Source organism: Amycolatopsis sp. GM8 (assembly GCF_021653975.1).
GTDB lineage: Bacteria > Actinomycetota > Actinomycetes > Mycobacteriales > Pseudonocardiaceae > Amycolatopsis_E.
The window spans coordinates 55,312-110,774 of the sequence record NZ_JAJKFK010000009.1; the positions used below are offsets into that span (position 1 = coordinate 55,312).

Below are 55,463 nucleotides of genomic sequence, written 5' to 3' on the forward strand. Positions count from 1 at the left end.
TCGTGCCGTCCGTTTCCAGCGACCACTGCTGGCCGGTCGCGTTGCCGCAGGTGTAGAGCTGCACCGCGTTGCCGTTGACGGACGTGTTGGTGTTCACGTCGACGCATTTGCCCGTGTCGCCGGGGCCGGTGATGGAGCCTTGGGCGTTCGGCAGCGTCGCCGTGCCGAAGTCGGTTTCGCACTTGCCGGTGGACAGGTGGGTGCCGGCGAGCATCAGGAACGACGAGCCGGAGGTCGCCGCGAGCAGCGGCGAGCTGTAGCCGGCGCACGCCGTCTCACCCGCGTCGTACCCGCCGGTCGGGGCCGTGGTGACCGGGGTGGTGATCTCCTGCCAGGCGCCGGAGCCGAGGTTCCGGTTCACGAACAGCACGTGGCCGTCCTCCGGCTGGACCGCCAGCGCACCGTCGGTCCCGGCGACGACCCGCTGCCCGGACGCGATGAGCGTCCCGTTCGCGCCGCCCGCTGGCGACCAGGCCAGGTACGGCGTGTGCAGCAGGAACCGGTGATCGGCGGTCTCGATGCGGGTTCCGAGGCTGCCGGGGTTCCAGGATTCGGCGTCGGGTGAGGTCTTGAAATAGACGTCGCACGCCTGGTCCGGGTCGAAGCCGCCCTTGCAGTCCTCGTACGTCATGCCGTAGGTGCCGTTCGGCAGCGGGACCACGATCATCATGCCGGGCCGCTCGACACCGTTCTGCAGTGCGACGTCGTAGACCTCGTTGCCCCAGGTGAGCCCGCCGTCGGTGGAGACCACGTGCGCCAGGACCTGGGCGTAGTTGTTCACCGACGGGCGTTCGTCGGAGAAGTAGCAGATGAGCCCGTGGTCGGTGACCATGAACTCCGGTTCCCAGATGCCGTGGCCGATCGTGTTGGCCAGGCCCGACTCGGCGGTGCAGGAGCTGCGGTAGCTCCAGCTCGCGCCCTGGTTGGTCGAAACGAACACCTCGATCGCCTGCTGCGTGTAGTCGCCGTGGTTCCAGGCGGTGCCGGCGGCGAGCAGCGTGCCGGCCGGGAGCGAGCCCTCGGCGCGGGGGAGTTCGTAGAGCGTCGGGCCGTCGAGGTCCCAGCCGTGCTGGGTGTCGGTGACCGTGCCGATCGGCGACGACGTCCAGGTGACGCCGTTGTCGGTCGAGCGGTAGATCGGGAAGTTCGCCTTCCCGACGCCCGTGCCGGAATGCGAGAACGTGGACAGCAGGGTGCCGTTCGCGCTGCCGCTGTGGGCGAGGCGGATCACCCGCGGGTAGCTCGCGTCCTCGGTGGAGCCGCTCGCGGTGCTCGGCCGGTAGAGGACACCGCCGGAGGTCGTCGCCGCGGTGGCGGTCGCCGCCGGAATCGCGGCCGCGACCGCGGCGATCAGCAGGAAGGCGGCGAGCAGCGCGCCGCGCCGCCGTTGCCGGGGATCAGAGTGGTGACGAAAAGCGAGGGGACCAGGCGCCATGTACTTCACTCCTTGGACGGGACGGCGCCGTGGCCCGGACATCATGGCCGCCGCCCGCTGAGCACCACCGAACCCGGCGAACCGCACGGGTCACGCGTCGGCGCTCGGCAAAGGCGATTGCCCTTGCGTCGGTGTTCACTCCGGCCACTTTGCCATCGTTTGCAAGGAGCGTACTGCCGATTTGCACACGTTGCAAGGATGCGGTTTCAGTGATGAAAGCGCGTCGTCTCCGACAACGGCTCGCGGCCCACGGTGACCGCGTTGACCGGAGCGTCGTCGTCGGCGTAACCGAAGGAGATGCCGAAGAGGAGCTTCCCGCCGTTGAGCCCGAGGACCTCCCGAACGGTGTCGGCGTAGAAGCTCAGCAGGCCCTGCGGGCAGCTGGACACCCCGTAGGCCCTCATTGCCAGCAGCAGCGTTTGCCCGTACATCCCGACATCGGCCGCCAGGCGCGCCTCGGCGGTATCCGGGGCGAACAACAGCGCGACATGCGGGGCGCCATAGAAATCCAGGCTTTCGATGTCATAGGCGGCGCGTTTTTCCTCGTCCTCGAAGGCAATGCCGAGCGCGCCGTACAACGCCGCCCCGGCCGCCGCGCGCCGCTTCTGGTGGGTTGGTGAGTAGATGTCCTCGCTGTAGGGGAAATCGACGCTTCGGCGCCCGGCGCGATGCGCGTCCTGTAATGCCGCCGCGAGTTCGTCGCGGACGCGGCCGCCGGCCACCTCGACCCGCCAGGGCTGCGCGTTGGAGTTCGACGGAGCCGCCGCGGCCAGGTCGAAGATCGCCTGGAGGGTTTCTTGCGGGACCGGCGCCGAGCGAAAAGCCCGGGTCGCGCGGCGTCCGCGGATCAGCCGCTCGGCGTGGCGAGACAGGTCGTCCGTCGCGGTTTCGGCCGGATGGGTCATGGAGCATCCTCACGTTCAAGTACACGACACCGTTTACCTGAGCGACGGTAGCAAAGCTCCCGCCCGAAGTAAACGCTCGCGTATACTGCGTGCGTGGTGGACAACACGATCCGCAGAAGCGGCCGCGGTGGACGGGAGCGGGTACTCGCCGCGGCCCGAAAGCTCTTCGCGAACCAGGGCATCAACGCGACGACGATGGAGGAGGTCGCCGCGGCCGCCCCGGTGTCGAAGCGAACCCTCTACGCGCACTTCCCGGCCAAGGACGACCTCGTGCTGGCCCAGCTCGAGGACCTGGTCGGCGCCGGTGCCACCATGCACGCCGTGCTGACCGAAGAGGACATCCCGCCCCGGCAACGGCTTCTGGCGATGTTCGACGTCCCCGCGCCGGCCGGGGGCCCGGTCCGGGGCTGCCCTTTCGTCGACGCGGCTGCCGAGTTCCCGTCGCCCGACAGCGCGGTGCATTCGTTCGCGCGAGCGCAGAAACTGCTGATGCTCAGCCTGGTGACCGACTTGACCAGCCAGCTCGGTGTCGCTGAGCCGGAGCTGCTGGCCGAACAACTCGTGACCCTCGCCGATGGCGCGGCTAGCCGCGCGATGGTGCTGAACGACGCCGGCTACGGCCGGCACGCCCGTGCCGCGGCGGAGGTCCTCATCGCCGCGGCGCCGCGGCGGCCCGGCGGTCGCTGCTGACAAGGTTCTTCGGCCGCCTGCCATCATGACCGCGTGCCGCTGCCTGCCCGCCGTTCTCGTGCCCTGTCGACCACCGCGATCACCGTGTGGGCGGTGGGTCTCGCCGGCGGTGCCGTCGTGGTCACCGCGCTGTTGTGGTGGCTGCTGGGCACCGGCCGCCCCGAGGACACCCAGCGGCTCGACGCCCTTCGCACGACGTCGAGCATCGTGATCGGCGCGGCCGGCGGCGCCGCGTTACTGCTGGCCGCCCGGCGGCAACGTGCGGTGGAACTGGACCTGGAGCAGAAGGACCACGACTCCACCGAGCGGCGGGTCACGGAGTTGTACGGGAAGGCCGCTGACCAGCTGGGCAGCGAGAAGGCGCCGGTGCGGCTGGCCGGTATCTATGCGCTGGAACGGCTGGCGCAGGACCATCCTGCGCACCGGCAGACCGTCGTCAACCTGCTGTGTGCCTACCTGCGCATGCCGTATGAACCGCCGCTGGATCGCACCGACGGCGCTGGGCTGCAGGAACGCGAGGTGCGAGGCGCCGCCCAGGGTGTCTTCGAGGCACACCTGCAGCCGGTGGACGAGCACGGCGAGCCGCTGTCGGTGTTCTGGCCGGACATCGACCTGAATCTGGTGGGCGCGACGCTGGAGTGGTTCTGGTTCCGCCGGTGCCGGGTGCGCACGGCGAACTTCCGCTACGCCACCTTCCGCGAGATCGCCGCTTTCCGCGGGACAACGTTCGCGGGCGGCTCGGACTTCCGCGATACCCGCTGGCTGGGCACGGCAGACCTGCGCCACGCCGACTTCGGCCAGTCGGTGGGTTCCGTCCGAGGCTTCCATGCGGCGTCGTTCGACGGCACGGTGACCTTCGGCGCGGAGGTGTCCGGTGCGAACCTGGACGGCGCGAACGCCCGCGCCGACATCGCCGCCCGCACCTGGCCGGCGGGTTGGCACGACGAGCCCGACCCAGCACACCCGAACCGCGTCCATGTCGTCCGGGACGCTGCCGGTGCGTAGTTCGGCTGGAGGCTTCGAGCAGATGGACGAGCGCTGCTGCGAGAACAGCATCCAGATCTCGCAGACCTCGAACTCCGCGATGTCGCCGGTGGCTGGGACAACCAGCAGTGGCGCCTCGGGACCGAACTGGCCGTGCGCATGCCACGCACCGAGCGGGCCCCGGCCCTGCTGCGCACCGAGCAGAAATGGCTGCCCGTTCTCGCTGAGCGCCTGCCGCTGCCCTCGCGGCGCCCGTGTGGCAGGGCGCGCCGACCTGGCTGCATCCCGCCAACGTGGTCGTGCGGGAGGGGACGCTCTCCGGAGTGATCGACTTCGGCGAGCTGTGCGCGGGCGATCCCGCGACCGACCTGTCAGCCGCCTGGATCCTGCTGCCCACAGGCACCGTCGGCCGGTTCTTCGGCGCCTACAGGGACGCGGACGAGGCCACTATCGCGCGGGCTCGCGGCTGGGCCGTCCTCCGCGCGCTGCACCTGATCCACATTGGACGCAACGGCAGGCTCGGTCTCCCCGGCGGCAAACCGACGTGGGAACCGGCTGGCTGGGCGGCGCTCGAACGCGCCTTGAACTGACCGGGAACCGTCAGCGCGCGGTTCGTGCGCGCGAACTCTGGATGGTCGCCCGAAGGGCCTCGTCGGTCGGGGTCGGGTCGATTCCGAAGGCGGTTGTGGCGGCGGACGAATCGAGAATGAATGGCCGTCGCAGCTGATATTGCATTTCGATCATCTCGCGCGCGGCCGGGTTGAAAAGCCCGGCGACGCGGAGTGCGAAGGCGGGCATCGCGGTCACCCGGGCCGGCGGGGCTCCGGCGAGTTCGGCGGCGCGAGTGGCGAGTGCGCGGATGGACAGCGCCGGCGCGGTGGGAACGTGCCAGGGTCGGCCCCAAGCGTTCTCGTCGGCCGCGACCGCGACCAGCGTGCGTGCCACGTCACCGGTGTAGGTCCAACTGTGTGGCGCGTCCAGATCGGCCGGCACCGAAGCGCGCCGGCCGGCGAGCACCTTGGGGAGAACCATGACAGTGAACGGGGAAACCGCGCCCGCACCAAGGTAATCGGACCCGCGGACCTCGGCGGTGCGGATCCGGCCGGCTTTGTGCGCGGCCAATGCGTCGGCCCACAGTTCGGCCCGCACCTCGCCCTTCACGGAGTTGGGACGCAGCGGTGTTTGCTCGGTCATCGGGGCATCGACTTTGCCGTAGCCGTAGAGGTTTCCGGTGGTGACGAGCACCGCGCCGCTGGCCTCCGCGGCGTGGATGAACGCGGCGCCGAGCGGCGGCCACTCGGCGCGCCAGCGGTGATAGGCCGGGCCCACGCAGCAGTACAGAGCGACGGCGCCTTCGGCGTGCCGGGCGAGGGTGGCCGGGTCCGCCGCGTCCGTGGCGATGCGCTCGATGCCCTTGTGGTCCGGGCCTCGGCCGCTGCGGGTGAGGAGGCGGACGTGTTCGCCCCGGTCAGCGAGCAGCCGGGCGGTGGCGGTGCCGATCGGGCCGGCCCCGGCGATGACGTGCACGGACATGCGAAAACACCTCTACTGGTCGTAGCGAGAACAATGTTCTCTAATAGGTACACCGTACTCACGCGACAGGCCGCGAGTCAAGAACACCGTTCTCGTCTGGTTCAGGTGTTCTCGGAACTGTGCGACACTGTGTCCATGTCCGCACCGTCGTTGCGTGCCCGGGTACGCGCGGAAATGAGCCTGGAGATCAAGGAAGTCGCCCGCCGGCGGCTGGCGGTGGACGGCGGGAACCTGTCCCTGCGGGCGGTGGCCAGGGACATGGGCATCGTCGCGTCGGCCCTGTACCGGTACTTCCCGAGCCGCGACGCGCTGCTCACGGCGTTGATCACCGACGGGTACGAGGCGCTGGGCACCGCAGCGGCCGAGGCCGAAGCGGCCGTACCTCGCGATGACCTGCGCGGCCGGTGGCTCGCCGCCTGCACCGCGGTACGCACCTGGGCGCTCTCGCATCCGGCCGAATACTGCCTGCTCTACGGCGATCCGGTGCCCGGTTACGCGGCGCCGCAGGAGACCGTCGCGCTGGCGGCACGCGTGGTGTTCCTGCTCGTGGACATCATCGTCGACGGCGCGGAGCGGCTGGAGCCGGTGTCATCGCCGGTCCCCGAACGGGTCCGCGCCGACCTGCGCCGCCTGATCGACCAACGGGACGGTGACCTGCCGGAGGAACGACTCGATCGCGTGTTCGTCGGCTGGACCCACCTGTTCGGCCTGATCAACTTCGAGGTCTTCGGCCGCCTGGACGGCACGATCGAGGCGCGTGCCGAATACTTCGAGCACCACATGGCCCTGATGGCCGACCTGGCCGGGATCCCGCGCTGACCGTCAAAACCCGCGTGCTTTCGCGGCTCGTTCGATCTCCGCGGTCCGGGCTTCCCAGAAGGCCGCGTCGCGCCGCGGGTTCGGGTATCCGGCCGCTGTTCCTGTTGCGCCGTCGAGTTGTTCACGCAGGATGTCGGCGTGTCCGGCGTGCCGGCTGGTTTCGGTGAGCATGTGGACCAGCACGTTGAACAGCCTGACGTTGGGGCGCGGCCACCAGGGCACGCGGCCCGGTGCGTCGATCGCGAGCGCGGTGATGGTCGTGTCGGAGTGCTCCCAGACGCGTCGGTAGCGGTCGGTGATCTCCTCGCGCGTCTCGTGCTCGGTGGCCCACATGTCGGTGCCGCGTTGCCCGGTGTCGTCCCATCGGCGCAGGGGTTCGGGAATCTCTCGCAGATCGCTGTACAGGTACTCCTTCGATCACGGGGGCCTGCCTGTCATGCACTGCCGGCGGACTCAACCAGGTGCCAGCACGCGGCTGGCCCCAACGCGTTGCCAGCGGACAACGGTTCACCACGTGCGCCCTTCGCCGAGCAACGTGTCGTGGACCAGGTGTACGTGGGGATTGGTGCCGGTCGCCGAGCGCCGGACCAGGAAGCCGGTGTTGATGGGTGGGTCCTCGGGATCGTTGAGCAGCTGAAGGGCGCCGGAGGCCAGTTCCGCGGCGCACAGGTAGCGCGGCAACACCGACCAGCCCGCGCCAGCAATCACGGCCGCCAATACGCCGCGCAGGTCGGGGATCACGACCGCCGGGCTGGTGGTGAGGCGGCGGCCGAAGACGTGGCGCCAGTAACGGCGGACGATCGGCAGGTCCTCCGCGTACGCGATCAACGGTGCTTGCTCGGGGTCCAGTGGGCCGGCCGCGACCAGCACGAACTCCTCGTCGGTCAGCGGGGTGGCGAGAAGCGTGCGGCCGCGCGGGCGCACCGGGGAGATCAGCAGGTCGAACCGGCCCAGCCGCAGGCCCTCGAGCAGGTCGTCGGCGAGGCCGGCGGTGACACGCAGCCGGATGCCCCGGTTCACCAGTGGGGCCAGGGCGGGCATGACCCGAAGGGCGAGCAGCTCGGCAGGCCCGGCCAGATGGACCGGCTCGGGTGGCACCTCCGGCGTCGACGACGGGGTGAGCGCCTGCGCGAGGGCATCGAGCGGACCCGCGACCCGGGCCGCCAGGTCGTCGGCGACCGCGGTCGGCTGCACACCGCGCGGCATCCGTTGGAACAGCTGGCGTCCGGACTGCTGCTCCAGCGCCTGGATCTGGCTGGTGACCGTCGGCTGTGACAGGCCGACATCGCGCGCCCCCGCGGTGATGGAACCGGCTCGGTAGACGGCGAGGAAAGTCCGCAGCTGATCCAGTCCGGCATTGGAAAACCTATCGGCCATACCGAAGAGTCTATTGGCAAGCCGATCTTCACTGGACCTACCGTTGCGGCCGCAAACAGGTAAAACCCAGTAGGAGCAGACGATGGCGAAGATCTTGTTCGTGATGAGTGCCGCCGACCATTGGACGCTCAACGACGGCACGCGACACCCGACCGGCTTTTGGGCGGAGGAGTTCGCCGTCCCGTACCAGGCGTTGGTCGAAGCCGGGCACACCGTCGAGGTGGCCACCCCGGGCGGGGTGGCGCCGACGGTGGACAAGGGCAGCCTGAACGGCCAGGAGGCGCCGGTCGTGCCGGTGCCGATCCGTCTGGAGGACGTCGATTTCGACGCGTACACCGCGATCTTCTATCCCGGCGGTCACGCCCCGATGGAGGACCTCGCGCACAACAGTGAGTCGGCGGCGCTGATCGAGAGGGCGCTGACGACGGGTAAACCGCTGGCCCTGGTCTGCCACGGAGTCGCCGCCCTCGCGCCGGTCGACGCGAAGTTGCTCGCCGGGCGCCGGGTCACCGGGTTCAGCAACGCCGAGGAGCAGCTGGCCGGCCTGGCCTCGAAGGCGCCGTTCCTGGCCGAGGACCGGCTGGTCGCGCTCGGCGCCGACTACAGCGCGGGCGAACCGTTCCACCCGCATGTGGTCGTCGACGGCACGCTGATCACCGGTCAGAACCCGCCCTCGTCCGCGGCGATCGCCGCTGAGCTGCTCAAGGTCGTGTCCGCGTGAAGGCCGTCGAGATGAAGGCGTACGGCGGGCCGGAGGTCCTGGTCCCGGCCACCCGGCCGGACCCGGTCCCGACCGGTGACCTGGTGCGGGTGTCGGTGGAGGCCCGCCCGGTTCACCCCGTCGAGGTCGCCACCCGCAGCGGCCAGATGGCCCCGATGATGCCCTGGCTGACGCTTCCCACGGTCCCGGGCTGGGGCTTCGCTGGCGTCCTGCTGGACGACGCCGGCACGCTCCGGGCGGGCACGCGCGTGGCGGGTTTCCTGCCGTGGATCACCATCGGTGGCAGCCAAGGCAGCTACGCCGACATCGTTCTCGCCGACCCGGCCTGGTTCGCCGCCATCCCCGACGCCCTGCCCACCCCTGAGGCGTCGACCCTGCCGATGAACGGCTTGACCGCCGAGCAGGCCCTCGACAACCTCAAGATCACCGCCGATGACACGCTGCTGGTGACGGGGGCCAGTGGTGCGGTCGGCAGCCTCGCCGCCCAGCTGGCCGCCCGCCGCGGCGCCACGGTGCTCGCCCAGGCCTCCTACGGCGATGAAGCGTTCCTCGCCGACCACACGGTGATCCAGCGCGACGCCGACGTCGTCGCCGCGGTCCGCGACATCCTGCCCGGTGGCGTCGACGCCGTCCTTGACGCGGCGATGCTCGGCGCGCCCGTGCTCGCGGCGATTCACGACAACGGCCGCTACCACGCCCTGGTCGAAGCGTTTGCGCCCGCCGGCGAACGCGGCATCGAGATACACACCCTGTGGGCACAGCCCGACGCGCCGGCCCTGTCCCGGCTGCTTCACGCCGGGCTGACCACCCGCATCGCGCACCGGCTACCGCTGGAGCAAGCCGCCGAAGCGCATCGGCTGGCCGAGCGGCGCGGCGTGCGCGGCGCGGTCCTGCTGGTCCAGACCTGACACCTGTCCACGGAACAAAGGCGACGCATGACGACAACCGACCTGCCCGGCGGTACCTACACCGCGGCCGGGCTCGAATTCCCCCGCACCGGATACGGCGCGATGCAACTGGCGGGCCCCGGTGTACTGGGGCCGCCGAAGGATCACGAGAACGCGATCCGGGTCTTGCGGACCGCGGTCGAGCTGGGTATCCGGCACATCGACACGGCCGACTTCTACGGACCGCATGTGGTCAACGACCTGATCCGGGAGGCGCTGCACCCGTACCCGGAGGACCTGCTGCTGGTCACCAAGGTCGGCAACAAACGTGACAGCGAGGGCGGCTGGCCCGAGGACCGCGAACCCGACGCGTTGCGCCGGCAGGTGCACGACAACCTCCGGCGTCTCGGCGTGGACGTCCTCGATGTGGTCAACCTGCGCATGGGTGGCCTGATCGCGCCTGAACCGGGCCCGATCGCCTCGAAGTTCGAGGTGCTGGAAGAGATGCGGCAGCAGGGCCTGATCCGGCATCTGGGCCTGAGCAATGTCACCTACGACCAGGTGATCGAGGCTCAGGCCGTGGCACCGATCGTGTGCGTGCAAAACCTGTACAACATCGCTCACCGCCAGGACGACGCGCTGATCGACTACACCGCCCGGCAGAACATCGCGTTCGTGCCCTACTTCCCGCTCGGCGGTTTCACGAAGCTCCAGTCGGCCACTCTCGACACGATCGCGACGTCGCTGGACACCACACCGCACGCCGTCGCCCTGGCCTGGCTGCTGCAACGCTCGCCGAACACGCTGCTGATCCCTGGCACGTCCTCGATCACCCACCTGCACGGCAACATCGCGGCTGCCGCCCTCACCCTGCCGGCGACCGCTGTCAAGATTCTCGACGACCTGGCAGAAAAGGATGAACAATGACCCTGACCCGAGACGAGCGCGTGGCCCGCGCGGTACGCATCGGCGAGCTGGCGGTCTCGGGTGCCGCCGCGGAAGCCTTCGCGGATGTCGTCGACATCGAGAAGTTCCGTTTCCACGGCCCGGACGGCGCCGAGTCCGACCACGCCGGACTGGTCGCCTACTTCGCCACGCTGCGCGCCGCTTTCGACGACCTGACCCTCACCCGCGGCATCATGCTGGCCGACGGCGACTACATGGCCTATCAAACCCGCTTCGAGGGCACCTTCGCCCGCGAATTCACCGCGTCACCAGTAGGCCCGCTCCCGCCGAACGGCCGGCATCTCGGATGGGATGTCATCAACATCGTCCGCCTCGACGACCAAGGCCGCGTGGTCGAGGAGTGGGTTCAGTACGACAACCGCAGCTTCCTGCGCGCGCTCGGCGCTGGAGAGCGCTGACTCAGGTTTGCGCGTGAGTGAGCACGTGGATCGGCTCTCATCCGCAGCTGAGTCGTCAGGCGTCACCGCTCTCGAAGACGCGACCGTCGGTGGACTCGTCGACCGAGTCGACGTCCGGGATGGCAACCATTCGCGCGATCAGCCCGTCGTCGTCGAAGGTGAAGATCTCGGTGCTGGAGAGCTCGAACGCCTTCCCGCCGGCGACACCGAGCTGATGCCCGTCACCGATACCGGCGCGGAACTGCACGCCGACATGCTTTCCGAACACGGTCATCGGCCCGATGCGCCGCAGCTTGGCGATGTTGCGGGGGATGGCGAAGAACGAGCTGATCGCTTTCTTGCCGACGATCGGATCGGCGCCGATGGGGTCTTCGATTTCCGCGTTCTCGCCGAACAACGCGGCCATCGCGACGGCATCGTTGCTGCGGCACGCCTGCAGGTACCGGTCGACGGCGTCCATCATCTCGCGTCGTGTCACAAACCAGCCTTTCGGTGTGCGTACTGGCTGAACTAGTCGCGCCCGCAGGAACCGGCTTCGTTGCTGACGTTCCCAGCCCTCCAGCATCGCCTCGAACACCGCCGTCGCCTCGTCCAGAACCGGTAGGCCTAATTCGCCGGGCGGCCGGCGCCGACGTAGTCGTCGCCGGCTACGTGGTAGGTCGCGATCTGGATCGCCATGCCCTGGGTCGGGGCGTTGATCATCAGGCCGTTGCCGATGTACAGGCCGACGTGGTGGATGCGGGTCGCGGGGTTGCCGTAGAAGACCAGGTCGCCCATCTTCGGTTCGCCCACGACGGCGGGCTCGGTGCGGAACTGCGAGTCCGCCGTCCGCTGCAGTGAGACCCCCGCGCTGTCGTACGCGGCCTTCGTCAGCCCCGAGCAGTCGAAGCCGGCGGCGCCCGCGTCGGGACCGTTGCCGCCCCATACGTACGGCAGGCCGATCTGGTCGAGCGCGAACCGCACCGCGCGGATCGACGGGCCGGCCGCTGTCTGCGGCGCGAGCGACAGCGCCGCGTACAGCTGGGCGTTGCCGAGGACCTGCTGGCGGAACAGGTCCGAGTCCCGGTAGCTCGCGATCGCGTTCCACCACTGGGTGCCCGCCTGCAGGTCGGTGCCGTTCGCACACAGCGTGCGTCCCGCCGCGACCGCCGCGTCGTCGATGTTCTGGATGTTCCCCTGGCCGCGCTGCCACTCCTTCGGCGTCAGCTGCATCGGCCCGCTGCGCTTCTCGTTCGCCGCCTCACCGGCCGCGCCCTGCAGCGGCACTGACCCCAGCGCCTTCTGTGTCACCCCGTTGCCGTCGATCGCGTCGCCGCCGAACCGTCCGTGATCGGCGCTCGCCTTCCCGATACCCGCGAGCGTGACCCAGGACAGATGGCAGTTCGGCTGTTCCTTGCGCAGCGTCAGCTCACCGGTGGCATACCCCATCAGCGTGCGCTCGGGAATGTCCAGCGGCCCACTCAACCCGGCCGCCCACTTCTCCAGTTCGCTCTTGCCTTGCTGCTGCGGCGCTTGCGCCTGCACGGGCGCGCTGACCTCGAGCACGGACGGCCCGGCCGCGGCCGCCGCGTTGCCCGCGGGTGCCGGCGCGGCCTGCGGCGGGAGCGGGGGCTGCTGCGGCTTGCGCGCGAGAATCCAGCCACACGTCGCCAGAGCGCCCACCAGGATCAGCGCGATCAGGGCCCGGCCCGCCACGGCGCGACCCCACTTCGGGAAACGAATGGTCACCTGCCACACACTAGGGAACTTCGATCATTTACAACGAGCGAACCGGACTTTCGTTATTAGGCTCTCAGCATGACCGACATCAACACGGCGCGATTGCGGGCCGATCTCGCGGGCACCTATGCCCGTGTCGACGTGGTGCGCAGCACCGGTTCGACCAACGCCGACCTGCTGGCCGCGGCCTCCGGCGGGGCACCCGACCGGACCGTGCTGATCGCCGGGGAGCAGACCGCCGGCGTCGGCCGCCGCGCCCGCTCGTGGGTGTCACCGGCCGGCGGTCTGTACCTCAGCGTCCTGGTGCGCCCGCACGGCGTCGCGTTCGCCGACCTCGGTTCGCTGGCTCTTGTCGCCGGGCTCGCGGTCACCGATCTCACCGCCGACCTCGGTGTCGACGCCACTCTCAAGTGGCCCAACGACGTGCTCGCCGGGCCCGATCGCGGGAAGTGCGCGGGGATCCTGGCCGAAGCCGTCGCCGGTGAGGAGTCCGCGGTCGTGCTCGGCATCGGGCTGAACGTGCAGCCGCTCGGCCCGGGGGTGGAACCCGGCGCGGGCGGGCTCTCGCCGACCTCGCTCGCGGAGAACGGTGCCCGCACCACGGACCGCGCCGAGATCGCCTCGGTCCTGCTTTCCGCGCTGGCACAACGGGAAAACCGCTGGCGCGACGCGGGCGGTGACCTGTCGCGGGCCGGTCTGATCGAGGACTACCGCGCCCGGTGCGAGACGCTCGGCCAGCAGGTGCGGGTGCTGCTGCCCGGCGACGCCACGCTGCTCGGCACGGCCACCGACGTCGACCCGGCCGGGCGGCTCGTGGTCGCCGACGAACAAGGCAAGGCACAGATGGTGTTCGCGGGGGACGTCGTCCACCTGCGGGCGGTACCTTGACCTCACCAGTACCCGAGAATCGGAGCGAGCCGTGGCGTACCCGGAGGATCTGCTCAGTCAGAACGAGCAGGTCGTTGTGCACAGCCATCCGCATTTCAAGATGCTGATCTGGCCGGTGTTCTGGCTGATCGTGACGGTCGGTCTGGGCGTCTGGCTGTACACCCTCGTCGACGGGGTCACCGCGGGCTGGGGCCGGATCGCGGAGATCGCCATCGGCGTGGTCGCGCTCGTGCTGGTCTGCTGGCTGTTCATCGCGCCGCTGATCCGCTGGCGCACCACGCATTTCATCGTCACCACGGACCGGCTGATCACCCGCGAGGGTGTGCTCAAGCGGGTCGGCATCGACATCCCGATGAGCCGGATCAACAGCGTGCAGTTCGAGCACGGCCTGGTGGACCGGATCTTCGGCTGCGGCACGCTGGTCATCGAATCGGCCTCGCACGAGCCGCTGCGCTTCGACGACATCCCGCACGTCGAGCGGGTGCACACGGTGATCTACCGCGAGGTCAACGACAACCCGTACGACGATTTCAACGGCGAGGACACCCACCCGTACCGGGGACGGCGCTGACATGGGTGCCCGGGAACTGGGCCTGCCGCAGCACGCGCCGGCCTCGGGGCTGCCGTCCCGCGTCACGATCTGGGAGGTCGGGCCGCGCGACGGGCTGCAGAACGAGAAGGCCGTCGTGCCGGTCGAGGTCAAGGTCGAATTCCTGGACAGGCTGGCCGGAACGGGCCTGACCGTGCTGGAGGCGACGAGCTTCGTCTCGCCGAAGTGGGTGCCGCAACTCGCCGACGCCGAGGAGTTGCTCGGCAAGCTGGAGCGCCGTCCCGGGGTGCGCTATCCGGTGCTGGTGCCGAACGGGCGCGGGCTCGAGCGCGCGCTGGTCGCCGGCTGCACGGACATCGCGATCTTCGCCAGCGCGACCGAGACCTTCGCCCGGCGGAACCTGAATTCGGGCCTGGACGCGCAGTTCGACATGTTCACGCCGGTCATGGTGAGCGCGCGGGACGCGGGCCTGGACGTGCGCGGGTACCTGTCGATGTGCTTCGGCGACCCGTGGGAGGGGCCGGTGCCCTACGGCCAGGTGGTCGCGGCCGGAAAGCGCTTACTCGACCTCGGCTGCTCGCGGCTTTCGCTCGGCGACACCATCGGCGCCGCGACCACCGGTCAGGTCGAGGGCCTGCTCATGGCTTTCGCCGACGCGGGGATCGGCCCGGAGCGGCTGGCGGTGCACTTCCACGACACCTACGGCCAGGCGCTCGCGAACACGCTCACCGCGCTACGCTGCGGGGTGTCCACTGTGGACTCTTCGGCGGGTGGGCTCGGCGGCTGCCCGTACGCGGAGTCGGCCACCGGCAACCTCGCCACCGAGGATCTGTTGTGGATGCTCGAAGGGCTCGGCGTCGAGACCGGGGTGAACCTGGACGAGCTGGTCGCGACGAGTGTGTGGCTCGCGGAACGGCTCGGCCGGCCGAGCCCGTCGAGGGTGGTCAACGCGCTGGCGAGGTGACGATCAGCGCTTTTTCCGGATCGGGAACCTGGGCGGCTCCGGCCGCGTCGGACCTCCAAGCCGACCGCTGTACTACCGAGGAGGGGTGCCGTGAGCGAGCACCGCGCGCAGGTGGAAGAGCTACTGGCCGACTACCGGCGCAGCAGAGAACAGCTGGCCTCGGTGCAGCAGGAGCTGAGCGCCGTGACGGCGTCGGCGAGCGATCCCGACCGGGTGATCACGGCGATCGTGGGGCCGCGCGGCACGCTCACCAAGCTCGACATCTCCGACGAGGCGTACCGCCGCTACCGGCCGGCCCAGCTGGCCGAGCAGATCGTGCGCGTGACCGCCGCCGCCACCGTCCGCGCGCTGGGCGACGCCGCCGAGATCATGGCGCCGGCACTGCCCGCCGGCACCGATCCGCAGGCATTGTTGCTCGGCACAGCGGATCTCGCGCCGGCTGAGGTCTCGCGGCCCAGACACGCCCTCGAAGAGGACAGTTACGAGGACGAGAACTGGGTCACCCGGTGACCGCCTTCGAAGCGGACGCCGACCGGCTTTCCGCGCACGCCAAGGACTTCGCGCCGATCGTCGACCGGGCCACCCGGATCTCGGCGGAGCTGGAGCAGGCGCTCGGCGGCGCGCCGTGGGGTGACGACGTCGTCGGGCGGAGCTTCTCCGCCGCGCACACCGCGCCGGCCGCGGATGCCCTCGATCGGGTGAAGGGCCTCGCGGACGGGCTCGGCGGGGCGGGCGGCTCGTTCGCCGAGGCGGCGCGGCGCTACCAGGCCGGCGATGCCGCCGCGGCGGACACGATCAGGGACGCGTAGATGGGGATCGAGCTGCCCCCCGAGCTGGCCGGTATCGCGGCCAAGACCGGGCTGAGCTGGCCGCAGGCGGATGAGGACAAGCTGCGCGAGCAGGCGGACGCCTGGCGTTCCGCGCAGTCGAAGCTGCACACGCTGGCCGCCGACGCCGACAAGACGGCCGGCGGCGCAACCAGCGCGTTGACCGGCCCGTCGGCGGACGCGGCGCGGACCATGTGGTCGGGGTTCGTCCATCCCGACAACGGCAAGCTGACGGTCGCCGCGCGGGGTGCGGGGGAGGCGGCGGACCGGCTGAGCCATGCGGCGGACCAGGTCGGCGCCGCGAAGGTCGAGATGGTCCGGCAGCTGGTCGACGCCGCGAAGAACAACGACGCGGCGGAGACGGCGGCGTCGGCCGGGCATCCGACGGCACTGCTGGGCCTGGATACCGTGCTGCACGGGACGGCGGCGAACCTGTCGTCGCTGACGCACGGCCTCGCGGGCGCGGTCGGTCCCGGAGGTGGGGGAGGTGCGCCGGACTTGGTGGATCCGAATCCCGGGGCGAGGTCGCCGCACGGTCAGGGCGGGTTGCTGAGCGCGGTGACCGGTGTGCCGGAGAAGTTGCTGGGGCCGGGGCCGGACCATGGATCGTCCTTTTCGGACAGTCCGCTGCTGCGCCCGGTGACGGATGTGGTGAGCGGCACCGTGCGGGGTGTCGGCGATGTGGCCCAGCCGGTGGTCGATACCACCGGCGGTGTGGTGCACGGGGCGACGCATGCCGCCGGTGGTCTGGTCCATGGGGCCGGTGAGGTGGCCCGGCCGGTGGTGGACACCGCGGGTGGTGTGGTGCCCGGGGTTGCGGATGTGGCCCAGCCGGTGGTGGGCGCCGCGACCGGCGTGGCTCAGCCAGTGGTGGATACTGCGGGTGGTCTGGTCCACGGGGTCGGTGAGGTGGCGCGGCCGGTGGCGGATACCGCGGGTGGCGTGGTGCGTGGCGCCGGTGAGGTCGTGCAGCCGGTCGTGGGCGCCGCGAGTGGCGTGGCGCAGCCGGTGGTCGATGCCACGACCGGCCCCGGGGCCGGTGATTTCGCGCGGCCGCCCGCGACGCCGCTGGGCGACGTTCCCCAACTGCAGCCCGCACCGCCGGGTGGCATCGCGGTGCACGGCGAACCGGCGGATCTGGGCACGGGGCCCATCCAGGCCGGGCACTACGGGGGTTTCCTTGCCCAGCAAGGTTTCGACGACGTACCGACCCCGCCCGCGGGCCACCGCCTTCCCGGCGGCACGGTCGCGTCGGGCTTCGCCGATGGCACCTACCAGCCGGCGCCCACGGTCCAGCCCGGCTACGCCCCGCCCGTCGCACAGCCCGTCGCGCCACCGATCCAGCCGCAACCCGGCGGTGCGTTTCCCGGACCGCCGCCGGTAGCCGCGGCGCCACCCGTCGCGGGAGCCCCGGCACCCGCACCCGTCGCGCCCCCGGTCCGTCCGATGCCGCCCGCCGTGCAACCGATGCGGCCGGCCGCACCGCCGATGCCCGGTCCGATCGGTGGCATCGCGCCGCCGGGACGCTCGGCTGAAGCCCCACCGCCGGGACGCTCGGCTGAAGCCCCACCGCCGGGGCGCCCGGCCGAAGCCCCACCGGCGAGTGCGCGGCGCGTCCAGATGCCACCGGGCCCGGGCACCGACCCCATCCGGCGCCCGGTCAACCCGCCCGCGATCCCTTACGCACCACCACAACCGCCACCACCGCTCGGTGCGCCGAGGCAGGAGCGCGAGAGCATCGTGGCGCTGTTCCTGGTGCACATGTTCCCGATCGGCCACCTGCCGGTCGCGACCGTGCGCCCCGCCCGCCAGCTGCCCGTGCCGCCGCCCGAGGTCGACTACGCGCCGGGCCTGCGCTTCCCGCCGCACGACCATCCGCGATCGGACCTGATCGACTCGGGTGACGCGCTGGACATGGTGCGCGAGGGGTTCAGCCGCCTGCCCTCGCCCGCGCTCCAGCCGCCCGCGGCGCTGACCGAGGGCCACGACCCGTTGGGCGGCCTGAACGAACGCGACTGGGATCGCCGGTTCCTCGCGGGCGTCCGACAGTCCATTCCGGAATATGCCTGGCCGCCGGGCGAGCTCTACCCGGAAGGCGGGCACGAGGACGGCGAACCCGAAATCCTGCCCGAGGGCACGATGCTCGACCGGTTCGGCGGTATCCACGGCCGGGTCTTCGCCCCGGACGGCACCTTGTACGTCAAGCGTTCCCTGCCGCCCTCGGCGCTGGAAAGGGAGTACCGGCGGTACCGCGTGCTCAAGGACGTTCCACTGTGGACAGCCGTGTCCGCGCCGTGGTTCGGCCAGCCCGGCGGCGGGATCCGGTACCGGGCCGTCTATTCCGCCGACGAGCTGGTGACCATGGGATATCTGGCCCTCGAGGAGGGGGAGTGAACGTCGAATCGATCGTGCGCTGGCTGGAGTCCATCGGCGTACCGCACGAGGTGGTTTCGATCGGCGCCGAGGCGGACAACGCGTGGTGCCTGCTGCGTGTCGACGAGTCCGAAGAGGGCACCCCGGTGTGGGAGGTCTTCTGGCGCGAACAGGGCAACCGCTACGACTGGGCGCGCTTCACCAACGAACAGGTCGCCTGCCACTACCTGTTCGGCAGGCTCGCCTGGTCGCAGGTCGCCCGCGGCGCGGTCGGGCTGCTGCCTACCCCCTGACGTCGTGCAGGTGATGGACAGGGTCGTGGATGAAGTAGCGCGCGAACGTGTCCACAGTGAACTGTGCGCCGTCGCTTCGGCTGCCGGTGCGGGTCCACGCCGAGTCCGGCACCGCGGCGAAACCCTCGGCCAGCAACGCTGGCGCGTCAGCGAGTTCGGCCGCCACCTGCTCCGGATCCTGCGCGGCGTCGTCGTCCTCGACCGCGGTCCGGTCCTGGTCCCAGTTCGGGAACTCCGGGTCGTCGCGTCGAAGCTCGCGGTGTCGCGCCCGCACTCGGGGCACGGCCGCCGCAGCACCCAGGTCCAGTCCTTGGTGTCAGGGGTGATCATGCGTTCAGTATCCCGAGCGCCGCGTCGTGCACGTGCCCGTTGGACGACAGCGCCGAACCGCCGTCGAACCGGACCGCGCCGGTCAGGTCGCTGAACCGGCCGCCCGCCTCGGCCAGCAGGACCTGCATCGGCGCGACGTCCCACGGGTTGACGATCGGCTCGGCGGCCAGGTCGATCGCGCCCTCCGCGACCAGGCAGTGCTGCCAGAAATCGCCGAACGCCCGCGTTTCCCAGCACGCGTCGTTCAGCGCCAGGTACTTCTCGCGCGAGTGGTACTCGGCCCACGAGTTCAGGTGCGTGGTCGACAGGTACGCGTCGCTGAGCGAAGAAACGCCCGAGACCGAGATCCGCCGGTCACCCGTCGAGTCGCGCAGCCATGCGCCCTCGCCCGTGCTCGCCCACCAGCGGCGCCCCAGCAGTGGCGCGCTCACCATGCCGACCACCGGCGTGCCGTCCTCGACGAGTGCGATCAGGGTGGCCCAGACCGGCCCGCCGCGCAGGAAGTTCTTGGTGCCGTCGATCGGGTCGAGGATCCAGGTCCGGCCCGTCGACCAGCCGGAACCGCCGCGTTCCTCACCCGCGACCCCGTCCGACGGCCGCTGCGACGCGAGCAGTTCGCGCACCGCGTCCTCGACCGCGGTGTCCGCGTCGGTGACCGGCGTGCGGTCCGGTTTGCTGCGCACGGACAGGTCGAGCGCGCGGAACCGGGCGGTGGTGATGGCGTCGGCGGCGTCGGCGAGACGCCCTGCGAGAGTGAGATCGTCCGAGTAGCTGGCCACGCCACGATGTTTTCACGGGTCCCGGTCGTAGAGTTGGCCAGGTGAGCATGGTGTTACTTGCCGAGGACGATCCGGCGATCGCGGAGCCACTGTCACGCGCGCTTCAGCGGGAGGGCTACGAGGTCCAGGTCGTGGAGGACGGGCCGGCCGCGCTGGAGGCGACCGGCGAACACCGGGTGGACCTGCTCGTGCTCGACCTCGGCCTGCCCGGCATGGACGGTCTGGAGGTGTGCCGCCGCCTGCGCGCGAGCGGCACCGAGTTGCCGGTGCTGATGCTCACCGCGCGCACCGACGAGGTCGACTTCGTGGTCGGCCTCGACGCCGGCGCCGACGACTACGTCGCCAAGCCGTTCCGGCTCGCCGAGCTGCTCGCCCGCATCCGCGCGCTGCTGCGCCGCCGGGCGCCGGAGGTGCTGGAGGCCGGTGGGGTCCGGATGGATCTCGGCGCGCGGCTGGTCACCGTCGAAGGCCGCGAGATCCAGCTGGCGAAGAAGGAGTTCGAGCTGCTGCGGGTGCTGATGAGCCACGCGGGCGAGGTGGTCAGCCGCGACGAGATCCTCGGCGAGGTCTGGAACGAGCTGGAGTCCAAGACCTCGAAGACGCTCGACATGCACATGTCCTGGCTGCGCCGGAAACTCTCGGTGACCAGCGACGGCAAGGGCGCGGTCGTGCACTCCGGCGACGGCGAGCGTCGCATCGCGACGGTGCGCGGCGTCGGCTTCCGTTTCAACACCGAATAAACCGCCGTGCGACGCCGGATCCTGCTCGCCATCCTGCTGGCCGTCGCGGTGACCGCGGCGGCACTCGGCATCCCGCTGGGCATCACGGCCTGGAAGCTCGTCGACAGCATTACCACCGAGGACCTCGGGGCGCGCGCCTCACAGATCGCCGCGACCCTCGACACCGACCTGGCCGACGGCGCGCTCAGCAGTGACGAGCTGGCCAAGGTCGCGGTCGCCATCCCGGCCGGCGGGCGGCTGACCGTGCGGCTGCCCGGCCGGCCGGAGCAGACCGAGGGCTCCGACCCCGGCGGCGACGTCGTCACGGCCCGCGTGCAGCTGGCCCGCGACGGCACCCTGGAACTCGCCACGCCCGCCGGCCCGACCCGGTCGCGGCAGACCACGGTCACGCTCGCCGTGCTATTGCTGGTGGTGCTGTCGGTCAGCATCGGCACCGTGGTCGCGACGGTCACCGCACGCCGGCTGGCCAAACCGCTGCGGCATGTCGCCGAGCGTGCCGCGAAGCTCGGCGGCGGCGACTTCCGGCCCGACCCCAGCCGCTACGGCGTCGGCGAGCTGGACATGGTGGCCGAGGCGCTGGACACGTCCGGGACCGCGCTGGCCCAGCTCGTGCAGCGGGAACGGCAGCTCGTCGGCGACGTCTCACACCAGCTGCGCAGCCGCCTCACCGCGCTGCAACTGCGGCTGGACTCGCTGATCATCGTCGACGACAGCGAGGTCGCCGACGAGGTCCGGGCGGCGCAGGAGCAGGCCGATCGGTTGTCCGAAGCGCTGGAGGAGCTGCTCGCGGCGGCCCGCGCGGCGAGCGAGGTCGACGCGCAGCCGGTCGAGCTGGCGAGCGCGTTGCCGGAGGTCGCGCAGGAGTGGCGGCAGCTGTTGCGCGCGGAGGGCCGGAACCTGCGGCTGAAGATCGGGGACGGCCTGATCGGGCGGGCCACGCCGGGCCGGCTGCGGGAGGTCGTGGGTGTGTTGCTGGACAACGCGTTGCGCCACGGCGCCGGCACGGTCACGCTCGCCGCCCGGCGTGGCGACGCGGAGGGCACGGTGGTGGTCGAGGTGAGCGATAACGGGTCCGGCATCCCGGACGAGCTGGTGCCGCACGTGTTCGAGCGCGGGTTCTCCGGCGGCGGTTCGACCGGTGTGGGCCTGGCGCTGGCACGCGCGCTCGCGGAGGCCGACGGCGGGCGCCTGGAGTTGTCGAGCCGGCGGCCGGCGGTGTTCAGCCTGTTCCTGCGCGTGCCGAGCCCGGGCGATGTGCACGAGGTGCGGTGGCCGTCCGAGCGGGTGCCGCGCTAGTCAGCGGCGCGGCCGCAGTTCCTTGATCTCGGCGACCTTGGAGCCGTTGGTTTCGACGATCTTCACCACGTCCCGGCGGCGCTTGCCGAGATCGTCCGGGAAGACCCATTTCTTGAAGCCCCAGAAGCGGAACACCATCGCCAGCAGCGTGCCGATGATCGATCCGCTGACGAAGTCCGCCGTCTCCTGCGCCCACCGCTCCACGTTCGGCACCTCGAGATGCAACCCGTAGCGCGAGATGTAGAGCGGGATCAGGTTCACCACCACGGCGAGCCCGCTGATCACGAAGAACAGCGCCGCCTCGTGGTGCCGTTCGCGGCCGCCGCGGGTGCGGAACGACCATTCACGGTTCAGGATGTACGACACAATGGTCGCGACGATGATGGCGATCGCTTTCGAGGTGGTCGGCTTGTCCTCGAGCACGGTCAGTTTGAGCAGGTACCACACACCGTTGTCGACGATGAATGTCGTGCCGCCGACGATGCCGAATTTCAACAGTTCCCGGTGCTTGATCAGCACGGCGCGCAAACGCTCCGGGGCGTGCGAAAGAACGCTTTCCACGACGGTCACGACCGCAGTCTACGGAGTCCGGGAAAACGCTGGTGATCAGGCGGCCCGTTGGCCCGGTTCGTCCGGTTCCACGGCGCGGGCCCGCACCACCCGGGGCCGCGCGCCGGCCTCCGGGAACACCCATTTCTTGAAGGCCCACCAGCGGAAAACCATCGCGACGAGGGTGCCGAGAATCATTCCGCTGAAATAGTCCGCGATCTCCTGGGTGAGCAATCCGACGTGCGGTGTCTGCAAATCCAGCACGTACCGCGAGATCGCGAGTGGCAGCGAGTTGAGGCCGACCGCGATACCGCTGATCACGAAGAAGAGTGCTGCCTCGTGCTGGCGTTCGCGGCCGCCGCGGGTGCGGAACGACCATTCCCGCGACAGCACATACGACGCGATGGTCGCCACCAGCACGGCCAGGATGAGTGCCGTCACCGGGTTCCCGCGCAGGATCGTGAGCTTCAGCGTGTAGTTCACGACGTTGGTGAGCACGAAGCACGCCCCACCGACGACCGCGAACTTCAGCAGCTCACGATGTTTGATCAGCAGATCGCGCACAGGCGTCGGCAACATGCGGAGCGCGGTGTCAATGGCGGCCACGATGCCAGACGGTACTCCTGCTCACTACCACGGAATCCACGGCAGCCACCACCATGGCTTGCCGGGCTTCTCTGTGGTGCTCTCCGGCGTCGTGGTGGTCGTGGTGGTCGTCGTGGTGCTGCTGCTCGTGGTGGACGTCGTCTCCTCAGTCGACTGCGTCGACGACGTGGTCGTGGGAAGCGGCAACGGCACCGACGATGTCTCCTTCGACGTCGTCGACGGTTTCGACGATGTCGTGGTGGTCGTCGAGTCCGTGGTCGTCGTGGTGGTCGGCGCCGGCATCAGTGCCGGCGGCACGGCCGGCTGGCAGAACGGGTCGCCCCACGACCCGCAGCCGCATTCGATGGTCTGCGACTGGCGCGCTTTGCCGAGCGCGGCCGTGACCGTGATCGCCTGGTTGTCGCCGAACGGGTGCCCTGTGACCACGAACCACAGCTTCAGGTGCTCCCCGGGCGCCAGCGCGTGCTTGCTCGTGCAGGTCGTCGTCGCGCCGGACGTGCAGTCGGCCTGCAGGCCGCCCGGCACCAGGTGGGCCGGCTGGTCGATCGTCACGGTCGCGGGCTTGGTGCTCTGACCCGTGTTCGTGACGACCACGCTCACCCACGTCGGATCCGCCCATGGCCACGGGTCGTTCCAGCCGGCCTCGACGCTCAGGCCGACCCCGTCGGCGGGCATCGGCTTGACCGCGACCGGCACGTTGATGGACACGCGCATCGCGGAACCGGACGAGACCGTGCCGGTGACCTGTCCGGCCTGCGCGTCGGGATCGGCGAGCAGGCGGAACCTCAGCACCGCCGTCTCGCCCGGTTGCAGCCCGCGGCCGGTGGTGCAGCTGACCGTGCCGGTGCCGGCTGGGCAGTCGACGCTCAGCGGGCCGGTGGTCTCGTCCGCGGCCTGGTCCGTCGCCTCGGCGGGGAAACCGCGCGCGCCGATGGTGCCGCCACCGCCGCCGGGACCCACCGCGCGCACGCCCGGGGGCAGGTTCAGGGTCGCCGACACTGGGTCGGACACGCTGCCGCCGTCGTTGCGAACGGTGATCGGCAGCTCTACCGGGGTGCCGGAGCTGGGGTCGAGTTCGATCTCGCCCGGCGGGGACTGCGCGGTGATGTTCGCCGGCGCCGGTGCGGGCGGCGGGGGTGCGGGCGCGGCCGGCGGAGCCGGGACGACCGGGGCCGGCGGCGGGGCCACCGGAGGCGCGGGAGGCGCGGGCACCGCCGGAGCCGGTGGTGCCGCGGGCGGTGCGGCCGGCGCCGGCGGCGGAGCCGGGGCGATGGCGGCCGGTGGCGGTGGTGCCACGGCGGCCGCTGGAATCTCCTGGTTGCCGCCACCGGCGGCGAGCGCGACGGCGACCGCGGCCGCGATCGCGACACCCGACGCGGCGACGCCGATGAACTGCCGGGGCCCGGCCGCGGCGGCACCCGCGGCGCCACCCGCCGAACCGGCGGACGCGGCGGCCACGGTCGCCGTCGCGGCGACCGCCTTGGTGCCCGAGGCCGCGAGGTACGCGAACACCGCGCCGCCCAGCACGATCGGGGCGACCACGGCGCGCAGCGCGCCGTTGACGTCGGCGAGTTCGGCGGCCAGCGCGCGGCACCGGTCGCATTCGTCGAGATGGGCCTCGACCTGGGCACGCTCCCGTTTGGACAGACCGTCGCGGGTCCACGCGCCGAGCCGGTCCGCGGTGGCGCGGCAGCGTTCCGCCGAGGTCTCGGCGAGGTGCACCTGCAGGTACGCCTGCCGCAGCCCCTCGCGGGCGCGATAGGCCAGCGCGGACACGCCGTTCGCGGTCAGCCCGAGCAACGGCGCGACCTCGGCCGGTGTCTGGCCTTCGATCTCGGTGTGCCACAGCACGGCCTGCCACCGCTCGGGCAGCCGCGCGAACGCCTTGGCGGCCATCGTGCGTTCCAGGCCCGCGACGGCGGTGTCCGAGAACGGCACGGTCAGCGCCTCGGTCGCCGCGCTGCCGGCGCTGGTGAGCGTGGACATGTCGTCGTTGAGATCGAGCCGCTTGTCCTTGCGCGTCTTGTCGTACGCGGTGTGCCGTAGCGCGGTCAGCAGGTAGGCGCGGAACGCGGTGTCCGGCCCCTTGCCGGCGCGCAGCGTGTCCAGCACCTTCGCGAACGCGTCCGAGACCAGGTCGTCGGACTCCGCCTTCGAGCGGGCCAGTTGGCGGGCGAGGTTGTAGGCGGCACCGACATGGCGTTCGTACAACGTGCCGTACGCGGCGAGATTCCCGCCGCGGACCGCGGAGATCAGTTCCGTGTCGCTCTTGTCGTCGAAATCCGCAGGAACGGTGGACACTGCTCTCCCTCTGTCCAGGCATTTGTAACGACGGTCCCCGCACCGTCTATGAACCCTGACGTCGTGCACCGATCAGTGTGACGGACGTTGTCACGCAGGTCACCCTCCGGGGTCGTAGAGGACACCAAGGGTGCAACGAGATCACCGGATTTCCCGTCACAACAAGGCAGCGGATACGTCACCCCGGTGCACGGACGGAGCGAAAGGACGGTCGCGAGTGGATGCATCGGCCAGCGGCGGGGGCGATCCCCGGCAGCGGAGCTGGAGGCCGCGCGGTGCGCTCACCGACCCGGAAACCGATCGCTCGCTGCGCTCGCTGAGAGCGAAATGGCGCACGGCGAGTCTCGCCGCGGGCTGGCGGTTCCCGAGCGACTGGGCGCTGCCCGAGGTCGACGCGGTGTGCGCGGCGGCGATCAGGGGCGGCGGGACGGAGATCCCGCTGGCCGGGCTCGCCAGGGCGCGGGCCGCGGCCGGCGCCGGGCTGGCCGAGGTACTGAGCGATCTCGCCGCCTTCCACGCCGTGCTGAGCGACCCCGCCGCGGACGACGGCTTCGTCTCGCCGGACGTCGACGCGATCCCCGCCCGGATGCTGCGGGTGACCGCGCTCGCGTGGGCCGATGTGGCGATGGACCAGCTCGCGCACATCGAGGTCGTCGACCCGCTCACCGGGCTGCCGACGGCGGCGTACCTGCGCACGCGGCTCGGCGAGAGCTACCGCCAGGCGAAGCTCGACGGGCGAACGGTCGGCGAGGACCTCACGCTGCTGGTGGTCGGCCTCGATCTGTCCACTGTGGCCGGCTGGCACCGGGTGACCGGGATGATCCTGCTCGCCGAGGCATTGCGCGCGGTGCTCGACGGCGGCGAGACCGTCGCCTCGCTCGGCCCGTCCACGCTCGCCGCGGTGCTGCCGAGGGACGGCCAGATCACCTCGAAGGCGATCCAGCTCCGGCGCGCGCTGCACGACCGGCTGTCGGTGGACAACCAGCTCGACGGGATGGCCGGACCACGGATCCGCCTGGTCCGGTTGCCCGCGACGCACGAGGCGGCGTGCGAGCTCCTGCACCGGCTCGCCCGATCCTGACCTCCACGCCCGGTTCGGCGCCGTGAACAGGGGGCTTGTGCGCCGGCAGATGCGGATTCGTGATTTCCTGAAGGGGTGACACAGTCAGTCCCCGCAGCGGACAGCGAACCGTTGACGCGATCGTCGCTGCCGCGCCTGGCGCTGCGCACCTCGCTCGCCCGGCTGTCGGTGCGGCCGCGGTCGATGCTGTTGCTGGCGCTCGGTCCGGTGCTGGCGATCCTGCTGGGCGTCGTCGGCTGGATCTTCGACTGGCGGCTCGGCGTCGACAGCGCCGTGTACCGCGCGGGCGCGCTGACCCTGCTGCACGGCGACCCGCTGTACGACGGCAGCACGCTGGCCCCCGAGCCGTGGTGGGCGCTGCTGCCGTTCACCTACGCGCCGTCGGCCGCGCTGCTGTTCGTGCCGCTCGCGATCCTGCCGCCGCAGCTGGCGTGGGGTGTCCTCGGCGCGATCTCGTTGCTGGCGCTGGCGCTGGTCATCCGGGTCACGATCGCGTCGCTGCCGGCCGCGATGGCCGGGGCCCGCTGGTGGTCCTCGCCCGCCCGCGCGACGCTCGTGTTCTCCATCGTGCTGCTCGGCCTGGAACCGGTGTGGCGCACCATCTTCCTCGGCCAGATCAACCTGATCCTGATGGCGCTCGTGGTGGTCGACGTGCTCGTCGTGACCGCGCGGGGCGGGCGCGGCGGCGGGATCATGGTCGGTGTCGCGGCCGCGGTGAAGCTGACGCCGTTGATCTTCGTGGTGCACCTGTTCCTGACCGGCAAGCGCGCCGACGCCGTGCGCGCGCTCGTCACGTTCCTCGGGCTGCAGCTGCTGATGCTGGTGCTGATTCCCGGCGACACCATCCATTACTGGACCAAGACGATCTCCGACACCGGCCGGATCGGGCCCGTGCACTGGGCCGGCAACCAGTCGCTCAACGGCCTGATGAACCGGGTGACCGACCTGGCGCCGTGGGCATCGAAGGCCGCGATCGGGATCAGCGCGCTGCTCGCGATCCCGGCGATCTGGCTGATGCTGCGGTTCCACCGCCGTGGCCAGGCGCTCGCCGCGCTGCTGGTCACCGCGTTCTTCGGGCTGCTGGCCTCGCCGATCTCGTGGTCACACCACTGGGTGTGGGCGGCGCCGCTGATCCTGCTGCTGATCTCGCGCCTGCCGCGGACCTCGCCCGCGACGGCCTGGCGCAGATGGGTCGGCACCGGCGCGGTGATCATCGTGTTCGTCAGCTGCGTGCTGCTGGTGCTGCCGAACGGCCGGAACATCGAGCTGCACTGGAAGTTCTGGCAGTCCGTGCTCGGCAACGCCTACATCCTGATGCCGCTCGTGCTTGCCGCGGTGCTGGTCGTGCGCTGGGCCTGGCTACGCTACCGCCGTGTCGATTCCACGCCTGTCCGCTGACCCCGGGCGGCTGCTGGTTGCCCTGCTCATCGCCGGCACGCTCGCGTTCGGGGTCTGGGGCTGGCTCGCGGGCTGGCATGTGGGTATCGACAGCGCGGTGTACCGGTCCGGTGCGCTGACCTTCCTGCACGGCAATCCGCTGTACAGCATCCAGCGGCTGACGGATCTGCCACCGTGGATCGCGCTGCCGTTCACCTACCCGCCCGCCGCCGCGCTGCTGTTCGTCCCGCTGGCCGCGCTGCCCGCGGGGCTCGCGTGGGCGCTCATCTCGACGGCTTCGGTGATCTCGCTGGCCGTCGTCGTGTACGTGTGCCTGCGGCCGGCACGCTGGCTCCTGATCGCCGGGGTCACCGTCGCGGCCCTCGCGCTGGAACCGGTGTGGAAGACGTTCTCGCTCGGGCAGGTCAATCTGATCCTGCTGGCGCTGATCGTGGTCGACGTGCTGCTGCGGCCCCGCTGGTCCGGGGTGCTGGTGGGCATCGCGGCGGCGGTGAAGCTGACCCCGCTGATCTTCGTCGCGTACCTGTTCGTCGTCGGCCGGTGGCGTGACGGGCTGCGCGCGCTCGGCACGTTCGTCGCCCTGCAGGCGCTGATGTTCGCGCTGACGCCGTCGGACGCGGTGACCTACTGGACGCAGGCGGCGTTCGACCCCGGCCGCGTCGGTGGGGTGGCGTGGGCTTTCAACCAGTCGTTCAACGGCCTGCTCTACCGCGCTTCCCACGCGGCGTCGTGGTCGGCGGAGGTCGCGCTGCTCGTGGCGGCCGTGCTCGCGGTGCCGGCGGTGTGGCTCGTGCGGCGGTGGCACCGGCGCGGCGAGGAGCTGGCCGCGTTGCTGGTCACCGCTTTCCTCGGGCTGCTGGCCTCGCCGATTTCGTGGTCGCACCACTGGGTTTGGGTGGTTCCGCTGATCGCGTTGCTGATCGCGAAGCGGCGGTGGGTGTGGGCCGTGCTGACCGCGGCGTTCTTCGCGAGCGGTGTCCTGATGGCTGTCCCGAGGGGCGAGAACGCGGAGCTGGGCTGGACGGTCGGCCAGTCGATCATCGGCAACGCGTATGTCATCGCGGCGGTGCTCGGAATCGTCGGCCTCACCGTCCGTGAGCTGCGTCTCCGATATCCTGACTGACCGTGGACAAACGCACGGGCCTTCCCGTAGTCGGCATGGTGGGTGGCGGTCAGCTCGCCAGGATGACCCATCAGGCGGCGATCGCGCTCGGCCAGTCGCTGCGGGTGCTCGCCGCGAGCGAGGACGACGCGGCGGCGCTGGTCGCCGCCGACGTCACCATCGGGCACCACACGGATTTCGACGCGCTGCTGGCGTTCGCGAAGACGGTCGACGTGCTGACGTTCGACCACGAGCACGTGCCGGGCGAGCACCTGCTGGCGATCGCGATGAACTCCGACATCCCGATCCGGCCGGGCCCGGACGCGCTGGCCTTCGCGCAGAACAAGCTGATCATGCGCGAGCGGCTGGCCGTCGAGGACTACCCGTGCCCGCCGTTCGCCGAAGTGTCCGAAGTAGACGATGTGCTGAAGTTCGCCGGGGAGCACTCGTGGCCGGTGGTGGTCAAGGCCGTGACTGGTGGCTACGACGGTCGCGGGGTCTGGATGCCCGGCTCCGAGGCCGAGGCACGTGCGCTCGTGCCGGAGCTGCTGGCCGCCGGCACGCAGCTGATGGTCGAGCGGCGCGTCGAGATGCGGCGTGAGCTGTGCGCACTGGTGGCCCGGTCGCCGTTCGGGCAGGGCGCGGCCTGGCCGGTGGTCGAGACCGTGCAGAAGGACGGGATCAACACCGAGGTGCTGGCGCCGGCGCCCGGCCTGACCGCGCGGAAGGTCGACGAGGCGCAGGATCTCGCGTTGCGGCTCGCGGAGGCGCTGGGTGTCGTCGGCGTGCTCGCGGTCGAGCTGTTCGACACCGACGGCGGGCTGATCATCAACGAGCTCGCGATGCGGCCGCACAATTCCGGCCACTGGACGATGGACGGTTCGCGGACCTCGCAGTTCGAGCAGCATCTGCGTGCGGTGCTGGACTACCCGCTCGGTTCGACGGAGCTGCTCGCGCCGACGGCGATGGCGAACGTGCTGGGCGCGCCGGTGCTGCCGCAGATGGGGCCGGACGAGCGGCTGCACCATTTGTTCGCGCGGTTCCCGGACGCCAGGGTGCACCTGTACGGCAAGGGCGAGCGGCCGGGCCGGAAGCTCGGGCACGTCAACTTCACCGGCCGCGACATGCCGGAGCTGCGGTCGCGTGCGACGCTGGCCGCGCACTGGCTGTCGCATGCCGCATGGCTCGACGGCTACCGGATCCACTGACATCCACGGCAAGGAGTAACGGTGACCCCGCAGGTTGGCGTGATCATGGGCAGTGACTCGGACTGGCCCACGCTGGAGGCCGCCGGGCAGGCGCTGGCCGAGTTCGGTGTGGCGTACGAGGTCGGGGTCTACTCGGCGCACCGCACGCCGCGGCGGATGCTCGACTACGCCTCGTCCGCCGCGGACCGGGGCCTGCGGGTGATCATCGCCGGCGCCGGAGGTGCCGCGCACCTGCCGGGCATGGTCGCGTCGGCGACGGTGCTGCCGGTGATCGGCGTGCCGGTGCCGCTGAAGTACCTGGACGGCATGGACTCGCTGCTGTCGATCGTGCAGATGCCGGCCGGCGTCCCGGTGGCGACCGTGTCCATCGGCGGCGCCCGGAACGCCGGGCTGCTGGCCGTCCGCATCCTGGCGGCGCACGACCCGGCGCTACGCGAGCGCATGGCCACCTTCCAGGCGGATCTGGAGAAGCTGGTGCTGGCCAAGGACTCCGCGCTGCGGGAGAAGCTCAGCTGAGCTGCTTGCGCAGTTCCCGCTTCAGTACCTTTCCCGCCGCGGACACCGGGATCTCGTCCACGAAGTACAGTTCCCGGATTCGCTTGTACGGCAGCACGTTCTCGTTCACTGCCGTCAGCAGGGACTCATCCGTGACGGCTTCGTCGGCGCGCACGACGAACGCCACCGGCAGCTCCCCGACGTCGGCCCGCTTGCGCCCGACCACGGCGGCCGAGCGCACGCCCGGCTGGGCCATCAGCAGCTCTTCCAGCTCCCGCGGGTACACGTTGTATCCCTTGTACAGCAGCATGTCCTTCTTGCGATCCACAATGGACAGAAAGCCGTCCTCGTCCAGCACGCCGATGTCGCCGGTGTGCAGCCACCCGTCGACGAGCGTGCCGGCCGTCTCCGCCGGGCGGTTGTGGTAGCCGACCATCACCTGCGGGCCCCGGATGCAGACCTCGCCCTGCTCCCCGGTCGGCAGCGGGTCCTCGCCGCCCTCGACGGGCACGAGCTTCACCTCGGTGTCGAACACCGGCACCCCGACCGTGCCCGGTTTCCCTTGCCCGGAACGGAAAGTGGGCCCGCTCGTGGCGCCCATGGTGACCTCGGTGAGCCCGTAGCCCTCGCTGATCACGACGTCCGGAAACCGGCGACGCAGCGCGCGGGTCATCTCGTGCGGCATCGGCGCCGCGCCGGAACCCAGTGACCGCACGGAAGAAAGGTCCCGCGTCTGGAAGTCCGGGCAGGCCAGCAGCGCGGCGAACAGCGCGGGCGCGCCACCGATCATCGTGACGCGCAGGCGTTCGGCGTCGCGGAGATACCGCACCGGGTCGAACCCGTCCTGCAGCGCGACCGTCGTGCCGGCCAGCATCGGCGCGTTCAGGCCGGCGATCGTGCCCATCGCGTGGAACCACGGCGTGAGGGTGATGACGACGCCCGTGCCCAGCCGGCTCGGCCACTCGTCCGCGCTGCCGACCTGGTCCAGCGTCACGTTGCCGTCGGCGTCCAGTTCGGGCACGCAGCCGCTGCCCCAGCACATGTACTGCAGCGAGTTCACGACCACGTTCCGATGCGGCAGCTCGACACCCTTGGACCGGCCGGTGGTGCCGCCGGTGTAGGCGAGGTGCGCGAGCCGGGTGTGGATGTCGATCTCCACGTCCGGCCGGGTCTCCGGTTGTTCGGCATGGAACTGGTCGAAGTCCTCGCCGATGGTGACGACCAGCCGCACGCTGGTGTGGTCCCGGATCGCCGCAAGCGTTTGCGCGGCCTTGCCGATGCTGACCGCCGCGATCGCGCCGGAGTCGCTGAGCTGCGCGGCCAGGTCGGCGGGCGGCAGCAGCGGGTTCGCCGGGGTGAAGGTGGCACCGGCGAGCAGGATTCCGTAGTACGCCACGGGATACTCGAGGCAGTTCGGCGCGTGCACGGCGACTGTGTCACCGGGGCCGATGCCGTTCGCGCGCAGGGCGTTCGCGAACCGGCGGGCCGCGCGGTACACCTCGGCGAAGGTCAGCTGACGGTCGTTGTGCAGATACGCGACGCGGTCGCCCCAGCGGGTGGCCGCACCGGCGACGATGGCGCCAACGGGGACTTCGGGGTATTCGAGTGAACCCGGCACTTCACTGGGCAGGGTGATCGGCATCACTCCACCATAGGCCGCGAGTGCGGCCAAGGACACAAGAGCCGTCACTAAGCGGGCGCTAACCTGAGGGAGAGATTCTTGCCGTTAGTAGGGGTGATACCGGTGTCGGACGGTCCGGGCTTGTACCAGTTGGCCGAAGAGCATGAAGAGCTGCGCGCCGCGGTGCGTGCGTTGGCGGAGAAGGAAATCGCCCCGCACGCGGCCGATGTCGACGAGCAGGAGCGGTACCCGGTCGAGGCGCGCGACGCGCTGGTGAAGGCCGGGTTCTCCGCGGTGCACATCCCGGAGGCCTACGAGGGTCAGGGTGCGGACGCGATCGCGGCGTGCATCGTGATCGAGGAGGTCGCGCGGGTCGACGGGTCGGCGTCGCTGATCCCGGCGGTGAACAAGCTCGGCACGCAGCCGATCATCCTGTCGGCGTCGGAGGAGCTGAAGAAGCTGGTGCTGCCGGACATCGCGGCCGGCGCCTCGGCGTCGTACGGGTTGTCCGAGCGGGAAGCCGGGTCCGACACGGCGTCGATGCGCACTCGCGCCCGCCTCGAGGGTGACTCGTGGGTGCTCAACGGCACCAAGGCGTGGATCACCAACGCCGGCGAGTCGACCTGGTACACGGTGATGGCCGTGACCGACCCGGACGCGCCGAAGAAGTCCAGCGGGATCTCCGCGTTCGTCGTGCACAAGGACGACCCGGGCTTTTCGGTCGGCCCGAAGGAACGGAAGCTCGGCATCAAGGGCTCGCCGACGCGGGAGATCTACTTCGAGAACTGCGCCATTCCCGCCGACCGGATCATCGGCGAACCCGGCACCGGCCTGAAGACGGCGCTGCGGACGCTGGATCACACCCGCCCGACGATCGGGGCGCAGGCGCTCGGTATCGCACAGGGCGCGCTCGATGCCGCGGTCGCGTATGTGAAGGACCGCAAGCAGTTCGGGCAGGCGATCGCGGAGTTCCAGGGCGTGCAGTTCATGCTCGCCGACATGGGCATGAAGATCGAAGCCGCGCGGCACCTGGTGTACGCGTCCGCCGCCGCTTCCGAACGCGGCGACGCGCGCGCCGGGTTCATCGCCTCCGCGGCGAAGACCTACGCCTCGGATATCGCGATGTCGGTGACCACCGACGCGGTCCAGCTGTTCGGCGGCGCCGGTTACACCCGCGACTTCCCGGTCGAACGCATGATGCGCGACGCCAAGATCACGCAAATCTATGAGGGGACGAACCAGATCCAGCGGATGGTGATGGCTCGTTCGCTGTTGAAGGGCTGAGCGTTCGGCGGTTCGGGCGGGTCGTGGTTTTCAGAATCGGGCCGCCCGGACACCGTCTTGACAACCGGCCCCGTCCACGACGAGGTCCGCTCGGCTTCGAGTGTCGTCTTCGCTGAAGAAGCGCTCCTCGACGTCCTGCCAACGGAGCCACAAGTCCCGGTGCCCCTCCCCGTCCCGGGCGAGTCCGCGCTTCAGCCGTTGATCGCGCGGAGCTTCGACCCACGGCAGCTTTCGCTCCCGTTGCAACGAAGAGCGGAACTCGTCCCTCTCCCAGTCACGCATCTGGTAACAGGCCTTCCGGCCACTCAGGAGCGGCACGAGGACTTCCTCCTCGAATCGGGGGCGCCAGCCGGAAAAGTCGTCCCAGGACACGAAGTCGTCGGCCTCGATCATCGGGGCGTCCGCCAACGCGGCGAGAGCCCGGGCGAAGGTGCTTTTGAGCGCTACACAGACCGTCGCGCATTTGTGACCTGCGGCGCGGCGTACATTCCCGATCCCATACGGCCGATGTACGGCGGATGGGGCACCCTGTAGGCATGGTGCCGGAGGCCACTCCCATCCTGGCGTTCGCGGCGATCCTCCTCGGGATCGTCGCGGCCGCTGCCAACGGTGACGCCTGGTGGTTCTTCGCCGGCGTCATCGCCGTCGTGTTCCTGATCGAGAAACCCGTCGACGCCGCCTGACCGCCGCTCGGTCAGTCCAGGAGGTCGACCGTCGTGCGCTCGGCGCGCCGCCGGTCGGCCAGTTTCGCCGGGTCCGGATGGGACACCTGCACCAGATGCGCCCCCGCCGCGAGCGGCGTGACAAAGCCCCGCAGCACCCCGGCGGGAACAGTCCATTCCATTGTGGACAGAACCCGCGCACCGGCCGGCACCGAGCCGACGCCGGCCAACACCTCGTCCACTGTGGACCCTGCGAGTGCTGGTGTGTCGCCGGGGATCGGCGCGAGCGGGCTGAAGTTGTCCCCGGCCAGCCGGGCTTCGTTGAGGTAGTCGAGGGCACCGTCGGGCGGCGGGGAGGCCAGCCCGCGGCCCATCGGATCGAGCGCGACGACAGCCGTGACGCCCGACACGGCGGCACCGGGCGCGACGAACGTGACCCGCGCGTCGTCGGAGTGGTCGACCACCTCCGCCCCGCACCACCACGCGCCCAGCAGCACGCCCGCCGTCTGCCAGTGCGCGGGCAACCGCACGGCCACCTCGTCGCCCGGCTCCACGTCGAACTCGTCGACCAGCCAGTTCGCGGTCTTCGCGGCCCAGTTCGCCACCGTCGCGACCGACAGTTCGACCCGGGTGCCCGCCGCGTCGTCGTAGTGCGTGATCAGCGGACGTGACGGCGACAACGACCGGAATAGGCGCTCAGTCAAGCTCATACGGAGAATCTAATTGCCGCGCGGAGCGCGTCCGTGAGGGGTGGTGGTCGGGTGAGGGGCTGGCGCTTAGTTCACGCAGGTGACGCCGTTGATGCTGGTCTGCGGGTGGTACGCGGCCGGAGCCACGCCACCGGCCGCGGCGCCGCCACCGCCGGTCCGCCCGGCCAGGCCCGCGGCGAACTGCTGCACCGCCTTCGGGTCGATCTGCACGATGCTCTGCCCATCGGGACTCCGGCCGTTGATCGTGATCACCGGAATCGTCTCGAAGGTCACGTTGCCGGACGCGAGCCCCTTCGCCTTGTCCGCGAACTGCAGCAGATCGAAGCCGGGATCCAGGACCAGCGACCGGTGCAGCGCGTCGGTCAGCCCGTTGAGCTTCGCCGGGTTGGTCAGTACTCCCGCCGAAAGCACCTTGTGCAGCGCGGAACCGAGGAACACCTGCTGCCGCACGATCCGGTCGAGATCGCCCCGCGGCAGGTTCTTTCGCTGCCGTACGAAGGAAAGCGCTTCGCCGCCGGTGACCGTGTGCAGGCCGGCGCTGAAATCCGCACCGGAGTCCTTGTCCTCGGTCGCGTGGCTGAGGCAGACGTCGACGCCGCCGAGCGCCTCGGTGATGAGGTAGAACCCGAGCAGGTTCACCTCGGCATAGTGGTCGATGCGCACCTGCGTGAGATTCTGAATGGTCTGAACCAGCGCCTTGCGGCCGACCTGATCCGAATCCCGTTCGATCCCCGCCGAGTCGCGGTCCCCGGACGCGCGCAGCTGGCTCGCGGCCGCGGCCTTCGCCGTGCCGTACACCGAGTTGATCTTCGCCTGGCCGCCGCGCGGAACGTCCACATAGGCGTCACGGGGGATCGAGATCGCCGTCGGTTTCCCGCCGTTCTTCGGCACTCGCAGGATGATCAGGGTGTCCGTGTTGATCGTGCCGGACTGCTCGGTGCGCAGCGTCTTGAGCATCGACAACGGCAGCGGGTTGCCCTGCATGTCGGTCCGCGCGTCGACGCCGACCAGCAGGATGTCCTCCGCGCCGTCGTCCGCCGGCGGCGCCTTGACGTCGGGCGTGTCCGAGTCACCGAGGATGTCCGTGGTGTGCAGATCACCCTGCACCTCGTGGTAGGTCAGATACGCGTAACCCGTTGCCACGAGTGCGATGACCGATATCAGCCCGAGCAGCGTCCGGCCGGCGATGCGCGGGATCGAACGTGCTCGCGCGGGCGGCTGTTCCCGCGTCCGCGGATAAGGCGTCGGCTTCGGCCTTTCGGCGCCGTCCTCGTCCAAAGCCGTTTCTCCCCCTGCTCTCCCCTGTCCCGTTGAACAGGTTAAAGCACCATCCTCAGTTCACGCAGGCGACTTCGCCACCTGTGATGGGCGGGGTGACGCTCGAGGGCGGCGGACTGGACACACTGGTCGATGCCGGGCTCGACCGTTTGGCCGAGTTCGGCGTTTTGCCGGTAGAAGTCGCTGTCGCGGGTGCGGAACTCGCTGTCGTGGGCGTCGGACTCGGCGTCCCGGACGTCGGACTCGCGTCGGGGGTGAGGTCGTCGACGAAGGTGTGCACCTGCGCCGGATCGACCCGCAGTACGTCCGCGCCGCCGATCGTGGCCGGACCCTGCACGGGAATGGTCTGGAACTCCACCCGGCCGCTGTCGAGCCCGCGCATCTGCGCGGCGAACTGCACCAGATCCCAGTTGTCCGAAAGCACCACGGACTTCTTCACGGCATCGATCACGTCGCTCAGCTTCGGCGGGTTCGCCAGCAGATCCGGCGACAGCACCTTGCGGGCCAGCCCGGACAGGAACGCCTGCTGCCGCGCGATCCGGTCCAGGTCGCCGTTCGGCAGGTCGTAGCGCTGCCGCACGAAGGCCAGCGCCTGCACGCCTTCGACCGTCTGGCGGCCCGCGGGCAGGTCGACCCCCGACTTGCGTTCGTGCACCGGCCCGTTCAGGCACACCTCGACGCCGCCGATCGCCTTGGTGACCTCGTAGAAGCTCGCCAGGTTCACCTCGGCGTACCGGTCGATCATGCCCGGTTTGCCCATGAAGTTCTCGAGTGTCGCGACCAGGTTCCGGCGGCCGGCCTGCTTGGCCTGACGGTCCGCGTCCGCGATGGACGAGCCCTTGCTCAGCAGTTGCTGGAACCGGTCGTTGTAGGCGTAGACGAAGGCGCCGTTGAGCTTGTGCTTGCCGTACCCGCCGGCGAGTTCCACCCACGAGTCACGCGGGAAGGAGATCGCGACCGCCTGCCTGCCGTCCTGCGGGATGTGCACGAGGATCATCGTGTCGGTCTGCTTCTCGCCGTCGGCTTCACCGGCGTGCAGCATGTCGAGCACCTGCTGGGGCAGCGGGTTGCCCTGCGCGTCGGTGCGGCTGTCCATGCCGACCAGCAGGATGTCGACCGCGCCGTCGAGCGGCACGGCGTGCAGCTGGTTGTCCTCGAAGACCTGGCTGGTGGCGAGCCCGTTGTTCGGGTCGCCGACGAACTGCCAGCCGTACCAGCTCGCCACGAGCACGACGACCGAGCAGAGGCTGACGATCGCTTTGCCGCCGCGTAGCGCGAACACCGCCAACCAGTGCCGGCGCCGCCTCGGCGACGGGATGGGCGGAGGGGGCCAGCCGGGCCCTTCCACGGCGTCCGGGCGGGTTGCCACCCCGTCGGTCACGCTCGCTCCTCCCGGGCCATCCCTGGTGAATGCTTCCAGATTACTGTTCTCCCTACAAAGACGCGTCTGGACTGGGTTACGTTGCCCTAGTTGTGTAAATCGAGGTACGGGAGGGTGACCATGCGGGTGCTGGTGACCGGGGGAGCGGGTTTCATCGGGTCGCACTACGTGCGGCAGGCGGTGTCGGGCGCGTACCCGTCGCTGGCCGACGCCGAGATCGTAGTGCTCGACAAGCTGACCTACGCCGGCAACCGGGCGAACCTGGCTCCGGTCGAGGCCGATCCGCGTTTCCGTTTCGTACCAGGGGATATCTGCGACGGCGTGGTGGTCTCGGAGGTGATGGCCGGGGTCGACCTGGTGGTGCATTTCGCCGCCGAGTCGCATGTGGACCGGTCCATCCTGGGGTCCGCCGACTTCGTGCTGACCAATGTGCTCGGTACGCAGACCCTGTTGCAGGCGGCGCTGAACGCGGGCGTCGGCAAGTTCGTGCACGTGTCGACCGACGAGGTGTACGGGTCGATCGCGGAGGGCTCGTGGCGGGAGGACCACGTGCTGGAGCCGAATTCCCCCTATTCGGCGTCGAAGGCGTCCTCGGATCTGTTCGCCCGCGCCTTCCATCGCACGCATGGGCTGCCCGTGTGTGTGACCCGGTGCTCGAACAACTACGGGCCGTACCAGTTCCCGGAAAAGGTCATTCCGCTGTTCGTCACCAATTTGCTCGATGGGGCCAAGGTCCCGCTGTACGGTGACGGGCTGAACGTTCGTGACTGGCTGCATGTGGACGACCACTGCCGGGGGATCCAGCTGGTCGCCGATGGTGGCCGCGCGGGCGAGATCTACAACATCGGTGGCGGTACGGAACTGCCCAACCGTGAGCTGACCGAGCGGCTGCTGGCCGCGGTCGGCGCGGGCTGGGACATGGTCGAGCAGGTGCCCGACCGGCTGGGCCACGACCGCCGGTACTCGGTGGACATCACGAAGATCAGCAGCGAGCTGGGGTACCGGGCCGAGGTGCCGTTCGACGCGGGCTTGGCCGACACCGTGCGGTGGTACCGCGAGCATCGCTCGTGGTGGGAACCGCTCAAGAAGCGCGCCGCGCTGGCAGGGAAGTGATGTGATGCTGAGTTTGCTGGTGCCCGGCGGTTCGGGCCAGCTCGGCCGCGACCTCGCCGCGCTTTCGTCGCCCTCGCTGGAGATCCTGGCGCCGGGGTCGGCGGAGCTGGACCTGACCAGCACGGGCGCGGTGGTGGCCGCGGTCAGCGAGCTGGCGGCACGGGCCCGCGCGGCGGACCGGCAGCCGATGGTGATCAACGCGGCCGCGTACACGGCGGTCGATGCGGCGGAGACCGACGAGCGGCGCGCGTTCGCGGTCAATGTGGACGGTCCGCGCGTGCTCGCCGCGGTGTGTTCGTCGCGGCGGGTGCCGCTGGTCCACGTGTCCACGGACTACGTGTTCCCGGGCGATGCCGACCGGCCGTACGAGCCCGAGGACGCTGTCGGTCCGCGGACCGCCTACGGCCGCACGAAGGCGGCCGGCGAGGACGCGGTGCTCGGCTCGGGCGCCCGGTCGTGGGTCGTGCGTACCGCCTGGGTGTACGGCGTGACCGGGGCGAACTTCGTGAAGACCATGGTGCGCCTGGAAGGTGAGCGTGAAACGCTGTCCGTTGTGGATGATCAGCGCGGCTCGCCCACCTGGTCGGCCGACCTCGCCGCGGGCCTGATCGAGCTGGCCCGGTCCATTGCGGACGGACGTGGCCCACAGCGGCGAGTGCTGCATTGCACGGGTGGTGGCGAGACCACGTGGTACGGCCTCACCCGGGCGATCTTCGAGGAGCTCGGCGCGGACCCCGAGCGGGTCAAGCCGTGTACGACAGACGAGTTCCCTCGCCCGGCGCCGCGGCCCGCGTATTCGGTGCTGTCGAACAAGTCCTGGGTGGACTCGGGGCTGACGCCGCTGCGGCCGTGGCGCGAGGCGTTGGCGGCCTACTTCGCCGCGGCGCGCCGATAGGCGGCGACGGTGGCGTCGGCGCACCGGCGCCAGGTGAAACCGGCGGCGTGCGCGCGGCGCGCGACGGACTTCGAGGCGGCGCGCGGCTCGGAGACGGCCTGCCGCATCGCCTCGGAAAGCGCTTCCACGTCCTGGTAAGGCACGAGATGCGCGTAACCGCCCGCGATCTCGCGCAGCGCGGGAATGTCGGTGCACACCACCGGCACGTCGCAGGCCAGCGCTTCCAGCACCGGCAGCCCGAAGCCTTCGTCGCGCGAGGGTAGGACCAGCGCCGAGGCGCCCGCGACCAGGTTCCGCAAGTCCACTTCGGACAGATAGCCGATGTGCTGGGCCCGGCTGGACACCCGCACCGGGCCGGGGCCGGCGAGTACCAGCGGCGGCAGGTCCGGGTTCGCGGCATGTGCCTTCATCAGCCAGTCCAGCCCTTTGCGCGGACCGGAAGCGCCGACGAACAGCAGGTACTCGGCGGGCAGCCGCAGCCGCGCGCGCATCTGCTCGTTCGGCGGCCGGCCGGTGAACCACGCGGCGTCCACGCCGAGCGGAGTCACCTCGATCTTCTCGCGCGGCACCTCGAGCCGCTCCGCGACCGTGTCGGCTGTCGCGGCGGTGGGGGTGCAGATGACGCGCGCCTCCGCGGCGCCCTGCCGGACCAGTTGCGGCAGTTCGCGGTCACTTGGCGGGAGTTCCTCGGGCGCGTCGAGGAAGGCGAGGTCGTGAATGGTGAGGACGCCGGCCGCCCACAGCGACCGGGGAAGTACGAAGTTGGTGCCGTGCAGCACATCCGAGCGTCCCGCGAACAGCTCGACCGGCGGGAACGTCGAGCGCAGCCACGCCTTGCGCAGCAGGCGGGCGGCGACCGGGGCACCGCGGGCGCGCACGCCGTGCGGCAGCACGTGCCGCAGCCGCTGCCAGCCCCGCAGGGTGAACGCGACCACGCGAGTGTCCACATCGGAGCGTGAGGCCAGCTCTTCGGCCAGCGACGCGGTGTACCTGCCGATGCCGGTCCGGTTGCCCAGCAACGGGGTCCCGTCGAGCAGCACTCTGAGCGGTCTAGGCACGGCCTCGCGCTACCTTCTTCAACCGGCCGGCCACCCGGCGGGCGAGTTCCTTCGGGCCGCCGTCGGCCAGGTACTCGCGCACCAGCGCCAGGTCCCGGCGGACGACTTCGCTGCCCCGCAAGGGATCCGCGACCACGAGGTCCGCCGCGCCGGCCAACCGGTCGGCGGCCGGGCGCGGGTTCCGGCAGTACTCGACGAGCGGGGCGAGCGCCTGCGGCCAGGTGTAGCGCTCCGCGACCTTCGCGATGCGTTCCTTGCAGGCGCTGGCGAACTCGGTGTCGTACATCGCGCGTTCGAGCGCTTCGGAAAGCGCTTCCTCGTCCTCGGCCGGGACGACCACGCCGAGCCTTTCGTCGCGCACCAGATCGGCGAACGCGTCACCGTCGGTGGTGACGATCGGCAGCCCCGCCCACAGGTAGTCCAGCACCCGGGTGCGGAACGCGAACGTGGTTTCGACGTGCTCGAAATGCGTGGTGACCCCGCAATCCGCGTCGAGCAGCCAGTTCTGCCGCTCGCCGTAGGGGACCCAGTGCTCGTTGAAGAACACGTGCTTGCCGGTGAGCCCGAGCCGGTCGGCCAGCCGCATGGTCTGCGCGCCGATGTCCATCTCGGCGACCTCGGGGTTCGGGTGCTTCATGCCGAGGAACACCAGCCGCGCGTCCGGCTGCCGCCGCCGGAGCCGGTCGATCGCGTTGACCAGGGTCAGCGGATCGAACCAGCTGTACACGCCGCCCGCCCACAGCACGACGTGGTCGGTGTCCGCGATGTTCAGCGTGGCGCGCAGGCCGGGCCCGGTGCGCGCGGGCGGCTCGGCCGGGAGTCCAAAGGGGACGACCGCGAGCAGCGACTGCGTCGTCGGGTCGGCGTCGTAGAGCCGGGGCGTGAGCCGGCCGAGCGCGGCGAGATGGCCGAGCCAGAAATGCCGCTGCCGCTGCGACGCGCACAGGAAGAAGTCGCCGCGTTCGAGTTGCGCGTCCAGCACCCTGGTGACGCCGGCGAGATCCGCGGCGCGCTGCTCGTCCGGCGCGCTCTTGCCCTGTTCGAGCAGCTCCAGGTGCATCGGGTCGTAGATGTCGCAGACGACGAGCTTGTTCGAGTCCTTCAACGCGGGCGCCATCTCGAGCACATGGCCCTGCAGGATGACGATGTCCGCCCACTCGACCGGCTCTGTCAGGTCGCGCTTGCGGGCGGCGCTGACCGGGAACGGCGCGGGCGGCGGCGCGGCGAGCGGGTTGACCGTCACGAGCCGGACATCGTGCTCGGGCGCCAGGATCGTGGCGATGTTCCAGGCGCGGATCGCGGGACCGGCCATCCGTTCGGTGATGGCGTCCCCGGTGATCACGAGGATCTTGCGCCGCTGCCCGAAAACGCTCTCGATCCCGAACGCTTCGACCAGGATCTCGTGCGCGGCGAGATAGCGCGGCAGCGGGTACGCCGGTTCCAAAGCCTTACGCAGCAAGGGAATCAAGTCGGCGTCGGTGCGCACCCGGGCGGCCTGCTCGGCCTTGCGGGACTCGGCGAGCGACGGCAGCAGCTCGACGAACTGGTCGACCGCGAGCATGCCCGCGAGCGTGGTCCGGGGGATCTCGACGGGCGCTGTCTCGACCGGCTTGACCCCGTGTCCCAGGTCGAGCTGCGTCGCGTCCAGTTCGCCGCGCGCGGTGGCCCGGCGGATCGCGAGCGCGAGCGCGGCGGGCAGCACCTTCGCCAGGGTCTCGTCGGAGACGTTCTTGTACAGCGCCGCGAGTGCGTTGCGCTCCAACAGGAACGTCTCGCGGCCGGTCTCGGGAGCGTCCACTTCGGACATCGTGGCGTGGTGGCGGTGGTAGGCGAGCGACTCGGGTACGTAACGCACCCGCCAGCCGCGCAGGTTCAGCCGCCAGCCCAGGTCGACGTCCTCGTAGAACATGAAGAACCGCTCGTCGAACCCGTCCAGCTCGGCGAACACCCCGGCCCGTACGAACATCGCCGAGCCGGTCGCGAACAGCACGTCCTTGGCGCTCTCGTGCTCGGCGGCGGGCACGTCCGCGAGTGGACTGCCCGCGTGCCGCTTGTAGCCCATGCCGAACCAGGTCAGTCCCGCGTCGACGAAGTCGACTCCGGTGCCTTCCCAGTCGACGACCTTGCTGGCCACCGCCGCGACCGTCGGGTCGGCCGCCAGCGCGGCGACCGCCGCGCGCGCCCAGTTCGCGTCCGGGCGGGCGTCGTTGTTCAGGAAGGCGAGCACGCTGCCCTGCGCGTGGCGCGCGCCGAGGTTGCAGCCGCCGGCGAAGCCGAGGTTCTCGGCCGACTCGATCAGCTGGACGTCCGGCACCGCGGCCTTGATGCGGGCGGCGTCGTCCCCGCCGGAGGCGTTGTCGACGCAGATGACCTCGAGCCGCGAGTAGTCCAGGTCGCTGGTGAGCGCGCGCAGGCACGTGATCGTGTCCTCCGCACCGCGGTAGTTCACCACGATCACCGAGACCAGCGGTAAGAGTATTGCCCCCTGAGTCACCGCGACCTCCTGCTTGCCAGCGCTCTCCGCGGAAGCTTAGCGAGGTGTCCAGTTTCGCCAGACTTGCCCTCGTGGGACCGTCGCGAGCCGGCCGATCCCGCGGCGGGCACGCAGCGTGGCGGGCAGCCGGACGAGGACCTCGGCGAGTACCTGGAAGCGCAACGGCAGGCGGAAGTTTTCCGCGCGCGGCACCTCCCGGCGCAGGGGTAGCGCGGCGGTGATCGCGGCGAATCGTGCCAGCTCACGGGCCGCGACGGTGGCGGGTGCGCAGCGAAGGAGGGTGAGCAGCCGGTTGCGCTCGTTCCACAGGTGGAACTGCCGCGAACCGGGCCGGGTGCTGACGCCGTGACGGTGTGTCACGCGCGCCTGGGGGACGGCCACGATTTCGTGGCCCGCGAGGCGCAGGCGCCACGCGGTGTCGGTGTCCTCGTAGTAGCAGAAGAAGTCCGCCGGAACGCCGCCGATCGCGCGCAGGACGTCGGCGCGCAGCAGCGCCGCGCCGCCGCAGAAGCCGAACACGGGCTCGTCGAGGGCGTCCGCGCCGGAGCCGTCCGCGGTGAGCCGCGTCCCGAGTGACTGCGGCGAGCCGTCAGGGCGATCGAGCCGGGCGCTCGCCGCGGCCGCGGTGCCGAGCGCGTCCTCCAGGGTGCCGAGCCAGTCCGGGGCCGGCGCGGCGTCGTCGTTGAGCCAGGCCATCAACGGTGTGTCCACAAGCGACACGGCCTTGGCCATCGCGCCCGCATACCCGAGATTGCGCGACAGCCGCACCACGCGTGGCTTCGACGGATGTTCGGCCAGCAGGCGGGCGGTGCCGTCGTCGGACGCGTTATCCACCACCATCGTCCTATGTGGACGATTCTGGGCGGCCAGCGCGTCGAGGCAGGCGGTCACGTGCCCGGCGCCGCGCCACGTCACGACCACCACCGTCGAGCTGACCTCCGTCACGGCGAGCACAATACGGCTCGTGCCGGAACTCGTGGTGATCGCCGAGCAGCTGCTGGCGCCGGTCCCGGGCGGGACCGGCCGCTACACCGCCGAGCTGCTGCGCGCGCTCGCCGCGACCGCGCCGCCCGGCTGGGAGGTCACCGGTGTCGTGGCGCGCCGCCCCGACGTGCGGCTGGACGGCGTCCGCGTGCTGCCGTTGCCGCCGCGCGCACTGATCGCGGCGTGGCAGCTGGGGCTGCCGTACTGGCCCGGTGGTGACGCCGTGCACGCGCCGACCCCGCTCGCGCCGCCGCGCGGCCGGGTGTCGGTGACGGTGCACGACACCGTGCCGTGGACCCATCCGGAAACGCTGACCCCGCGCGGTGTCACGTGGCACCGGACGATGATCCGGCGGGCGGCGCGACGGGCCCGTGGTCTGGTCGTACCGACGCAGGCCGTGGCCGACGACCTCCGGCGGTGGGTCCCGGTGCGGGCGCCGGTGCGGGTGGCCGGGCACGGCGTGGCGGCGGCGCTGTCGTCCGGTGTGGAGGTTGCTGACCTGCCAAAACGTTACGTACTGGCGGTCGGAACGCTCGAACCGCGCAAGGGCATCGAGGTGCTGCTCGACGCCATGACGGAGCTGGACGTGCCGCTGTTGCTGGTGGGCCAGCCCGGCTGGGGCGGGGTCGAGCCGCGCGGGGCCGGCGTCCGGGTGCTCGGCCGGGTGTCGGATGCCGAGCTGGCGACCGTGCTGCGGCACGCGAGCGTGCTCGCCGCGCCGAGTCTCGCGGAGGGGTTCGGCCTGCCCGTGCTGGAGGCGATGGCCGCCGGAGTGCCTGTCGTGCACTCGGATGCGCCCGCGCTCGTCGAGGTCGCCGGCGGTGCGGGCGTCTGTGTGCCGCGCGGAGACGCGAAGGCGCTGGCGGCGGGGCTGCGGGAGGTGCTGTCGTCGGCCGGGCGGGCGGGCGAACTGATCAAGGCCGGCCTGGCGCGGGCGGCGGAGTTCTCGTGGGAACGCGCCGCTGAGGCCGTTTGGAGTATTCACCAGGGGCCGAGATTGTGAGTTCCTGACCAAACGGACTACGAACGGTCGTACTCTGCACGGGTGGGAAGAGGCGAACCGAGCGTCCTGATCGATGCCACGGCGGTGCCCGCGGATCGTGGCGGGGTTGGTCGCTATGTCGATTCGCTCACGCAGGCGCTGGACGCGGACGGCGCGCTGATCAGCGTGGTGTGCCAGCCGCGGGACGTCGAGCTGTTCGCCCGGCTCGCCCCCCGGTCACGCATCGTGCCGGCCGGACCGTCCACGGTCACCCGGACGGCGCGCCTGGCGTGGGAGCAGACGACGCTGCCGATGCTCGCGCGGCGGTTGAACGTGCAGGTGGTCCACTCGCCGCACTACACGATGCCGCTCGCCAGCCCGGTCGCGTCGGTGGTCACCTTGCACGACGCGACGTTCTTCACCGACACCGTGCTGCACTCGTCGGTGAAGGCGCGGTTCTTCCGGACCTGGACGGCGACGGCCCTGCGGCGCGCGACGGCGTGTGTGGTGCCGAGTCACGCGACGGCGAATGAGCTGATGCGCGTGACGCATGCCCGGCCGCGGGCGCTGGAGATCATCGAGCACGGTGTCGACGTGGAGCGGTTCCACCCGCCGTCCGCGACGGAGATCAAGGCCGCCCGCGCGGCGATCGGTGTGGAGACGGCGCCGTACATCGCGTTCCTCGGCGCGCTCGAACCGCGGAAGAACGTGCCGGCGCTGATCCGCGGTTTCGCGAAGGCCGTCGAGCGGCGGCCGGACCCGCCCGCGCTGGTGCTGGCCGGACAGCCGGGCTGGGACACGCAGGTGGAGAAGGCACTGGACGCGGCGCCGTTGCGGCTGCGGGTGATCCGGGCCGGGTACCTGCCGTTCGACACGCTGGCGGGTTTCCTAGGTGGGGCGCAACTGGTGGCGTACCCGAGCCTGGGGGAGGGTTTCGGCCTGCCGGTGCTGGAGGCCATGGCGTGCGGCGCCTGTGTCCTCACGACGCGGCGGCTGTCACTCCCCGAAGTCGGCGGCGATGCGGTGGCCTACTGCGGTGTCGGCGCCGGGGACGTCGCGGTCGCGCTGTCGGAGCTGCTCGACGCCCCGGCACGCCGCGCGTCCCTCGCGGAAGCGGCTTTGCTGCGCGCGAAAGAATTCTCCTGGGCGACAAGCGCGGAGCGGCACCGCGAGGTGTACGGAAAGGCCTGGCTCTCACACCGGCGAGGGTGATACTCTTCGTCTTGCGAGGCCCCCTTAGGGCCGAGAAGTGAGCCCGTGGTGCGTCCGGACGGTCGTGTCGCGGGCTTTGCGCTTTCTAGATCTCGATGACTTTGGAGACAACCGGCATGATCCGGCGTCGCCAGTCGCCACCGGCGCCGTAACACCAGGCCACGGCGTCCGGAATCCAGAGCAGCGGCACGGACGCTGAATTCAGGTGTTCGTGCGTCAGGTCGGAATTCTTACGCCCCAACGTCTGATAGATCGTCGCCCTGTCATGCCGATCCTGTTCCTCGCGGCTGTCCAGCACCACTCGATGAGCCTGCACCTCGACGAGGTCGCAGATGGCCTGCTCCAGGCACCGTTGACGGCTCTGTTCCTCGGTTTTCGGCATGCATGCGGCTTCGTAGATGTTCGCGTTGACCGGCAGTTCGGCGATCCGGTCGGCGAGAAGGCGGCGTCGTGGCGGTTTCTCGGTCTTGAAATGCAGTTCACGTTGACCGGGGAGCAGCAATGCCGACAGCCGTTTGCGTGTGGGCGCCAGATCGGCCGGATCGATGACCGCGACACAAATGAAGTAGCGGTGGCCGCGTCCGGACTCGTCGATGAAGGCGTGCACTGGCATTCGCACATCGTGGCGGAAGGGTATGACAACTTTGCACAGGATCGCGGAGTAGCGCGGAGTGAGGCCAATCCCCCGCAACCCGCGCAGGGTCGCACCTGCGGGACGTAGTGAAGCGCGTCCCCCCCGCGATGTGGCACACCCCCGAACACTGCACAACTCCAACCCCGGCAGAATGAGCCGGGTGACCGAGCCGAAACGTTATGGCGACGGCGTGGCCGTGGTGGTGGTGACCTACTTCCCCGGTGACGACCTCGACCGGTTCCTCGACACGCTCGAGAAGGCGACCGCCCGCGACGTCCGGGTGGTGCTCGCCGACAACGACTCCACCGACGACGCGCTCGACCGGGCCGCGGAGCGCGAGTACGTCCACCTCCTGCGCATCGGCGAGAACCTCGGCTACGGCGGCGGCGCGAACCGGGGGGTGGCCGAGCTCGACGACACCTACGGCTGGGTTGTCATCTCGAACCCCGACCTCGAGTGGGAACCCGGCTCGCTCGACATACTCCTCGACGCCACGAAACGCTGGCCCCGCGGCGGCGCGTTCGGCCCGCTCATCCAGGAGCCCGACGGCACCGTCTATCCCTCGGCCCGGCTGCTGCCGTCCCTCGGTCGCGGGATCGGGCACGCCGTTTTCGCCAAGATCTGGCCGGCCAACCCGTGGACCCGCGCCTACCGCCAGGAACGCGCCCCCGTCGAACGCACCTCCGGCTGGCTCTCCGGCTCCTGCCAGCTGCTGCGCCGCGAGGCCTTCGACTCGGTGCAGGGCTTCGACTCGCGCTACTTCATGTACTTCGAGGACGTCGACCTCGGCGACCGCATCGGCCGCGCCGGTTGGCGGAACGTGTACGTGCCCTCCGCCGCGGTAACGCATATCGGTGGTACCGCGACTTCCCGGGCACCCAAGAAGATGCTGGCCGCACACCACGAAAGCGCGTACCGCTACCTCGCCGACCGCCACCGCGGCCCGGCCTGGAAACCGGTACTCGCCGCGATCAAGCTCGGGCTCGCGTTACGGCTGAAGCTCGAGACCCGCGGCCAGTAGCTCAGAAACCTTCGAGACGGCGGGAAAGGTCGGAGCGGCCGATGACCTGTGTGGTGGTGGGAATGAGGCCTTCGACCTCTTCCTCTTCCGGCTCGCGCGCGACCGGGCGCATGAACTGGGTGCCCGGCTTCGCGTCCAGGCTGCCCTGCACCGACTCGATCACCGACGACGGCACGACCGCGGTGACATCCGGATCACCCTCGTGGTCGATCTTGTCGACCACCGATCGGGGGATTTGCTGTGTGTTCGACGCGTCCATCGGCGAGACTGCGTCCTCGGGCGTCACCACGAACGCGCCACGCGCCCGTGCCCGGGCCAGCAACGCATCCGCTCGCTCTCGGGGGTCCATCCCCTCGGCCTCCCGACTCGACCTGAGGCCCTGTCCGACCAGAGCCGCCCGTGTGCTGTCTAGGGTAGGCCCTCCAGGGCGTCGCCGTCAGCAAATCGCACGGCTTGTCGCCCGGCCGGTGCTCGATAACGGGAGGAAACTGTGACGCCCACGCGAGATGTCGATGCCGTGGTGCTGGTAGGTGGCAAGGGAACCCGCCTGCGACCACTCACCTTGTCCGCTCCCAAGCCGATGCTGCCGACCGCGGGTGTGCCCTTCTTGACACATTTGCTTTCCCGGATCAGGTCCGCGGGCATCAACCATGTCGTGCTCGGCACGTCCTACCGCGCGGAGGTCTTCGAAGAGTTCTTCGGCGACGGCACCTCGCTCGGGCTGGAGCTCGAGTACGTCGTGGAGGATGAGCCACTCGACACCGGCGGCGCGATCCGCAACGTCTACGACCGGCTCCGCGCCGAGCACGCGGTGATCTTCAACGGGGACATCCTCTCGGGCGCCGATCTCGGCGCACTCGTGCAGGCGCACTGCAAGACCGGCGCCGACGTCACGCTCCATCTGCAGCGCGTCGACGACCCGAGCCGCTTCGGTTCGGTGCCGACGGACGAGAGCGGCCGGGTCACCGCGTTTCTCGAGAAGACGCCGAACCCCCCGACGGACCAGATCAACGCCGGCTGCTATGTCTTCCGCCGGTCAGTGGTCGAGTCCATTCCCGCGGGGCGCCGGGTGTCCGTCGAGCGCGAGACTTTTCCCGGCCTGCTCAAGGACGGCGCCCATGTCCACGGGTTCGTGGACGCCTCTTACTGGCTGGATGTCGGCACGCCCGAGGCGTTCGTGCGCGGTTCGGCGGACCTCGTCCGTGGCCTGGCACCGACGTCGGCGCTGCCGGGACCGGTGGGCGAGTCGCTCGTGCTCGGCGGCGCGAAGATCGCCGACGGGGCGGCCGTGTCCGGTGGTTCGACCATTGGCCCCGGTTCCGCGGTCGCCGCGGGCGCGCAGGTGACGGGGTCGGTGGTGTTCGACGGGGTCACGGTCGCCGAGGACGCGATCGTCGAGGATTCGGTGCTGGGTAAGGGTGCGACGGTCGGCAAGGGCGCTGTGCTGCGTGGTGTCGTGCTCGGCGACGGCGCGACCGTCGGCGCCGGCTGCGAGCTGGTTCGCGGTGCGCGGGTGTGGCCCGACATGACTTTGCCCGACTCGTCGATCCGGTTTTCGAGCGACTGCTAGTGCGCTATCGGCCACCGTTCACTGTGGACCTCGGCGCGGTGCTCGCACCGTTGCGCCGTGGCACGGGTGATCCGTGCTTCCGGGCCGAGGCGTCCGGGGTCACGTGGCTGACCGGCAACACGGCGGACGGGCCGGGCACGCTCGCGTTGCGGCGGTTCGCCGACGGGGAGATCGAGGCGCAGGCGTGGGGCGCGGGTGCGGACCGGTTGCTCGACGGGGTGCCCGCGCTGCTCGGCGCGGACGATGACGACAGCGGGTTCGTCGCACACCACCAGCCCGTGGCGGACGCGAGAAAGCGCTTACCCGGGTTGCGGCTCGGTTCGACCGGGCGGGTGTTCGACGTGCTGATTCCGGCGGTGCTGGAGCAGAAGGTCACCGGCCACGAGGCGCGGCGGTCGTGGCGTGAGCTGTGCCGGTGGTACGGCGAGCCGGCGCCGGGCCCGGCGCCCGAGCGGATGCGGGTGCCACCGACGCCGCGCGCGATCATGTCCATTGTGGACTGGAAGTGGCATCGGGCCGGGGTCGATCTCACCAGGCGCCGCGCGCTGATCTTCGCGGCGCAGGTCGCGCACCGGCTGGAGGGGGCGGCCGAACTGCGTGGCGAGGAGGGCCGGGCGCTGCTGCGGAAGGTGCCGGGCATCGGCGTCTGGACCGCGGCGGAAGTCGCCCAGCGCGCCTGGGGCGACGCGGATGCGGTCAGTTTCGGGGATTTCCACATCCCGGCGATCGTCGGCTATGCCCTGTTCGGTGAGCCACTCGACGACGAGGGCTTGGCGGAAGTGCTCGCGCCGTATGCCCCGCAGCGGCAACGGGCGGTGCGGTACTTGGAAGCGGCGGGGCACACTCGGCCGCGGTTTGGGCCGCGTATGGCCGTCCGGGATTACCGGGCTATGTGACGTCGAGCGCGGCTTTGGCGATGGCGAGGGCTTCAGACGACGAGATCCCCAGCGCGCGACACGTCGCGGCGTACGTCGAAGCCGCATCGCGAGCCAGCCGCCGGGACTCGTCGCCGGACGACGACACGAAACTGCCCGCCCGGCCACGGGTCTCGATCAGCCCGGCTTCTTCCAGTTCGCGGTAGGCGCGGGCGATGGTGTTCGGCGCGATGCCGACGTCGGCCGCGAGTTGGCGCACCGTCGGCAACTTCGTCCCGACCGCGAGCCGCCCGTCGTTGATCTGGTCCGCCAGCGACGACCGCACCTGCTCGTACGGCGGCACGGACGACCGGGCGTCGACGGAGACGATCATCGTGCGGCCGCCAGCAGTTCCGCCAGATCCTCCGAACCCGCGGGCAACGCGTCGACGGGCCACCACCGCAGGTCATCGGACTCGTCGCTGCGCACCGGCTCGGCACCGCGTGGCGCCCGCACCACGAACCGGACGTCGAAATGCCGCGTGGGCAAACCGAGCGAGCAAGTGATCGGATGCACGTCGAGGTGCACCGGCTCGGGCTCCAGGTGCAGCTCCGCGATCCCCGACTCCTCCCGCGCCTCGCGGAGCGCCGCCCCGGCGAGGGTGGTGTCCGTGGGCTCGCAATGCCCGCCCAGTTGCAGCCACCGGCCCACCCGCGGATGCAGCGTCAGCAACACCCGCGAGCGATCGGCGTCGAGCAGCACGGCGGAGGCGGTGAGATGCCCAGCCTCGCACGAGCGCAGGCACGAATCCTCCCGTGCGGCAAGGAATCCGAGGAACGCCTGCCGCAACGACTCCTGCGCGGCCGAACCCGGTCGCCACTTGTCCAAAGTGGACATGGCGTCGAGCCTCACAGCTCCACCAGTCCCTCTGTGCCGGCAGGAGGACGCGCCCCGGCCGGAGCCACCGGATGACCGATCGCCACCGCACCCAGCGGCTGCCAGTTCGCGTCGAGCCCGAGCACCTCACGGACGACGTCGGCCGCGAAGATCGTCGAGCCGATCCAGCACGAACCCAAATCCTCGGCGGCCAGCGCGACCAGCAAGCCCTGCACCGCCGCACCACCGGCGACCGCGAACATCGTGCGCTCGCAGTCGTTCCGGCGCGCGTCGGAATACGTGTGCGCGCCGTCGGGAATGAGGAACGGCAACACGACCTCGGGCGCGTTGAACAGGATGTCCCCGCGGCCCAGCCGTTTCGCCACCTGCTCGTCGGTGAACCCGTCCCCGTGCAGGTCCGCCCGCCACGACTCCCGCATCGCCTCGAGCAGCTTCGTGCGCAGCCCCTGGTCGCGCAACCACACGAACCGCACCGGCTTCGTGTGGTGCGGCGCCGGGGCCGTCAGTGCGGCGGCGACCGACCGTCGCATCGCCTCGGGATCCACGGGTTCGTCGCTGAACTCGCGCACCGACCGGCGCGCGAGCACGGCTTCACGCCGCCCCTGGGCGATCGCCTCGGCGACACCGAGCCGGAACATGTCCTCGTCGAGCGGTCGTACCAGTTTGCGTGCTGTCGACTTGTCGTCTACAAGGGACAGTCCACGAACGACGGCCACGGGGGTCGCCTTCAGCTTGCCCTTGACGAGATCCGCGGCCGCGGCCACCTCGTCGGCGACGGCGATCTCGGTGACCTGCAGCTCGTTGCCCTGCGCGTCGATCTCGCCTTCGTACGAATGCAGCACTTCGAGACCGGACGAGCCGATCGCGGCGTCGGTCTGGCCGACACGCCAGGCGCGGCCCATGGTGTCCGTGACGACGACGGCGACCTCGACACCCAGCCGTTCCCGCAGGCCGTTGCGCAGCGCGAGTGCCGACGCGTCCGGATCCGCCGGCAGCAGGGCGATCTCACCCTGGTCCACATTGGACGCGTCGACCCCGGAGGCGGCCTGCACGACCCCGATCCCGTTCTGCGTGATCATCGTGCGGCCGAAGCGGGCGACCACCCGCACCGCTTCCTGTTCGACGAGCTTCCGCCGCTCCTCGTCGCGTACTTCCGGATCCGACGGCACGCGCACCAGCCGGCCCTCGATCTTCGACACGACCTTGCTGGTCACCACGACGACGTCGCCGGAACGCAGCCACCGGGCCGCGGCCACGATCGCGCCGGTCAGGTCGTCGCCCGGCCGGAACTCCGGCAGCCCCTCGACCGGCAGGATCTCCAGCCGTGCGGCGGAATGCTCAGTCAACGTCCACTCCGGACAGTTCGAGTGCCGCGCGGGCCATCGCCGCCGTCGCGGCCACGTCGGTCATCAGCAGCGGCACGGCCCGCACCGCGACGCCGGGCACGTGCACGCTCTCCCCGGACGCCACGAGCCACCCGTCGAGCAGCCCGTCCTCCGAGGTGTGGCGTGACCCGAAGTGACGCCCGACGGCCTCCGCCGACGTCTCCACCCCGATCGCCGTCAGGCACGCGTCCGCCATGCCCCGCACGGCTTTCCCGCCGATGATGGGGGACACCCCGACCACCCCCGCCTCGGTCTTGCGCAGCGCCTGCCGCACGCCGGGCACGGCCAGCACCGTCCCGACCGACACCACCGGGTTCGACGGCGCGAACAACACGGCGTCCGCCTCGGCGATCGCCTCCAGCACACCCGGCCCCGGTTTCGCCTCGTCCGCGCCCACCGGCACGATCGAATGCGCGGGCATCTCGGCGCGGTAGCGCACCCACCATTCCTGGAAGTGGATGGCCTTGCGCTGCTCGGGCTGCTCCGGATCGTCGATCACGACATGCGTCTCGACCCGGTCGTCGCTCATCGGCAGCAGCCGCACGCCGGGCTGCCACCGGTCGCACAACGCCTCGGTGACCGCGGACAGCGGGTAGTCGGCGCGCAGCATCTGACTGCGGATCAGGTGCGTCGCCACATCCTTGTCACCGAGCCCGAACCAGCTCGGCTCGGCGCCGTACGCGGCCAGCTCGTCCTTGACCACCCAGGTTTCGCCCTGGTGGCCCCAGCCTCTCTCGGTGTCGATCCCGCCGCCCAGGGTGTACATGCACGTGTCGAGATCCGGGCAGATCCGCAGGCCGTGCATCCACACGTCGTCGCCGGTGTTCACCAGCGCGGTGATCTCGTGCGCCGAGTCACCCGGACCGATGGCGGGCAGGCCGAGCGCGGCCTTCACGCCGAGCAGGAACCGGGCACCGCCGACCCCGCCGACTACTACGACAACCTTCACAGCGAGCGATCCTTCCACGCCGGAACCCAGTAGCGGTACCGATGGTGCTCGCGGAACCCGAGCGTCTCGTACAGGGCCAGCGCCGGGGAGTTGCCGACGGCGACCTGGAGCACACACTCGGTCGCGCCGCGCCCGGCCGCCCAGGAGCCGGCACCGGCCATCAGCGCCCGGGCGAGCCCGCGCCGCCGGTGTTCCGGCCGGACGGCCAGGCGCGAGATGTGCAGCAACTCGCCGACGACCGCGGTCCGCACCGCACCCGCCGTGATCTCCGCCACGCCGTGGCCGATCTCGCCGGTCGTCAGCACGTGCCGCTGTGCCGGCGTCGGCTCGGCGGTTCCGGCCACCAGTTCCCACCAGCCGGCCGACGGCTCGGGCAGGAACGAGACCCCGTCACCACCGCGGCCCAGCGGCCCGACGAGCACCGCGACCAGGTGTCCGGCGGCGTGTCCGGTGTCGGGCAGCCAGCCCGCGGCTTCGATGGCGCGTTCGGTCTCGGAGCCGGAGATTGCCTGCACGACCGGCGGAATGCCGTGGGCGTGGGAGAAGTCACAGACCCGGTCGATGGCCTCGGGCAGCGGCACCCCGGGGTCGCCGATCGCCAGCGCACTGTTCGCGCGCCCGGTGAAACCCGAAGCCGCACGTAGCCGCCAGTCACCCAGCGGTTCTTCGGTCACGGGACGCCAGGCTTCGGCGCACAACAGCTCGATAGTCTCCGCGCGATCCATGATGACAAGTGTGCATGGATAAGGGTGGCCTTACCTGGGAATGGCAGTCTGTGGCCGCGTAATGTCCGAGGTCGTAGCTGGATCTCATTCACACAGCAGGAGTGCGCAGTGACCTACGTGATCGCCGAGCCCTGCGTCGACGTGCTCGACAAGGCGTGCATCGACGAGTGCCCAGTCGACTGCATCTACGAGGGCGACCGGATGTTGTACATCCACCCCGACGAGTGCGTGGACTGTGGCGCATGTGAGCCGGTCTGCCCGGTGGAAGCCATCTACTACGAGGACGACGTCCCCGACGAGTGGGCTGCCTACACCAAGGCCAACGTGGACTTCTTCGACAAGCTCGGGTCACCCGGCGGGGCGTCGAAGGTCGGCAAGACCGGTGACGACCCGCAGTGGATCAAGGACCTGCCCCCGCAGGGCGAATGACCGCACTGCCCGACTTTCCCTGGGACTCCCTCGCCGCGGCCAAGGCGACCGCGAACGCCCACCCGGGCGGCGCGGTCGACCTGTCCGTCGGGACGCCGGTCGACCCGGTCGCGCCCGCGATCCGGGACGCGCTGGCGTCGGTGTCGGAGATCCCCGGCTATCCCCAGACACACGGCACGCCCGCGTTGCGGGCCGCCGCGGTCGAGTCGTTGCGCCGCCGGCACGGGGTGACCGGGCTCGAGCCGGACGCCGTGCTGCCGACCATCGGCTCCAAGGAGATGGTGGCCTGGCTGCCGAAGCTGCTCGGTCTCGGACCGGGTGACACGGTGGTCATCCCGGAGCTGGCGTACCCGACGTACGAGGTCGGCGCGCTGCTCGCCGGGACGTCCGTGCTGCGCGCGGACAGTCTCGTCGCGCTCGGGCCGCAGCGCCCGGCGATGATCTGGCTCAACTCGCCGTCCAACCCGACCGGCCGCGTGCTCGGCGCCGACCATCTGCGCAAGGTCGTCGACTGGGCGCGCGAGCGGGATGTGCTCGTGGTCTCCGACGAGTGCTATCTCGCGCTGGGCTGGGAGGGTGAGCCGGTCTCGGTGCTGCACTCGTCGGTCAACGGCGGCAGCACGGCGGGACTGCTCGCCGTGCATTCGCTGTCCAAGACGGCCAGCCTCGCCAGCTACCGCGCCGGGTTCGTCACCGGTGACCCGGCGGTCGTGGCGCGACTGCTGGAAGTCCGCAAGCACGCCGGCATGATCGTGCCGCGGCCCGTCCAGGAGGCGATGACGGTCGCGCTCGCCGACGACGATGTGCTGGCCACCCAGCGGGAGCGCTACGCGCGGCGCCGGACGGTGCTGCAGAAGGCGTTGCTGGCCAACGATTTCCAGATCGACTATTCCGAAGCCGGGCTGTACCTGTGGGCCACCCGCGGTGAGGACTCCTGGCAGACCGTGGACTGGCTGGCCGAACGCGGCATCCTGGTCGCCCCCGGCACCTTCTACGGTCCGACCGGCGGCAAGCACGTGCGCGTCGCGCTGACCGCGACCGACGAACGGGTCGAGGCCGCCGCCGAGAGGCTCCAGCAGCCTCAGTAGTCCTTGCCCGTGAAACCCCGGTA

At 70.6% G+C, this 55,463-nt stretch carries 62 protein-coding genes (2 of these 62 only partly in view); 34 read left to right on the forward strand and 28 right to left on the reverse strand.

What is annotated here, in order from left to right; translation table 11 throughout:
- Together LOZ83_RS33235 and LOZ83_RS33240 are read right to left on the reverse strand one after the other, a co-directional pair.
- Nucleotides 1-1,435: the 5' portion of a ricin-type beta-trefoil lectin domain protein gene (locus LOZ83_RS33235; protein ID WP_236795728.1), read on the reverse strand. The gene continues 245 nt to the left of window position 1, outside the view; the window shows 1,435 of its 1,680 coding nt (coding positions 1-1,435); it begins with the start codon at nt 1,433-1,435; its stop codon lies beyond the left edge, outside the window.
- A gap of 206 nt (nt 1,436-1,641) precedes the next feature.
- Entirely contained in the window at nt 1,642-2,340 is a 699-nt protein-coding gene (locus LOZ83_RS33240; RefSeq protein ID WP_236795729.1) for a nitroreductase, read from the reverse strand.
- Nucleotides 2,341-2,433: 93 nt separating this feature from the next.
- On the opposite strand from LOZ83_RS33240, the gene LOZ83_RS33245 reads away from it, so the two are divergent.
- From LOZ83_RS33245 to LOZ83_RS33255, 4 genes are all read left to right on the forward strand, one after another.
- Complete coding sequence (locus LOZ83_RS33245) at nt 2,434-3,030, forward strand: TetR/AcrR family transcriptional regulator (RefSeq protein WP_236795730.1); 597 nt, start codon at nt 2,434-2,436, stop codon at nt 3,028-3,030.
- Nucleotides 3,031-3,063: 33 nt separating this feature from the next.
- Nucleotides 3,064-4,035, forward strand: a complete 972-nt coding sequence (locus tag LOZ83_RS33250) for a pentapeptide repeat-containing protein (protein ID WP_236795731.1) — start codon at nt 3,064-3,066, stop codon at nt 4,033-4,035.
- Nucleotides 4,036-4,167: 132 nt separating this feature from the next.
- Nucleotides 4,168-4,341, forward strand: a complete 174-nt coding sequence (locus LOZ83_RS40925) for a hypothetical protein (RefSeq protein ID WP_374202742.1) — start codon at nt 4,168-4,170, stop codon at nt 4,339-4,341.
- Nucleotides 4,269-4,604: a phosphotransferase gene (locus tag LOZ83_RS33255; protein WP_236795732.1), complete on the forward strand. Its 336-nt coding sequence runs from the start codon at nt 4,269-4,271 to the stop codon at nt 4,602-4,604. The genes LOZ83_RS40925 and LOZ83_RS33255 overlap by 73 nt, the downstream gene beginning before the upstream one ends.
- A 10-nt stretch (nt 4,605-4,614) precedes the next feature.
- On the opposite strand, the gene LOZ83_RS33260 is transcribed toward LOZ83_RS33255, so the two are convergent.
- A complete protein-coding gene (locus tag LOZ83_RS33260) occupies nt 4,615-5,547 on the reverse strand; it encodes an NAD-dependent epimerase/dehydratase family protein (RefSeq protein WP_236795733.1) in 933 nt (310 codons plus the stop codon).
- A gap of 135 nt (nt 5,548-5,682) precedes the next feature.
- On the opposite strand from LOZ83_RS33260, the gene LOZ83_RS33265 reads away from it, so the two are divergent.
- Nucleotides 5,683-6,366, forward strand: coding sequence for a TetR/AcrR family transcriptional regulator (locus tag LOZ83_RS33265; protein WP_236795734.1), 684 nt, complete (start codon nt 5,683-5,685; stop codon nt 6,364-6,366).
- 3 nt (nt 6,367-6,369) lie between these two features.
- Here LOZ83_RS33265 and LOZ83_RS33270 read toward each other — a convergent pair whose 3' ends face one another.
- Together LOZ83_RS33270 and LOZ83_RS33275 are read right to left on the reverse strand one after the other, a co-directional pair.
- On the reverse strand, nt 6,370-6,771 hold the full coding sequence (locus LOZ83_RS33270; RefSeq protein ID WP_308190364.1) for a DUF664 domain-containing protein: 402 nt from the start codon (nt 6,769-6,771) through the stop codon (nt 6,370-6,372).
- Between the two features lie 102 nt (nt 6,772-6,873).
- On the reverse strand, nt 6,874-7,743 hold the full coding sequence (locus LOZ83_RS33275; protein WP_236795736.1) for a LysR family transcriptional regulator: 870 nt from the start codon (nt 7,741-7,743) through the stop codon (nt 6,874-6,876).
- A gap of 82 nt (nt 7,744-7,825) precedes the next feature.
- On the opposite strand from LOZ83_RS33275, the gene LOZ83_RS33280 reads away from it, so the two are divergent.
- From LOZ83_RS33280 to LOZ83_RS33295, 4 genes are read left to right on the forward strand one after another with little or no spacing between them, the layout of a single operon-like run.
- Entirely contained in the window at nt 7,826-8,464 is a 639-nt protein-coding gene (locus LOZ83_RS33280; protein ID WP_236795737.1) for a type 1 glutamine amidotransferase domain-containing protein, read from the forward strand.
- Nucleotides 8,461-9,372, forward strand: a complete 912-nt coding sequence (locus LOZ83_RS40610; protein WP_236795738.1) for an NADP-dependent oxidoreductase — start codon at nt 8,461-8,463, stop codon at nt 9,370-9,372. The genes LOZ83_RS33280 and LOZ83_RS40610 overlap by 4 nt, the downstream gene beginning before the upstream one ends.
- Before the next feature lie 27 nt (nt 9,373-9,399).
- On the forward strand, nt 9,400-10,278 hold the full coding sequence (locus LOZ83_RS33290) for an oxidoreductase (protein WP_236795739.1): 879 nt from the start codon (nt 9,400-9,402) through the stop codon (nt 10,276-10,278).
- Nucleotides 10,275-10,715 (forward strand): ester cyclase, encoded by a 441-nt coding sequence (locus LOZ83_RS33295; protein ID WP_236795740.1) that lies wholly within the window; start codon nt 10,275-10,277, stop codon nt 10,713-10,715. Before LOZ83_RS33290 ends, LOZ83_RS33295 begins: the two co-directional genes overlap by 4 nt.
- Before the next feature lie 55 nt (nt 10,716-10,770).
- Here the strand turns inward: LOZ83_RS33295 and LOZ83_RS33300 are convergent, their stop codons facing one another.
- Nucleotides 10,771-11,193: a nuclear transport factor 2 family protein gene (locus LOZ83_RS33300; RefSeq protein ID WP_236795741.1), complete on the reverse strand. Its 423-nt coding sequence runs from the start codon at nt 11,191-11,193 to the stop codon at nt 10,771-10,773.
- Between the two features lie 128 nt (nt 11,194-11,321).
- The gene (locus LOZ83_RS33305; RefSeq protein WP_236795742.1) at nt 11,322-12,443 is read right to left on the reverse strand and encodes a bifunctional lysozyme/C40 family peptidase; all 1,122 of its coding nucleotides are present in this window, start codon (nt 12,441-12,443) and stop codon (nt 11,322-11,324) included.
- Nucleotides 12,444-12,512: 69 nt separating this feature from the next.
- Between LOZ83_RS33305 and LOZ83_RS33310 the strand changes: the two genes are divergently transcribed.
- The 7 genes from LOZ83_RS33310 (at nt 12,513) to LOZ83_RS33340 (ending at nt 18,329) form a co-directional block, all read left to right on the forward strand.
- On the forward strand, nt 12,513-13,322 hold the full coding sequence (locus LOZ83_RS33310) for a biotin--[acetyl-CoA-carboxylase] ligase (protein ID WP_236795743.1): 810 nt from the start codon (nt 12,513-12,515) through the stop codon (nt 13,320-13,322).
- Between the two features lie 31 nt (nt 13,323-13,353).
- Nucleotides 13,354-13,893 carry a PH domain-containing protein gene (locus LOZ83_RS33315; protein WP_236795744.1) on the forward strand — a complete coding sequence of 180 codons (540 nt, stop codon included), beginning with the start codon at nt 13,354-13,356 and terminating at the stop codon, nt 13,891-13,893.
- Between the two features lies 1 nt (nt 13,894).
- On the forward strand, nt 13,895-14,836 hold the full coding sequence (locus tag LOZ83_RS33320) for a hydroxymethylglutaryl-CoA lyase (RefSeq protein ID WP_236795745.1): 942 nt from the start codon (nt 13,895-13,897) through the stop codon (nt 14,834-14,836).
- Between the two features lie 90 nt (nt 14,837-14,926).
- The gene (locus tag LOZ83_RS33325; protein WP_236795746.1) at nt 14,927-15,346 is read left to right on the forward strand and encodes a YbaB/EbfC family nucleoid-associated protein; all 420 of its coding nucleotides are present in this window, start codon (nt 14,927-14,929) and stop codon (nt 15,344-15,346) included.
- Entirely contained in the window at nt 15,343-15,645 is a 303-nt protein-coding gene (locus tag LOZ83_RS33330; protein ID WP_236795747.1) for a hypothetical protein, read from the forward strand. The genes LOZ83_RS33325 and LOZ83_RS33330 overlap by 4 nt, the downstream gene beginning before the upstream one ends.
- Nucleotides 15,646-18,057, forward strand: coding sequence for a glycohydrolase toxin TNT-related protein (locus LOZ83_RS33335; protein ID WP_236795748.1), 2,412 nt, complete (start codon nt 15,646-15,648; stop codon nt 18,055-18,057). It begins immediately after the preceding gene.
- Nucleotides 18,054-18,329, forward strand: a complete 276-nt coding sequence (locus LOZ83_RS33340) for a hypothetical protein (protein ID WP_144646174.1) — start codon at nt 18,054-18,056, stop codon at nt 18,327-18,329. Before LOZ83_RS33335 ends, LOZ83_RS33340 begins: the two co-directional genes overlap by 4 nt.
- Here LOZ83_RS33340 and LOZ83_RS33345 read toward each other — a convergent pair.
- Both LOZ83_RS33345 and hisN read right to left on the reverse strand, forming a co-directional pair.
- Nucleotides 18,319-18,612 carry a hypothetical protein gene (locus tag LOZ83_RS33345; protein ID WP_236795749.1) on the reverse strand — a complete coding sequence of 98 codons (294 nt, stop codon included), beginning with the start codon at nt 18,610-18,612 and terminating at the stop codon, nt 18,319-18,321. The genes LOZ83_RS33340 and LOZ83_RS33345 overlap by 11 nt on opposite strands.
- Nucleotides 18,613-18,655: 43 nt before the next feature.
- Complete coding sequence (gene hisN, locus LOZ83_RS33350) at nt 18,656-19,438, reverse strand: histidinol-phosphatase (RefSeq protein ID WP_236795750.1); 783 nt, start codon at nt 19,436-19,438, stop codon at nt 18,656-18,658.
- Between the two features lie 47 nt (nt 19,439-19,485).
- On the opposite strand from hisN, the gene LOZ83_RS33355 reads away from it, so the two are divergent.
- Complete coding sequence (locus LOZ83_RS33355) at nt 19,486-20,178, forward strand: response regulator transcription factor (protein ID WP_236795987.1); 693 nt, start codon at nt 19,486-19,488, stop codon at nt 20,176-20,178.
- A gap of 6 nt (nt 20,179-20,184) precedes the next feature.
- Entirely contained in the window at nt 20,185-21,474 is a 1,290-nt protein-coding gene (locus tag LOZ83_RS33360) for an ATP-binding protein (protein ID WP_236795751.1), read from the forward strand.
- On the opposite strand, the gene LOZ83_RS33365 is transcribed toward LOZ83_RS33360, so the two are convergent.
- The 3 genes from LOZ83_RS33365 to LOZ83_RS33375 are packed head-to-tail and all read right to left on the reverse strand — an operon-like array spanning nt 21,475 to nt 24,930.
- Nucleotides 21,475-22,044, reverse strand: a complete 570-nt coding sequence (locus LOZ83_RS33365; RefSeq protein ID WP_236795752.1) for a GtrA family protein — start codon at nt 22,042-22,044, stop codon at nt 21,475-21,477.
- Between the two features lie 36 nt (nt 22,045-22,080).
- On the reverse strand, nt 22,081-22,602 hold the full coding sequence (locus tag LOZ83_RS33370; protein ID WP_236795988.1) for a GtrA family protein: 522 nt from the start codon (nt 22,600-22,602) through the stop codon (nt 22,081-22,083).
- Between the two features lie 51 nt (nt 22,603-22,653).
- Complete coding sequence (locus LOZ83_RS33375) at nt 22,654-24,930, reverse strand: sigma-70 family RNA polymerase sigma factor (RefSeq protein ID WP_236795753.1); 2,277 nt, start codon at nt 24,928-24,930, stop codon at nt 22,654-22,656.
- 217 nt (nt 24,931-25,147) lie between these two features.
- Here LOZ83_RS33375 and LOZ83_RS33380 point away from each other — a divergent pair, with 217 nt between their 5' ends.
- The 5 genes from LOZ83_RS33380 (at nt 25,148) to purE (ending at nt 30,235) form a co-directional block, all read left to right on the forward strand.
- The gene (locus LOZ83_RS33380) at nt 25,148-26,011 is read left to right on the forward strand and encodes a GGDEF domain-containing protein (RefSeq protein ID WP_374202743.1); all 864 of its coding nucleotides are present in this window, start codon (nt 25,148-25,150) and stop codon (nt 26,009-26,011) included.
- A 75-nt stretch (nt 26,012-26,086) separates the two neighbouring features.
- Complete coding sequence (locus LOZ83_RS33385) at nt 26,087-27,409, forward strand: glycosyltransferase 87 family protein (protein WP_236795754.1); 1,323 nt, start codon at nt 26,087-26,089, stop codon at nt 27,407-27,409.
- Nucleotides 27,384-28,532, forward strand: a complete 1,149-nt coding sequence (locus LOZ83_RS33390) for a glycosyltransferase 87 family protein (protein ID WP_374202744.1) — start codon at nt 27,384-27,386, stop codon at nt 28,530-28,532. Before LOZ83_RS33385 ends, LOZ83_RS33390 begins: the two co-directional genes overlap by 26 nt.
- 2 nt (nt 28,533-28,534) lie before the next feature.
- Nucleotides 28,535-29,719, forward strand: coding sequence for a 5-(carboxyamino)imidazole ribonucleotide synthase (locus LOZ83_RS33395; protein WP_236795755.1), 1,185 nt, complete (start codon nt 28,535-28,537; stop codon nt 29,717-29,719).
- Nucleotides 29,720-29,740: 21 nt separating this feature from the next.
- Nucleotides 29,741-30,235 (forward strand): 5-(carboxyamino)imidazole ribonucleotide mutase, encoded by a 495-nt coding sequence (gene purE / locus LOZ83_RS33400; protein WP_236795756.1) that lies wholly within the window; start codon nt 29,741-29,743, stop codon nt 30,233-30,235.
- On the opposite strand, the gene LOZ83_RS33405 is transcribed toward purE, so the two are convergent.
- Entirely contained in the window at nt 30,228-31,856 is a 1,629-nt protein-coding gene (locus LOZ83_RS33405; RefSeq protein WP_236795757.1) for a class I adenylate-forming enzyme family protein, read from the reverse strand. The genes purE and LOZ83_RS33405 overlap by 8 nt on opposite strands.
- Before the next feature lie 93 nt (nt 31,857-31,949).
- On the opposite strand from LOZ83_RS33405, the gene LOZ83_RS33410 reads away from it, so the two are divergent.
- Nucleotides 31,950-33,119, forward strand: a complete 1,170-nt coding sequence (locus LOZ83_RS33410) for an acyl-CoA dehydrogenase family protein (RefSeq protein WP_236795991.1) — start codon at nt 31,950-31,952, stop codon at nt 33,117-33,119.
- Nucleotides 33,120-33,149: 30 nt separating this feature from the next.
- Here the strand turns inward: LOZ83_RS33410 and LOZ83_RS33415 are convergent, their stop codons facing one another.
- Nucleotides 33,150-33,512 carry a hypothetical protein gene (locus LOZ83_RS33415; RefSeq protein WP_236795758.1) on the reverse strand — a complete coding sequence of 121 codons (363 nt, stop codon included), beginning with the start codon at nt 33,510-33,512 and terminating at the stop codon, nt 33,150-33,152.
- A gap of 143 nt (nt 33,513-33,655) precedes the next feature.
- Between LOZ83_RS33415 and LOZ83_RS33420 the strand changes: the two genes are divergently transcribed.
- On the forward strand, nt 33,656-33,802 hold the full coding sequence (locus LOZ83_RS33420; protein ID WP_236795759.1) for a hypothetical protein: 147 nt from the start codon (nt 33,656-33,658) through the stop codon (nt 33,800-33,802).
- 11 nt (nt 33,803-33,813) lie between these two features.
- Here the strand turns inward: LOZ83_RS33420 and LOZ83_RS33425 are convergent, their stop codons facing one another.
- From LOZ83_RS33425 to LOZ83_RS33435, 3 genes are all read right to left on the reverse strand, one after another.
- A complete protein-coding gene (locus LOZ83_RS33425; RefSeq protein ID WP_236795760.1) occupies nt 33,814-34,491 on the reverse strand; it encodes a TIGR03089 family protein in 678 nt (225 codons plus the stop codon).
- A 66-nt stretch (nt 34,492-34,557) separates the two neighbouring features.
- Nucleotides 34,558-35,769, reverse strand: coding sequence for an LCP family protein (locus tag LOZ83_RS33430; RefSeq protein ID WP_236795761.1), 1,212 nt, complete (start codon nt 35,767-35,769; stop codon nt 34,558-34,560).
- A gap of 55 nt (nt 35,770-35,824) precedes the next feature.
- Nucleotides 35,825-37,150: an LCP family protein gene (locus tag LOZ83_RS33435; protein WP_236795762.1), complete on the reverse strand. Its 1,326-nt coding sequence runs from the start codon at nt 37,148-37,150 to the stop codon at nt 35,825-35,827.
- Between the two features lie 120 nt (nt 37,151-37,270).
- On the opposite strand from LOZ83_RS33435, the gene rfbB reads away from it, so the two are divergent.
- Both rfbB and rfbD read left to right on the forward strand, forming a co-directional pair.
- Nucleotides 37,271-38,263, forward strand: coding sequence for a dTDP-glucose 4,6-dehydratase (gene rfbB, locus LOZ83_RS33440; RefSeq protein ID WP_236795992.1), 993 nt, complete (start codon nt 37,271-37,273; stop codon nt 38,261-38,263).
- A 4-nt stretch (nt 38,264-38,267) separates the two neighbouring features.
- Nucleotides 38,268-39,158: a dTDP-4-dehydrorhamnose reductase gene (gene rfbD / locus LOZ83_RS33445; RefSeq protein ID WP_236795763.1), complete on the forward strand. Its 891-nt coding sequence runs from the start codon at nt 38,268-38,270 to the stop codon at nt 39,156-39,158.
- Here rfbD and LOZ83_RS33450 read toward each other — a convergent pair.
- From LOZ83_RS33450 to LOZ83_RS33460, 3 genes are read right to left on the reverse strand one after another with little or no spacing between them, the layout of a single operon-like run.
- Complete coding sequence (locus LOZ83_RS33450; protein ID WP_236795764.1) at nt 39,134-40,216, reverse strand: glycosyltransferase family 1 protein; 1,083 nt, start codon at nt 40,214-40,216, stop codon at nt 39,134-39,136. The genes rfbD and LOZ83_RS33450 overlap by 25 nt on opposite strands.
- A complete protein-coding gene (locus tag LOZ83_RS33455; RefSeq protein ID WP_236795765.1) occupies nt 40,209-42,710 on the reverse strand; it encodes a glycosyltransferase in 2,502 nt (833 codons plus the stop codon). Before LOZ83_RS33455 ends, LOZ83_RS33450 begins: the two co-directional genes overlap by 8 nt.
- Nucleotides 42,711-42,746: 36 nt before the next feature.
- Nucleotides 42,747-43,664 carry a glycosyltransferase family 2 protein gene (locus LOZ83_RS33460; RefSeq protein ID WP_374202745.1) on the reverse strand — a complete coding sequence of 306 codons (918 nt, stop codon included), beginning with the start codon at nt 43,662-43,664 and terminating at the stop codon, nt 42,747-42,749.
- 10 nt (nt 43,665-43,674) lie between these two features.
- Here LOZ83_RS33460 and LOZ83_RS33465 point away from each other — a divergent pair, with 10 nt between their 5' ends.
- Together LOZ83_RS33465 and LOZ83_RS33470 are read left to right on the forward strand one after the other, a co-directional pair.
- Nucleotides 43,675-44,697, forward strand: a complete 1,023-nt coding sequence (locus LOZ83_RS33465; protein ID WP_236795767.1) for a glycosyltransferase family 1 protein — start codon at nt 43,675-43,677, stop codon at nt 44,695-44,697.
- 42 nt (nt 44,698-44,739) lie between these two features.
- Entirely contained in the window at nt 44,740-45,888 is a 1,149-nt protein-coding gene (locus tag LOZ83_RS33470) for a glycosyltransferase family 1 protein (protein ID WP_236795768.1), read from the forward strand.
- A gap of 85 nt (nt 45,889-45,973) precedes the next feature.
- Here the strand turns inward: LOZ83_RS33470 and LOZ83_RS33475 are convergent, their stop codons facing one another.
- On the reverse strand, nt 45,974-46,501 hold the full coding sequence (locus LOZ83_RS33475; RefSeq protein WP_236795769.1) for a hypothetical protein: 528 nt from the start codon (nt 46,499-46,501) through the stop codon (nt 45,974-45,976).
- Nucleotides 46,502-46,673: 172 nt separating this feature from the next.
- Here LOZ83_RS33475 and LOZ83_RS33480 point away from each other — a divergent pair, with 172 nt between their 5' ends.
- A complete protein-coding gene (locus LOZ83_RS33480) occupies nt 46,674-47,543 on the forward strand; it encodes a glycosyltransferase family 2 protein (RefSeq protein ID WP_236795770.1) in 870 nt (289 codons plus the stop codon).
- Nucleotide 47,544: 1 nt separating this feature from the next.
- Here LOZ83_RS33480 and LOZ83_RS33485 read toward each other — a convergent pair whose 3' ends face one another.
- Complete coding sequence (locus LOZ83_RS33485; protein ID WP_236795771.1) at nt 47,545-47,892, reverse strand: hypothetical protein; 348 nt, start codon at nt 47,890-47,892, stop codon at nt 47,545-47,547.
- Nucleotides 47,893-48,033: 141 nt separating this feature from the next.
- Between LOZ83_RS33485 and LOZ83_RS33490 the strand changes: the two genes are divergently transcribed.
- Both LOZ83_RS33490 and LOZ83_RS33495 read left to right on the forward strand, forming a co-directional pair.
- Complete coding sequence (locus LOZ83_RS33490; RefSeq protein ID WP_236795772.1) at nt 48,034-49,113, forward strand: sugar phosphate nucleotidyltransferase; 1,080 nt, start codon at nt 48,034-48,036, stop codon at nt 49,111-49,113.
- The gene (locus LOZ83_RS33495) at nt 49,113-50,009 is read left to right on the forward strand and encodes a DNA-3-methyladenine glycosylase (RefSeq protein WP_236795773.1); all 897 of its coding nucleotides are present in this window, start codon (nt 49,113-49,115) and stop codon (nt 50,007-50,009) included. Before LOZ83_RS33490 ends, LOZ83_RS33495 begins: the two co-directional genes overlap by 1 nt.
- Here LOZ83_RS33495 and LOZ83_RS33500 read toward each other — a convergent pair.
- From LOZ83_RS33500 to LOZ83_RS33520, 5 genes are read right to left on the reverse strand one after another with little or no spacing between them, the layout of a single operon-like run.
- Nucleotides 50,002-50,361, reverse strand: coding sequence for a GntR family transcriptional regulator (locus tag LOZ83_RS33500; RefSeq protein WP_236795774.1), 360 nt, complete (start codon nt 50,359-50,361; stop codon nt 50,002-50,004). The genes LOZ83_RS33495 and LOZ83_RS33500 overlap by 8 nt on opposite strands.
- On the reverse strand, nt 50,358-50,864 hold the full coding sequence (locus LOZ83_RS33505; RefSeq protein WP_236795993.1) for an NUDIX hydrolase: 507 nt from the start codon (nt 50,862-50,864) through the stop codon (nt 50,358-50,360). The genes LOZ83_RS33500 and LOZ83_RS33505 overlap by 4 nt, the downstream gene beginning before the upstream one ends.
- Before the next feature lie 11 nt (nt 50,865-50,875).
- Nucleotides 50,876-52,210 (reverse strand): coenzyme F420-0:L-glutamate ligase, encoded by a 1,335-nt coding sequence (locus tag LOZ83_RS33510; protein ID WP_236795776.1) that lies wholly within the window; start codon nt 52,208-52,210, stop codon nt 50,876-50,878.
- On the reverse strand, nt 52,203-53,198 hold the full coding sequence (cofD, locus tag LOZ83_RS33515; protein ID WP_236795778.1) for a 2-phospho-L-lactate transferase: 996 nt from the start codon (nt 53,196-53,198) through the stop codon (nt 52,203-52,205). Before cofD ends, LOZ83_RS33510 begins: the two co-directional genes overlap by 8 nt.
- Nucleotides 53,195-53,923, reverse strand: coding sequence for an N-acetyltransferase (locus tag LOZ83_RS33520; protein ID WP_236795779.1), 729 nt, complete (start codon nt 53,921-53,923; stop codon nt 53,195-53,197). The genes cofD and LOZ83_RS33520 overlap by 4 nt, the downstream gene beginning before the upstream one ends.
- A 108-nt stretch (nt 53,924-54,031) precedes the next feature.
- Between LOZ83_RS33520 and fdxA the strand changes: the two genes are divergently transcribed.
- Together fdxA and dapC are read left to right on the forward strand one after the other, a co-directional pair.
- Complete coding sequence (fdxA, locus tag LOZ83_RS33525; protein WP_236795781.1) at nt 54,032-54,352, forward strand: ferredoxin; 321 nt, start codon at nt 54,032-54,034, stop codon at nt 54,350-54,352.
- Nucleotides 54,349-55,440, forward strand: coding sequence for a succinyldiaminopimelate transaminase (dapC, locus tag LOZ83_RS33530; protein ID WP_236795783.1), 1,092 nt, complete (start codon nt 54,349-54,351; stop codon nt 55,438-55,440). The genes fdxA and dapC overlap by 4 nt, the downstream gene beginning before the upstream one ends.
- Here the strand turns inward: dapC and LOZ83_RS33535 are convergent.
- Nucleotides 55,434-55,463, reverse strand: the end of a protein-coding gene (locus tag LOZ83_RS33535) for a TetR/AcrR family transcriptional regulator (protein WP_236795784.1). The gene runs 552 nt beyond the window's last position; 30 of the gene's 582 nt are visible here — the last part of the coding sequence; its start codon lies beyond the right edge, outside the window; the stop codon is at nt 55,434-55,436. The two genes, dapC and LOZ83_RS33535, sit on opposite strands and share 7 nt — an antisense overlap.

Bases quoted from the DNA above. Each gene is read 5' to 3' on its own strand.
- LOZ83_RS33500 (WP_236795774.1), bottom strand. From the start codon at position 50,361: ATGATCGTCTCCGTCGACGCCCGGTCGTCCGTGCCGCCGTACGAGCAG.
- LOZ83_RS33265 (WP_236795734.1), top strand. From the start codon at position 5,683: ATGTCCGCACCGTCGTTGCGTGCCCGGGTACGCGCGGAAATGAGCCTG.
- LOZ83_RS33505 (WP_236795993.1), bottom strand. From the start codon at position 50,864: ATGTCCACTTTGGACAAGTGGCGACCGGGTTCGGCCGCGCAGGAGTCG.
- LOZ83_RS33275 (WP_236795736.1), bottom strand. From the start codon at position 7,743: ATGGCCGATAGGTTTTCCAATGCCGGACTGGATCAGCTGCGGACTTTC.
- rfbB (WP_236795992.1), top strand. From the start codon at position 37,271: ATGCGGGTGCTGGTGACCGGGGGAGCGGGTTTCATCGGGTCGCACTAC.
- LOZ83_RS33320 (WP_236795745.1), top strand. From the start codon at position 13,895: ATGGGTGCCCGGGAACTGGGCCTGCCGCAGCACGCGCCGGCCTCGGGG.
- LOZ83_RS33475 (WP_236795769.1), bottom strand. From the start codon at position 46,501: ATGCCAGTGCACGCCTTCATCGACGAGTCCGGACGCGGCCACCGCTAC.
- LOZ83_RS33370 (WP_236795988.1), bottom strand. From the start codon at position 22,602: ATGTTGCCGACGCCTGTGCGCGATCTGCTGATCAAACATCGTGAGCTG.
- LOZ83_RS33260 (WP_236795733.1), bottom strand. From the start codon at position 5,547: ATGTCCGTGCACGTCATCGCCGGGGCCGGCCCGATCGGCACCGCCACC.
- LOZ83_RS33415 (WP_236795758.1), bottom strand. From the start codon at position 33,512: ATGATCGAGGCCGACGACTTCGTGTCCTGGGACGACTTTTCCGGCTGG.
- LOZ83_RS33295 (WP_236795740.1), top strand. From the start codon at position 10,275: ATGACCCTGACCCGAGACGAGCGCGTGGCCCGCGCGGTACGCATCGGC.
- rfbD (WP_236795763.1), top strand. From the start codon at position 38,268: ATGCTGAGTTTGCTGGTGCCCGGCGGTTCGGGCCAGCTCGGCCGCGAC.
- LOZ83_RS33485 (WP_236795771.1), bottom strand. From the start codon at position 47,892: ATGGACCCCCGAGAGCGAGCGGATGCGTTGCTGGCCCGGGCACGGGCG.
- LOZ83_RS33240 (WP_236795729.1), bottom strand. From the start codon at position 2,340: ATGACCCATCCGGCCGAAACCGCGACGGACGACCTGTCTCGCCACGCC.
- LOZ83_RS33280 (WP_236795737.1), top strand. From the start codon at position 7,826: ATGGCGAAGATCTTGTTCGTGATGAGTGCCGCCGACCATTGGACGCTC.
- LOZ83_RS33405 (WP_236795757.1), bottom strand. From the start codon at position 31,856: ATGCCGATCACCCTGCCCAGTGAAGTGCCGGGTTCACTCGAATACCCC.
- LOZ83_RS33520 (WP_236795779.1), bottom strand. From the start codon at position 53,923: ATGGATCGCGCGGAGACTATCGAGCTGTTGTGCGCCGAAGCCTGGCGT.
- LOZ83_RS33355 (WP_236795987.1), top strand. From the start codon at position 19,486: ATGGTGTTACTTGCCGAGGACGATCCGGCGATCGCGGAGCCACTGTCA.
- LOZ83_RS33480 (WP_236795770.1), top strand. From the start codon at position 46,674: ATGAGCCGGGTGACCGAGCCGAAACGTTATGGCGACGGCGTGGCCGTG.
- LOZ83_RS33310 (WP_236795743.1), top strand. From the start codon at position 12,513: ATGACCGACATCAACACGGCGCGATTGCGGGCCGATCTCGCGGGCACC.
- LOZ83_RS33290 (WP_236795739.1), top strand. From the start codon at position 9,400: ATGACGACAACCGACCTGCCCGGCGGTACCTACACCGCGGCCGGGCTC.
- LOZ83_RS33425 (WP_236795760.1), bottom strand. From the start codon at position 34,491: ATGAGCTTGACTGAGCGCCTATTCCGGTCGTTGTCGCCGTCACGTCCG.
- LOZ83_RS33420 (WP_236795759.1), top strand. From the start codon at position 33,656: ATGGTGCCGGAGGCCACTCCCATCCTGGCGTTCGCGGCGATCCTCCTC.
- dapC (WP_236795783.1), top strand. From the start codon at position 54,349: ATGACCGCACTGCCCGACTTTCCCTGGGACTCCCTCGCCGCGGCCAAG.
- LOZ83_RS33335 (WP_236795748.1), top strand. From the start codon at position 15,646: ATGGGGATCGAGCTGCCCCCCGAGCTGGCCGGTATCGCGGCCAAGACC.